This is a genomic window from Burkholderia sp. L27(2015), assembly GCF_009765705.1.
Lineage (GTDB): Bacteria > Pseudomonadota > Gammaproteobacteria > Burkholderiales > Burkholderiaceae > LMUX01.
In genome coordinates this window covers 1-56870 of sequence record NZ_LMUX01000017.1, presented here as the reverse complement: position 1 = coordinate 56870, position 56870 = coordinate 1, and the positions used below count along the sequence as shown (strand labels likewise).

Below are 56870 nucleotides of genomic sequence, written 5' to 3'. Positions count from 1 at the left end.
TACCCCCGCTCAATACGGTCACCGCCTATGGCGACGACTACATCGAGATCAACCAAGTGCGCTACGCCCACAGCGTGCTGCTCATGCCGGAGGGCGCCGTTATGCAATGGCCCGTCGCGTCATTTGCAGCGCTGGGCGCCGAGCATTTCAACATGCTGCTCGAATTCGAACCTGAACTGGTGGTATTCGGCAGCGGTAAGCGCCTGCGTTTCCCGCATCCGAAAATGACCAGCGCGCTGGCCGAGCGTCGTATCGGCGTCGATACGATGGATATGCAAGCGGCCTGTCGTACCTACAACGTCTTGATGGCCGAAGGCCGCAAAGTCGCCGCGGTCCTTTTGATTGAAGCGGCCTGAGATACAGGCAATTAAGGTATACGCAATTGAGGCACTGGCAAGCCCACGCCAGGCCACTCTACGTTGCATTAAGCCCTCGCGGATACCGCCCTAAGGCTGGATTAAGCTACTTTGCGCTATCGTGCGCTAACGCACTACCACGCTGGATCAGTTGAAGCGGCATCAGCTGCATGCCGCGGCGCCTGCAGTCGCTCATGTTTAGGCTTCCCTTTAGCTTCCCATTTAGGCTTCCAATCGATGTATGAAACAAGCAATAAACCCTTGCTGTCGCGCGCCGCACTGATTTGGCTGACGCTGGCGTTCGCGCTGATCTGGTTCGGGCAACTGGATCTGCGCCACCTGGTTCCCACCGATGAAGGTCGTTACGCAGAAATGGCCCGGGAAATGCTGAGCACGGGCGATTGGATCACCCCGCGTTATAACGGCTACAAATATTTCGAAAAACCGCCACTACAGACCTGGCTGACCGCGCTCAGCTTCGCTTGGTTCGGCATCGGCGACTGGCAGGCCCGCCTTTACACGGCGCTCACGGGCTTTATCGGCGTCCTGGCAGTCGGTTACACCGGCGCGCGCGTATTCACGCCGCGCGCGGGCCTGTTCGCCGCGGTTGCGCTGGCAGCTTCGCCTTACTGGAATTTGCTCGGTCACTTCAACACGTTGGATACGGGGCTCTCGTGCGCGATGGCCGTGACCCTGTGTGCGCTACTGCTGGCACAACGCCCTAATTTGCCCAAGCGCCAAGTGCGCGGCTGGATGTGGCTGTGCTGGGCCTCGATGGCCTTGGCGGTGTTGTCCAAGGGGCTGATCGGCATCGTGTTGCCTGGCGCGGTGCTGATCCTGTATTCGCTGATCGCGCGTGATTGGGGGCTATGGAAGCGCCTCTATCTGGTGAGCGGCCTGCTGCTGTTTTTCTTGATCGCGACACCTTGGTTCGTTCTGGTCGACTCCCGCAATCCGGAATTTTTCGATTTTTTCTTTATTAATGAGCATTTCCGGCGTTTTCTGACGCCTAGCCACCATCGCACCGGTCCGCTGTTGTACTTTGTGCCCGTGCTGCTGGTCGGCTTTTTGCCTTGGTTGTCGGTGTGCTGGCAGAGCGTGCGGCATGGCATACGGCTGCCACGGCAGGCAAACCGGTTCTCGCCCGCAATCATGCTGCTGGTCTGGACGGCCTTTATTTTCTTCTTTTTCAGTATTTCGGAATCGAAGCTGATTTCTTACATCCTGCCGGTCGCACCGGCTATCGCGCTGCTGCTGGGGGTCTACCTGCCGATGGTCACGCGTGTGCAGTTGAACCGGCATCTGCTCGGTTATGCGGTGCTGTGCGCCGTGTTGCTGGCGGCGACCACGGTTGGAATCTATGTCATGCATCCGGGCGACGAGCGCACGCCGCACGCCTTATATGCCGCCTACGGTGCGTACTTATACAGTGCACTGGCGGTGACCCTGCTGGGCTTGGCGTTGGCTGCGTGGCTCAATCGCCGCGCAACGCCCCATGCTACGCTGCGTGCGCTGCTGGTCTACGCAGGCACCTGGTTCCTGATGGCGACGATAGCCGGTAACGGGCACGAAGTCTTCGGCAAAGCGAGTTCGGGTATCGCGATGGTGCCCGCAGTGCGGGCAGAAATGGCCAAACTGCCAACCGACACACCGTTTTACGCGGTGGGGGTGCTCGATCACACGATGCCATTTTACCTCCGGCACACGATGATCATCGTCGAAAACCCCGACGAACTGGCTTTCGGCGTCCAGCAGGAGCCGGCCAAATGGGTGCCGACGCTGGCGGCGTGGAGCACCCGTTGGCAGCAGGATCGCACGGCGCTGGCGTTGATGACGCCGGCCACGTATGACATGTTTGCTGCGCAGCATCTGCCGATGCAGGTGATTGCACGCGACGAGCGCCGCGTGATTGTGGCGAAACCCAGTGTGGCTAAACCGTAACTCGATTGTCCCAAGGATCCACCTTATTCATGAACCCTATTTCGTTTGCGCTGATTCTAAGCGGCGTAATGCTCAATGCCGTAGCGCAGTTGCTGCTGAAAGCCGGTGTCAACGCAGTCGGGCATTTCGACTATAGCGCGGCCAATGTTTTACCGATAGGCATCAAGCTGGCTACACAATGGCCTATTATCGGCGGACTGGCGTGCTATGTAATTAGCGTAGTGGTCTGGATACTTGCGTTGTCGCGTGTCGAAGTGTCGATTGCCTACCCGATGCTCTCGCTCGGCTATGTGGTCAATGCGCTCGCAGCGTGGTACTTTTTCGACGAAATGTTGTCGCCGCAACGTCTCGCGGGGATCGGTATCATCTTGATAGGCGTCTACGTTCTCGCGCGGACCTGAAAGCACCCGAGTGCACCTGTATCCACCCTATGCCCGCGCCAACGCGCGCCCCGCTCTCTAACGCCTCTCACGTCAGATGCAACAGATGGATCATCTATGAATCAAGCCACTCAGCTCCCTTTTTTGCCGTTCACGCGGCCCGAAATCGACGAAGAGACGATCGCCGGCGTAGTAGAAGTCCTGCGCTCGGGGTGGATCACCACCGGCCCGCAAAACCAGCGCTTCGAGGCTGAGCTTTCGGCCTATTTCGGTGGCCGTCCGGTACGTACCTTCAATTCTGGCACGGCGACGATGGAAATCGCGCTGCGCATTGCCGGCATCGGTCCGGGCGACGAAGTCATCACCACGCCGATGAGCTGGGTGGCGACCGCCAACGTGATCCTCGAAGTGGGCGCCACCCCGGTCTTCGTCGACATCGACCCGGCCACACGCAATATCGACCTGGCGCTAGTCGAGCGCGCGATCACGCCGCGCACGCGCGCCATCTTGCCCGTCTACCTGGCCGGCTTGCCGGTCAATATGGATCGCTTATATGAATTGGCTGGCGCGCATAAGCTGCGCGTGATCGAAGACGCCGCGCAGGCGATGGGATCGAGCTGGAAAGGCCGGCGCATAGGCGCGATCGGCGATCTGGTGTCGTTCAGTTTTCATGCCAACAAAAACCTCACGTCGATCGAAGGCGGCGCATTGGTGCTCAATAACGAGGACGAAGCGCGGCTGGCCGCCAAATATCGGCTGCAAGGGGTAACCCGCACCGGTTTCGACGGTATGGAAGTCGACGTGCTCGGCGGCAAATATAATCTGACCGATGTCGCTGCGCGAGTCGGGCTAGGCCAGTTGCCGCATCTGGAGCGCTTCACCGCACAGCGCCGCGCGCTGGCTAGTCACTATTTCGAAAGTCTGGTGGGAGGCGCAGCCACTGAAGCGGGTGTGCAATTGCCGCAGGCCGATTTCGAAAACAGCAATTGGCACATGTTCCAGATCATGCTGCCGCTCGCGAAGCTCTCGATCGATCGGGCCGGCTTCATGGCGAAGTTGCACGAACGCGGCATCGGTAGCGGCGTGCATTACCCGGCGCTGCACCTGTTCAAGCTCTATCGGGACCGCGGCTTTGGCCCGGGAATGTTTTTGAATGCCGAGCAATTCGGGCGCGCGGGCGTTACACTGCCGCTCTTTTCTTCCATGCGTCGCGAGGATGTCGAGCGAGTATGCCGCGCCGTCAACGAGATTTGCGAACACAACCTGATATGAATCGCCGCCTATGACACAGCCGGAACTTTCCATTGTCGTACCCATTTATAACGAGGAAGCCGGGCTCGCGGCGCTGTTCGCGCGCTTGTACCCCGCGCTCGACGCGCTTGAAATTGCTTACGAGCTGATTCTCGTCAACGATGGCAGCCGCGATAAGTCGGCCGCGCTGCTGGCCGCCCAGTTTCGCGTGCGTCCCGACGTGACGCGTGTCGTATTGCTCAACGGCAATTATGGCCAGCACATGGCGATTCTGGCGGGCTTCGAATATTCGCGTGGCGATATCATCGTTACGTTGGACGCCGACCTGCAAAACCCGCCCGAAGAAATCGGCAAACTGGTCGCCAAGATGCGCGAAGGCTACGATTACGTCGGCACGATCCGCCAGCAGCGCCAGGACAGTTTGTTTCGACGCAAGGCTTCGCGGGCGATGAACCGTTTGCGCGAACGCATCACCCACATCAAGATGACCGACCAGGGTTGCATGCTGCGTGCGTACAGCCGGCATATCGTCGATACGATCAACCGTTGCGGCGAAGTGAATACCTTTATTCCGGCGCTGGCCTACACCTTCGCGCAGAATCCGGTCGAAGTCGAGGTCGCTCACGAAGAGCGTTTCGCCGGCGAATCCAAGTATTCGCTCTATAGCTTGATCCGCCTGAATTTCGATCTGGTCACGGGTTTCTCGGTGGTGCCGTTGCAATGGTTGTCCTTCATGGGCATCCTCCTTGCGCTCGGCTCGGCCGCCTTGTTCGTGTTGCTGCTCGTGCGCCGCTTTATCGTCGGGGCCGAGGTCCAGGGTGTGTTTACGCTGTTCGCTATCACCTTTTTCCTGCTGGGGACGATCCTGTTCGCGCTCGGCCTGCTCGGGGAATACATTGGCCGCATTTATCAGCAGGTTCGCGCACGGCCGCGTTATCTGGTGCAAACCGTGCTCGATCAGCGCCACCATAAACCCGGTGCACGCGCGCTGAGTCTGCCCGGCGACGGTACCGCGCAAGCCCAGGGAGAGCACGCATGACGCGTACGCTCAAGCGAGCGGTGGTGTTTGCCTACCATAACGTAGGCGTGCGTTGCCTGAGCGTGCTGCTCGCGCGCGGCGCTGAACTGGGGCTGGAAATTACCCTCGTGGTCACGCACCAGGATAATCCGCAGGAAAATATCTGGTTCGACAGTGTGGCTGCGTTGGCTGCGGAACATCATATTCCGACCATCACCCCCGACGATCCGGCTGCACCCGAAGTATTCGCCGCAGTCCAGGCGGCACGCCCGGATTTTATTTTCTCTTTCTACTACCGGCACATGCTTCCGGTGGAGCTACTGGCGCTGGCGCCAGCCGGCGCTTACAACATGCACGGCTCGCTGCTGCCGAAATACCGTGGCCGTGTGCCTGTGAACTGGGCCGTGCTGCATGGCGAGACGCAAACCGGCGCAAGCCTGCATGAGATGGCCGCCAAGCCCGACGCGGGCGCGCTGATCGGCCAGACTTCCGTACCGATTCTGCCGGACGACACCGCCGGCCTCGTGTTCGAAAAAGTCACGGTCGCCGCCGAGCAGACGCTCTGGCGCGTCTTGCCGGACCTATTGGCGGGCCGCGCGGCGCGCTTGCCCAATGATCTGTCGCAGGGCAGTTACTTCGGCGGGCGCAAGCCCGAGGATGGCCGCATCGATTGGCAACAGGACGCGCAACAGGTCTACAACCTGATCCGCGCAGTCGCACCGCCGTACCCCGGCGCGTTCACCGATCAGGCGGGCCACCGCTTTGTCGTAACGCGCGCGAGGCTCGCAGCCCCGGCTCTCGAAATCGCGAATTTGCCCACCGGATTGCAGGTAAGCGATAATACGCTGTTGGGCGTTTGCGGCGACGGTCGAGCGATCGTCGTTCATAGCCTCCTGCACGACGATCGCGTCATCGATACTGCCGAGTTCGCGCGCCTCATTTATTCATCGCCTCACTCTTTGCCTTCTAAATGAAAAAAGTCCTGATTCTTGGCGTCAACGGCTTCATCGGCCATCATCTTTCCAAACGTATTCTCGAAACCACCGATTGGGAAGTCTATGGCATGGACATGCAGACGGATCGCCTCGGCGACCTGACGCAGCACGAACGCATGCATTTTTTCGAGGGTGACATCACGATCAACAAGGAGTGGGTCGAATATCACATTCGCAAATGCGACGTGATCCTGCCGCTGGTTGCGATTGCCACGCCCGCCACTTATGTCAAGCAGCCGCTGCGCGTGTTCGAACTCGACTTCGAGGCGAACCTGCCGATCGTGCGCTCGGCCGTCAAGTACGGCAAGCATCTGGTGTTCCCGTCGACCTCCGAGGTCTATGGCATGTGCGCCGACGACGAGTTCGACCCGGAAGCCTCGCCGCTCGTGTATGGTCCGATCAACAAGCCGCGCTGGATCTACGCCTGCTCCAAGCAACTGATGGACCGCGTCATCTGGGGCTACGGCATGGAAGGCCTGAACTTCACGCTGTTCCGGCCGTTCAACTGGATCGGCGCGGGCCTCGATTCGATCCATACCGCCAAGGAAGGTAGCTCGCGCGTGGTCACGCAGTTCCTCGGCCACATCGTGCGCGGCGAGAACATCAGCCTGGTCGACGGCGGCGCACAGAAGCGTGCATTTACCGACATCGACGACGGCATCACCGCGCTGATGCACATCATCGCCAACGACAAGCAGATTGCGTCTGGCAAGATCTACAACATCGGCAACCCGAGAAACAACTTCTCGGTGCGCGAACTGGCTCACATGATGTTGAAGCTCGCCGCCGAATACCCCGAGTATGCCGACACCGCCAAGCAGGTGCAATTGGTCGAAACGTCGTCGGGCGCCTACTATGGCGTCGGTTACCAGGACGTGCAGAACCGCGTGCCGAAAATCGACAACACCATGGAAGAGCTCGGTTGGGCGCCAAGCACAACGATGGACCAGGCCCTGCGCAATATTTTCGAAGCGTACCGCGGACAGGTTGCCGAAGCCCGCGCGCTGGTCGACTGAACGCATGGCCCGGATTGTTCTGAAGATCGACGTCGATACACTGCGCGGCACTCGGGAAGGCGTCCCCAACCTGGCTCGCATGCTCGAGCGCGCCGGCGCGCAGGCCACCTTCCTGTTCAGCCTGGGACCGGATCACACCGGCTGGGCAATGCGGCGTGTCTTCAAGCCCGGCTTCTTGAAAAAAGTATCGCGCACTTCGGTCGTCGAGCACTACGGCATTAAGACCTTGCTATATGGCACCCTGCTTCCCGGCCCGGATATCGGCCGGCGGGCAGCGGCCGAAATGCGCGCGATCCGTGACGCCGGTTTCGAAACGGGCATCCATACGTGGGACCATGTGTACTGGCAGGATAATGTGCGCCAGCGGCCACGTGAATGGACCGTTCGGCAGATGCAGCAAAGCCATGCGCGCTTCATTGAAATTTTCGGTGCACCGCCTGTCACGCATGGGGCTGCGGGTTGGCAAATGAATGATTTCGCTTTTGAGCAGATCGACACGTGGGGCATGGCCTATGCATCGGATGGTCGAGGGCACGGCCCTTACCGTCCGGTATTGAACGGACGTGCGCTCCATCATATTCAGATGCCGACCACGCTACCCACGCTGGACGAAATGCTGGGCGTCGACGACATCGATGCCACCACGATCACGGCTCACGTACTGAAAATGACCGACGGGCAGGACATCGATCAAGTCTATACCTTGCACGCCGAACTCGAAGGCCAACGGCTCGCACCGGCCTTCGCTCAATTGCTGGATGGATGGAAGGCACAAGGCCATCGTCTCGTCACGATGGGCGAGTACTATGCAACGCTGGACCTTGAGAGCCTGCCATCGTACCCTGTGACATGGGGAGAAATCGCCGGCCGTGCGGGCGACTTGATCATCCAGCCAGGATGATGGCTTAAGGCCCCCACCCGGGGCCCACCCCATTTTTGGGGTCGAGGTCGGGTCGCCTGGATGAGTTCACGTGCATGAGGTTATGTGCACTGGCCAGCCCCCGGCAGACCTGCCCGCCTACGCGCGCTCCCGCATTGCCGCGCCCCATAAAACCTGAGGAGATTGATTCGTGAGCACCACAGTTGAACAAGCGACGATAGACCAAGCGGCCCCAGACTTTACCGCCGCGGCTACCGGGGGCACCTTCAGTCTCGCCAGCCAGGCTGGCAAACGGGTGGTGCTGTTTTTCTATCCCAAGGACAATACACCGGGCTGCACAACCGAAAGCCTGGCGTTTCGCGATCTGTCGCCTCAATTCGAAGCGGCAGGCGCCGTGATCGTCGGCATCTCTCGCGATAGCGTCAAATCGCATGACAACTTCAAGGCCAAACTCGAGTTGCCGTATGTGCTGGTTTCCGATGGCGACGAACAGGTGTGCCTTGCCTACAACGTCATCAAAAATAAAAAAATGTATGGCAAGGAAGTGCGCGGCATCGAGCGCTCAACCTTCCTGATAGACGAGCGCGGCATCCTTCGCAATGCGTGGCGTGGCGTGAAAGTGCCAGGCCATGTCGACGAAGTGTTGGAGGCTGTACAAGCGCTTTGAGGCGAGTTATAGTCGATTCCAATGATCGCTTGCCTTATCGAACTCTCTCGTCGGTCCAGTCAAGCCCGCACTTTGTTTGCGCTGGTCCGCAAAGCCGCCACCCCCGCTACACGGGGCGCGGCTTTTTTATTTTCCGTTTTTCAGTCCTTTGTTTTTTTTGTTTGCCGCGTTTTAATTTGTCGCTTTGCTATGTCCGATCTCTGTTGGACTGCCCGTCCCGCAGCATCACTCCAGGCCTTGCCGATTCGATACCGCTAGAGGAAAACTATGCCTTTGCCTACCCCCCCCTCCAAACTCGGTAATCTGCTGTCCCCAGATGAATACAAGGCTAAAGCGCGTCCAGCAAAAGGCGCCAAGAAACAGTCTCATGAAAGCGAAGGCGTAGAGTCTGAGCCGTACGGCAGCGCCGGGGGGGTGCCAGTCGCCGTCGCCTCGGCTCCGGTGTTGCACGTTGTTGCGGCGTCCGAGACCAAAGCACCTGAAGCCGACGGCGGTGGCCGCCGTCGCAAGCAGACACCGACTGCGGCATTGCTGCAGACAGTCGCCAACCGTGGCGGGGTGCAGGACGACGAGCCATCGAGCGCGAAGGGCGAAACCCCTACCGCGCGCGCGCCGATACCCGCGCAAGAGCCTGCTGTCAGTACTCAGGCCACAGCCGATCAGCGGGAAGCCAACCGTCGTGCGACGCGCTCGCGCGGCAAGAATGCCGCCCCCACCGTAATCAAGCTGTTCGTGCTCGACACGAATGTGCTGATGCACGATCCGAGCAGCTTGTTCCGATTCGAGGAGCACGACGTCTATCTGCCGATGATGACGCTCGAAGAACTCGACAACCATAAAAAGGGCATGTCGGAAGTGGCGCGCAATGCGCGTCAGGTGAGCCGTACGCTCGATGCCTTGGTGGCCAATACCGGCGACCAGATGTCGGTCGGCATCCCATTGGCACGCCTGGGCAATCGCGACGCTGCCGGGCGCCTGTTCTTCCAGACCACCTTCCAGCAGATCGAACCGATCGACGGACTGCCACAAGGCAAAGCCGACAACCAGATCCTGGGCGTGGTGCGCGCGTTGCAGAAGCAGTTCACCGAGCGCCAGGTCGTGTTGGTGTCCAAGGACATCAACATGCGCGTCAAGGCGCATGCACTCGGCCTGCCCGCCGAGGACTATTTCAACGATCAGGTGCTCGAAGACAAGGACCTGCTCTACCCCGGCGTGCTCCCCTTGCCCCAGGATTTCTGGGCCAAGCATGGCAAAGGGATGGAAAGTTGGCAGGACACCAAGACCGGCTCTACTTATTATCGGGTGACCGGCCCCTTGTGCGCGTCGATGCTGGTCAACGAGTTTATTTATCTGGAGCCGCGCAACGGCGAACCGGCGTTTCACGCCCAGGTACGGGAAATCAACGGCAAAACTGCGCTGCTGCAAACGCTGCGCGATTACGGCCACCATAAGAACAATGTGTGGGGCATCACGGCGCGCAACCGCGAACAGAATTTTGCGTTGAATTTGCTGATGAATCCGGAAATCGACTTCGTCACGCTGCTCGGGCAGGCGGGTACGGGCAAGACCTTGATGGCGCTCGCCAGCGGGCTTGCGCAGGTGTTGGACGACAAACGTTATAACGAAATCATCGTGACTCGCGCAACCGTGCCGGTCGGCGAAGATATCGGCTTTCTGCCGGGCACCGAAGAAGAAAAAATGCAGCCGTGGATGGGCGCGTTCGACGACAACCTCGAAGTGTTGCAAAAGACCGACGATTCGGCCGGCGAATGGGGGCGCGCCGCCACCCAGGAGTTGATCAAGTCGAGGCTCAAGGTCAAGAGCATGAACTTCATGCGAGGCCGGACCTTCGTCGATAAGTACGTCATCATCGACGAAGCGCAGAATCTGACGCCCAAGCAGATGAAAACGCTGGTTACGCGGGCGGGTCCGGGCACGAAGATCGTCTGTCTGGGCAATATCGCGCAAATCGACACGCCCTACCTTACCGAAGGCAGTTCAGGGCTGACCTATGTGGTCGACCGCTTCAAGGGCTGGCGTCACGGCGGTCACATTACCCTGGCGCGCGGCGAGCGTTCGCGTCTGGCCGACTACGCGTCGGAGATTCTGTAGCGATAAGGATGGACCGTCGAAGCCGCTGCGGTTCAACGGCTGCCTCGATACTGCGGTCGCGACCGCTGCAAGCTTAGGCTCGCAGCGGTTTTTTTTACTCCTTTTCGTGGGAAAAATGCCAATAAGACAGGTATTTACGGCCGTTTCTTCATATATTTTCTTGATCAGGTTCATGCGCCCCGGCTATGATCGGATCATTGCAGTCAATCGGAACGCGCTCATCGCGCGAGTCCTGCCCACTGATGCGCCGACTCGGCTTTTATCTGCTGCTCACTGTATTGTTGGCCGCGTGCTCCAGCGCCCCCCTGCGTAACTCATCAGGCACCTCAAATGGCGGCGGCACTTATGGCACCTCCAAACCCAGGCCCGCGCCATCGCCTGCAGAATCCGGCTTGCCTGAATTTGTCGATCACAGTGTGGGAACCGAGGAAATCTCGATCGAAGCCATGAGCCTGGTGGGTGTGCCCTATCGTTGGGGTGGCAATACGCCCGAAAGCGGTTTCGATTGCAGCGGCTTGGTCGACTACGTGGTGCGCCGCGCCGCATCGGTCAACCTGCCGCGCACCACCGAACAGATGGGCGGCGTCGGCAGCACGATCAACCCGGACGAAATCGCTCCCGGCGATCTGATATTTTTTAACACCACAGGCCGGGCGCATTCTCACGTCGGCATCTACGTCGGCCAATATCGCTTCGTCAATGCACCGTCCACGGGCGGCACGGTCCGGATCGATTACGTCACCAACCCGTATTGGGCGAAGCGTTTCGATGGTATCCGGCGCGTGGCTACGGGCCTTGCCCCCAAACGCGATAATCCGTCCTTTGAAGCCCCGACCTTCGAGGCAGTTGCACCGCCGCCTGCTCCCGCAGCGGTTCCCGCCTCTACCGACCCCATCGCGCAATTTGCCGCCGCGCCGATCGGCTCCTCGATCGGCTCCTCGATCGGCTCCGCTGATACAGCGCCAGACAGCACAACCGCTGCTGACCGCTTACACGCGAACCTCGTCCCCGCAAACACCCTTCCCGCCGATACCGAATCGATTTCGGTGCCTGTCCAGCCGACTCCGGCCCAAGCGTCTCAGCCTGACTCAGACGTAGACCCCATTGCCCACTTTAGCGCCAGCAGATTCTAATTTTCACAATCGAACCCTAAACTTCTGCATTCACTACTTGCAAAAGTTACCAAGAATAATGATAATGATTCTCGTTTAGATTGTTACTAACATTTACATAGCCTTGCGGCCTGTTACGCCAAGTTGGCGTTTGAGCCGGCATTCATTAAGGAAACACGAAATGCAGCACTACGGGATCATTCACGTCTGGGAGCAAGGCGACTTTGTCACTCGCTCCATTGCGATATTACTGTTGCTGATGTCGGTGATGACGTGGACCGTGATTGTGGTCAAAGGCTATGGCATGCTGCGCTTGCGCCACCTGCAGGTCAACGCCGACCACGATTTCTGGCACTCCGAGAATTTCGAGACCGCGCTTGAAAAATTGAGCCGTGAACGGCGCAACCCGTTTCTCGACATTGCGCTCGCGGGCCAGGAAGCGGCGGACCATCATCATCAGACCCAGCCCCATCTGCACGACAAGATGAGCATCAGCGACTGGCTCACGCGCTGTCTGCGCAGTGCGATGGACCAGCGCATTGCTGAGATGCAGTCAGGCCTGTCGATACTGGCTTCGATCGGCAGCACGGCCCCGTTCGTTGGACTGTTCGGCACGGTCTGGGGTATTTATCACGCACTGGTGCAGATCGGCGAAACAGGCCAGACCTCGATCGACCAAGTTGCCGGTCCGGTTGGCGAAGCGCTCATCATGACCGCGTTCGGCCTGCTCGTCGCCATCCCTGCGGTATTGGGTTTCAATGCATTGACGCGTGGCAACAAGGCCACCATTAATCGTCTGAACCGGTTTGCGCACGGCCTGCATGCCTATTTTGCCACCGGCGCACATCCGGCCTTTCCCGCGAGCGGCAAACTCAGTCTCGCCTCACAGCGTGACGTTGCCGAGAGGAGCACGCGATGAGCATGGGCTCGAACTCACTGCACAGCGACTCCAGTGATTACGGCGATCACGACGATGGCTTGATGGTCGAGATCAATATGACGCCGTTGGTCGATGTGATGCTGGTGCTGCTGGTGATTTTCCTGGTCACACTGCCGGTGATCCAACATGCCGTGAAACTGGATCTGCCGCAATCGAGCAGCCAGCCGATTGACCAGAAGCCGGTGCATGTGCAGATCGGCATCGCGGCCGATGGCGCGTTGACGTGGAATGAAAAGCCGCTGACCAGCGAAGAGCTCGTGCCACGGCTGGCTGCGGCCGCCAGTCAAACCCCACAGCCCGAGCTGCAGCTCTACGCCGATCGCCACGTGATGTACGAAAAAGTGGCAGATGTGATGTCGGCAGCGCAAACCGCAGGCTTGGCCAAGCTCGATTTCGTGACGGCGCCGGCCGCTAAAAAGCCATGAATATCCGAGACGTATAACGCAGTGGCGCATGCCCGGCCACTGCACAGCTAGCTCCGTAATTTCCCGATTGATCAGCTAACTCGCCAGATAGTGAGCGATGCGGTCGTGTTCGCCCTTAAAACGAGAATACGTCTCATTCAACACAGCCTGACTGTTCGGTTTTTTTGTTTTGAAGCTTGCCCGTCCTGACGAGCCAAGGCTCCTGGATTACCTCTAACTACAACAGATCTCCTCCGCCTACATGCTGAAAAAAACTCCTGTCGCGGCTGCGCTTACGCTAGCATTTGCTACCCATCTGAGTGCATCGTACGCACAAACCACGACCGTACCCGCGTCGCGCACCAACAGCACCAGCACAACGACCGCGGGTGCCGCCGCGCCCGCGGCAGCCTCCGCTACCGTAGCAGCCTCAGATGCAGTGACCACCGAGACCTTGCCGACCGTCTCGGTATCGGGCAGCGCCGACAAGAACGATTTCCAGGCGCAGACCTCCTCGGTCGGTGGCAAGCGGCCTGTGGCGCTTCACGATCTGGCGCAAACAGCGGTGGTGGTCAATAAAGCCCTGCTGCAATCGGAAGGCGCAACCTCGTTCCAGGATGCTCTGCGCAACGTGCCCGGCGTCACCATCGGTGGTGCCGAAGGCGGCCAGATCGGCAACAACATCAACTTGCGCGGCTTCACCGCGCGTACCGACATTTACCTCGATGGTTTTCGCGATCCGGGCCAGTACTATCGCGACACCTTCGACCTCGAATCGATCGACGTGCTGTACGGCCCCTCGTCCATGCTGTTTGGCCGCGGCTCGACTGGCGGTGTGATCAACCAGGTCACCAAGCAGGCCAATCTGAAGCAATCGGCGGAAATATCCGGCACCATCGGCACCGATGACAGATACCGCACCACGACCGACATCAACCAGCCGCTAAGCGACACTTCCGCTTTCCGCCTGAACACCTTCGGCCAGACCTTGCACTCGACTCGTGACGTGGAAGTGAACCGTGATTATGGCTTCGCACCCAACCTGCGTTTTGGTATCGGCACCCCCACGGAAGTGACCTTGTCAGCCTTGATCGAGCATAACAACGATATGCCGGACTACGGCGTACAGGCGCTCAATGGCATGCCGTTCTCGCCGTCGCGCAGCACGTTTTACGGCCTGACCGACGACCGCACGATCCAGGACACGCAGATCTTCAATGCCAAGGTCAAGCACAAGGTCAACGATCAACTGTCGATCCAGAACCAGACGCAATTCGCTCACTATTTGACCGATGCACGAGAGACGGCCGCCGCGAAGATCCTGACCGGGCCGCTGGCAACCAGTCCGGCGCTGGCTGCCGGCAATTTCACCAACCTCCCGCCGTCGCAGTTGTATGTTCAGTTGGCGAGCCATGACCGCGTGATCAACTATCACACGCTCTACAACGACACCGATGTGCTTTACAAATTCACCACCGGCCCGTTCAAGCACGATGTGGATGCCGGTATCGAGCTAGGTCGCGAAACGTACAACAACCAAGCCTATACGCGTAACAACCTGCCGGTGGTCTCGCTGCTCGACCCTGTCTATGAGGCCACACCGGGCAACGTGACAACCACCCCGGGTAACCTGGCGGATGCGGCCGCCAACACGTTTGCAGCCTATGTCAACGACACCATCAGTTTCGGCGATCACTGGAAGTTCGTGGGTGGCGTGCGCTGGGATCGCTTCAAGGCTGAAATCGCCAACTCCGTCAGCTTGCCGCCCTATGCGTCTCAGACCAATAACTTCACCAGTGTACGTACCGGCCTGATTTACCAGCCGCAAGACTGGTCCACGTATTACGTTTCCTACGGCACTTCATTCGATCCCTCGCTGGAAAGCTTGACGGTCACCAACTTCACCCAGGCGCTGCCGCCCGAGACGAATACATCGTATGAAGTCGGTGGTAAGTGGGATGCCATGCAAGGCCGCCTGTCACTGACCGCAGCGCTGTTCCAGGTTGAGCAGGACAATGCCCGTACCCAGGTGTCAGCCACCGAATACGAACTCGACGGTGACGTGAGAGTACGGGGGACTCAACTGGGCTTGACTGGCCATCTAACCGACAAATGGCAAGTGTTCGGCGGGTACACGTTCATGAATGCCCTGGTTGTGAAGGCGGCCGACGGCACTCAGGGCAATACTCCGGCTAACACGCCGCGCAACACACTTACCTTGTGGAGTACCTATAATGTCACGCCACATTGGGAAATCGGCGGCGGTCCGACTTACATGTCGAGCCGGTTCGCAGCCAATACCGATCTGGTCAAAGCCGGCGGCTATACGCGCTGGGATGCGGAAGTGGCTTATCACCAGCCGAAATACGATATACGCTTGAACGTGCAAAATTTGACCAACAGGAACTACTATGATGCGCTGATCGCATCCGATGGCGGACGCTCGGTGCCCGCCATCGGACGTACGGTGCTGGCGACCGCGACCTATCGCTTCTTCTGAGCGAGCATGCGTGGCCACCTTGATGGAATGACACGACTATGATGATCCATGTTCCCCGCGTGCTCAACGCCGAGCAAGTTGCCGCCATGCGTGCGCGCCTCGACGCGGGGGGCGATGCGTGGGTCGATGGCCGTGCCACCGCCGGCTATCAAGGTGCCCCGGTCAAGCACAATCAGCAACTCGCCGAAGGTAACCCGTTGACGCGGGAGCTGGCCGATACGGTGTTGGCCATGCTGGAACGCAATCCGCTGTTCATCAGTGCGGCACTGCCCAATCAGGTCTATCCGCCCTTGTTCAACCGGTATGGGCCGGGCATGACCTTTGGCGACCACGTCGATGGTGCGGTTCGGGTGCTACCCAATGGTGTGAAGCTGCGCACCGACGTGTCCGCCACCTTGTTCCTGAGTGAGCCGCACGAGTACGACGGCGGCGAACTGGTCATCCATGACACCTATGGCGCGCATCAGGTCAAGCTGGCAGCGGGCGACATGATCGTCTACCCAGCCAGCAGCGTGCACAGCGTGACGCCGATTACGCGCGGCGAGCGCCTCGGCTGTTTCTTCTGGGTACAAAGCCTGGTGCGCGACGATGCGCAGCGTGCCCTGTTGTTCGACCTCGATAACGCCATTCAGCGGCTCAATGTCACACAGGCCGACGACGGCGCCCGGCGCACGCTGGTGGGCTGTTATCACAATCTGTTGCGGCAATGGAGCTTGACGTGACGGCCCGCCACCGTTCGCGGCAGGCCGCCGCATCCGATGCGCTTATCCACGCGACTCGCGCATGCCGCAGTACGGCGCGCGCACCTTCACTACTTTGACACCGCCTTTTTTGCAGCAGGTTACCTATGATTGCCACCAGTTCGACACATCACGCCAGCGCGGCTGCGCAGCCCAACGCACAGCGTAAGGCCATAGTCATCGCCGCACTGGTCGTGCTGGCGCATGTGCTGGTGCTATTCGTCGCACTTCATACCCGCGCGCCTGAAGTGTTGAAGTTGGAACCGCCGCGCAGTATCTCGGTGCAACTGATCGCCGCGCCCACGCCCCCAGCCCCGCCGCCGCCTCAGGCCAGCCCCAAGCCCACCCCGCCCGTGACGCCACCGCCCACGCCGCGCCCGGTGGTCAAGCCCTTGCCCAAACCGGTCAAGCAAAGCACGCGCCCCACCGAGACGCCGGTCGCCCCGCCTACGCCGCCCAGCGCGCCGGCAACGCCCGCTGTCGCGGCGCCGCCGGCCAATCCGGTGCCGGCCATGCCGCAGACCTTGCCGGCTGATACCGCGCCGAAAACGGTCGAGCATCTGAGCTGCGCTATCCCGCCGCCGGTATATCCCGCCTTGTCGCGCCGCAACGGCGACAGCGGCACGGTGCTGGTGAAGATCGTGATCGACACCGCTGGCCGCATCGAAACGGCCAACGTGGCGCGCAGCAGCGGCTTCCCGCGGCTGGACGATGCTGCCGTGCAGGCCGTGCTGCAAAGCCATTGCAACGCACATGTGGAAAATGGCCAGGGTATCCGCAGCGCAGCATTGGTGCCGTTCCGATTTACGCTGGATCAGTAAGCAGCGCTCGATCGACGTCGCTGGATTGCGCGGCTGCGCGGCGTAGCAGTGGCAGTCCCCCGCATACAGCATCGCCAGCATAACGCCGGCGATGCTGTTATGGTATCTGCATCCCCTCACCTCGGTATCTGCATCCCCTCACCTCGGAGACCCAACTTGGATCTGCAACTCAACGGCAAAGTGGTTCTGATTACCGGCGCCAGCAAAGGCATCGGCTTGGCCTGTGCACAGGCCTTCGCGCGCGAAGGCGCGCAGGTCGCCATCGTCTCGCGTGACCCCGACAATCTGTCTCGTGCCAAGGCGACGCTGGCCGAACAAGGGCTGCAGGTGCATTCATTCGCGGCCAATCTGTCCGATGCCAACCAAGCCGAGCAGATGGTGCAGACTGTCACGCAGGCATTGGGCGAGATCGACGTGCTCGTCAACAGTGCGGGCGCAGCGAAACGCTACGAACCCGAAACGCTCGATGCCGCCGCGTTCCAGGCGACGATGGACGCCAAATATTTTCCGTATATGTTCCCGCAGCAAGCGGTGCTCAAGCGCATGGTCGCTCGCGTCAAGGCGCAGCAGGAGCGCGACGGCTCAGGTACCACGAGCACGGTGACGCCAGGCGCCATTGTCAACATCATCGGCATGGGGGGTAAATTCGCCACGGATTTCCATATCGCGGGTGGCGCAGCCAATGCTGCGTTGATGCTGGCTACCGCCGGCTTCGCTCACTACTACGCGCGCTACGGCATACGCGTGAATGCGATCAATCCGGGGCAAACGCTCACCGACCGGGTCGACCAGGCGATGGAGCTCGAGGCGGCCCGACTTGGCATCAGCAAAGAGGAAGCGCTCGCGCGTGGCCAGAAAAACGTACCGCTGGGCCGCTATGCGCAGCCGCAGGAAGTGGCCGACGTCGCGCTGTTCCTCGCCAGCGTCCGTTCCAGCTACGTCACCGCCGCAATGATCCCGATGGACGGCGGCTCGACTCCATCCATCTGACGCCGCTACTCGGCGGCAAAGAACGCGTTGCCGCCGGCGTAGTTGTCGAACTTGGTGTATTGCCCGAGGAAGGTGAGGCGAACGGTGCCGATCGGGCCGTTACGCTGCTTGCCGATAATGATTTCCGCGGTGCCCTTGTCGGGGCTATCCGGGTTGTACACTTCGTCCCGATAGATGAACAGGATCACGTCCGCGTCCTGTTCGATGGCGCCCGACTCGCGCAAGTCGGACATCACGGGCCGCTTATTGGGCCGTTGCTCCAGGCCACGATTGAGCTGCGAGAGCGCCACCACCGGCACATCCAGTTCCTTGGCCAGGCTTTTCAGCGAACGCGAAATTTCGGAAATTTCCGTGGCGCGGTTTTCGCCTTGCGAGGCCGACGACATCAACTGCAAATAATCGATCACGATCAGGCCCAGCTTGCCGCACTGGCGCGACAGACGCCGCGCACGCGAGCGCAATTCCATCGGGTTCAGGCCGCCGCTTTCGTCGATGAAGATCTGCGCCTCGCTCATCTTCTGCATCGCATGAGTCAGCTTGGGCCAGTCTTCGTCGATCAACTTGCCGGTACGCAAACGATGCGCGTCGAGCCGGCCAACCGAACCCAGCATCCGCGTGGCGAGCTGCGTGCCCGGCATTTCCATGGAGAACACCGCCACCGGCAAGCCATATTCAACGCCGACGTACTCGCCTATATTCATCGCTAACGACGTCTTGCCCATCGACGGACGACCCGCCACGATGATCAGTTCGCCGCCATGCATGCCTGAGGTCATACGGTCGAGGTCGACGAAGCCGGTGGGCGTGCCGGTGATATCGCTGGCATTGTCCTGGTGATATAGCTCGTCGATGCGCTCCACCACCTTGGACAGCAGCGGGCGAATTTCCAAAAAACCTTGCGTGCCGCGCGATCCTTCTTCGGCGATCGAAAACACTTTGGCTTCGGCTTCATCCAGCAGTTGACGCACTTCCTTGCCCTGCGGATTGAAGGCGTCGCCCGAGATCTCGTCGGCTACCGTCACCAGCTTGCGCAGCACGGCACGGTCGCGCACGATTTCAGCGTAGCGTCGGATATTCGCAGCGCTTGGCGTGTTCTGGGCCAACGCGTTCAGATAAGCCAGCCCTCCAACATCGTCCGATTTACCCGCGACCTGTAGCGATTCGAAGACAGTGATCACGTCGGCCGGCCGCGTCATCGAAATCAACTTGCCGATATGCTGGAAAATCAGCCGGTGGTCGAAGCGGTAAAAATCGCTGTCGTGCAAAAAATCGGCAACGCGATCCCAAGCACTGTTATCGAGCAACAGGCCGCCGAGTACCGATTGCTCGGCCTCGATGGAGTGCGGCGGCACTTTCAGGGATTCGATCTGGGGGTCTTTTGCAGGTGCGTTCATGAGCCGAATTATGCCATTTGGTCAGCCGCCTGAACGAGAAAGTTGCGAATCGCCTGCACCATAGGCCCGCCGGTCCGGACCCGCGGTTTGGTGGGCGCCCGCGAGGACACGGGCAACGCGGTTTGCCCAAGTGGCGCCCAAAAAAGAAAAAGCGGCAAACGGAGAACCGTTTACCGCCATTCCTACTTGCTGCCGGGGGCCACCCTGGTGTTGCCACCCTGGCGCCACCCTCAAGGAACCGCCCGCATGCCTATACGCTACATGCAGGCCGCCCCAGGCGATCAGGCATGCTCGCCGATCACGGCAATGGTCACGTCGACCAGCACGTCGGTATGCAAGCCAACTTGCACCGCATGCTCGCCCACCAGCTTCAGCGGGCCCGTCGGCAGACGCACTTGCGCCTTTTCGACGACGAAACCTTGTGCCTTCAACGCTTCAGCGATGTCGAAGTTGGTCACCGAACCGAACAGACGGCCGTCAACACCGGCTTTCTGCGAAATCTGGATAACCTGACCCGACAGCTTTTCGCCTTGAGCCGTAGCGGCTGCCAGCTTTTCAGCAGCGATCTTCTCCAGATCGGCGCGACGCACTTCGAATTCAGCGATCGCGTCTTTGGTGGCGCGGCGCGCCTTCTTTTGGGGAATCAGGAAGTTACGTGCGAAACCGTCCTTAACCTTGACGATATCGCCGAGGTTGCCCAGATTGACCACTTTTTCCAACAAGATAATTTGCATGTGATTTCTCCTAGTGCGCCGTCAATTAGGCCTTGTGCAGGTCGGTGTACGGCAGCAATGCGAGAAAACGCGCGCGCTTGATTGCCGCGTCGAGCTGACGCTGGTAATGGGCCTTGGTGCCGGTGAGACGCGCCGGGGTGATTTTGCCGTTTTCGCCGATGAAGTCTTTCAGCGTTTCGATATCTTTGTAATCGATCTGCTCGACGTTAGCCGCGGTGAAGCGGCAGAATTTCTTGCGCTTGAACAGCGGATTTTGCTGCGGGCGACGGCGTTCGAATTTTTTGCCAGTGGGACGTGCCATGATCAGTCCTTTCCAATATGCTGTATTTCTGTAATGTGAAAAACCAGGGTTCGGGCATTGCGGCTGCGCAGCGCGAGGAAACCTGCAAAATGGGCGATCACGCCTAGTTCACAACGCTCCAGCGTGCCGGCAAGTTCGCCGGCAACCAACGCCTGCAAGGTCATCTCAACCTGCCTGGGCACCCCCGCCTCGACTACCTCGGCGCGGTGATGCAAGGTGCAGCTCACGATCGGGACGCCTGCCGGGGTATATCTCACCGACTCGCGCTCGACTACGGCTGCTTCAAGTTGCAGATGATTCCGCGGCAAATGATTCAATTAATGCTGCCTGGAACCTGATTCAATCGCTCAAGCCTGGACTTCGGTCGGCTGCACGGAAACCTTCTTGGCTTCTTCGCGCTGCACTTCCTTCATCATCGGCGACGGTGCGGTCTCGGCCTTCTTGGTCTTGACGATCAAGTGGCGCAACACGGCATCGTTGAATTTGAATGCATGTTCGAGTTCGTCCAGCGTTTCCTGATCGCACTCGATGTTCATGCACACGTAATGTGCCTTGGCGAGCTTTTCGATCATGTACGCGAGCTGGCGACGACCCCAGTCTTCGACGCGGTGCACTTGGCCGCCGCGGGTGGTGATGGTCGTGCGATACCGCTCGATCATGGCGGGCACTTGCTCGCTTTGATCCGGGTGCACGATAAATACGATTTCATAATGACGCATGAAAACTCCTTATGGATATTGGCCATCCGGGCGTCAAGACCGGTATGGCAAGGTGAACAGCCGGAAATTATAGCCTGAAAGGCCTAGCACAACAAGCCGCAGTGTGCAAAGGCCGGCCTCAGGGCCCCGATCAGGCTCAGAAAACGTCGAAATGCGTCTGCAAATCGGCGAGCGGAATCTCTAGTGCCAGCGCGAGCATAAGTAGCACCCTCGCCTTGTAAGGATTGAGCGTGCCCGCCGCGATAAAGCCGAGTTCGCTATCGGGGGCTGCGCCATCACGCATCACATGCCCGCTGCCGGTGCGCGAGGCGCGCACCACCGCGACACCTTGCGCCGCAGCCTGCGCCAGGGCGTGCTGCAACGCCGAATGGATAGAACCATTGCCCGTGCCAGCTACCACGATACCGTGCACACCGGCCGCCACCAGCCCATCGACCAGCACGGCGCTCACGCCCGCATAACTGGCGACGATCTCCACGATCGGCCAGTGCGCCGGCACGGCAAACGGCGTATCCACCGTATGCGGCCGAGTCACGGTGCGTTGGAATTCCACCCGGGCGTCCTGAACCCAGCCCAATATGCCGAACTCCGGCGATTCGAACGCATGCACCGCGGCCGTATTGCGCTTGGTCACATCGCGCGCACCATGGATTTGATTGTTGACCACCACCAGCACGCCGCGTCCAGCCGCTTGGGGGTCGGCCGCAACCTTGACGGCTTGGCACAAGTTCAACGGACCGTCGGCCGACAAGGCCGTAGCGGGACGCATGGCGGCCGTCACGACCACCGGTTTGCGGCTCTTGAGCGTCAGGTGCAGGAAATAGGCGGTTTCTTCGAGGGTGTCGGTGCCGTGAGTGACCACCACGCCGGCAATCTCGGGACGCGCCAGCAAGACGCCGATACGTTGGGCAAGACGTGCCCATACGTCGACCGACATATCCTTGCTGTCGATACTGGCGAGCTGCTCGGCTTCGATCTGCGCCAAGTCGGCCAGTGCGGGCACAGCCTCCAGCAAATGCTCGACAGGCAGCGTGCCGGCTTTGTAACCGGCGGTTTGCAGCGCGTCGGCGGCCGAGCCGGCGATCGTTCCGCCGGTGGCCAACAAAGCAATGCGCGGCAACGTTTCGGTGCCGCGGGTGCCGTCTGGTTCGGACGAGGAGGAGTTGGGTATTTGCATCGCCCTATTGTAGCGAAGGCCGTCCGGTGCGCCTACCTAGACAGCCATCCTGCCGCGACCGCCGTCGCCCTCTGCCCTCAATGCCTAACCGATCGTCCTCACACTGGCTCGCGCAGCTGCGCGGCGATTTCCGCCTCATTGAGGTGCGGCGCGAACATTTCGATCAGCCGATACGCGTATTGGCGCAGGAACGCTCCTTTGCGCAAACCGACCCGCGTTACATTGGCCTCGAACAACTCGCCGGTATCGAGGACCACCAGTTCGCTGTCTTTTTTCGGATCGATCGCCATCGCGGCGACGATCCCCACTCCCATGCCGATCTCGACATAGGTTTTGATCACGTCGGCATCGATTGCCGTCAACACCACGTCGGGCGCCACGCCAGCCTTGGCGAACGCGCTATCGATATGGGAACGGCCGGTGAAATCGTGGTCATACGTAATGATCGGATAATCCGCGATTTCTTCGAGCGTCAAACCGGTGCGCCCAACCAGCGGATGCCCCTTGGGCACCACCACGACGTGCTGCCACGAATAACACGGAAAGGTCGCGATATCGGGATACCGGTCGAGCGCTTCCGTCGAAATACCGAGGTCGGCTTCGCCGTCCAATATCATCTGCGCAATCTGCTGCGGGTTCCCCTGCCGCAAAGCCAGATGCACGCCGGGAAACACTTCTGTAAAACGCCGGATCACCTGCGGCAGCGCGTATCGCGCCTGGGTGTGAGTGGTCGCCACGACCAGGTGGCCGCTATCCTGGTCGGCAAACTGCCGCGCCACGCGCCGCAGATTCTCGGCGTCCAGCAACATACGCTCGATCGTGGGCACCACGGCGCGGCCGGGCTCGGTCAAACCGGTCAAGCGCTTGCCGCGACGCACGAAAATATCGACCCCGAGTTCGTCCTCAAGATCCTTGATCTGCTTGCTCACGCCGGATTGCGAAGTGAACAGCACATTGGCAACTTCGGTCAGGTTCATATTCTGCCGAACCGCCTCACGTACAAAACGCAATTGCTGGAAATTCATCTTAAGGTCCGATGTGTCGTGTTGCTGCATGGCGCTTGGCCACGCGGATTCTTTTTACGGATCGCGCTAGGCCCGTGCCTGTGCCGGAAAAGCCTGCAGCGCACGCGGCACGGCCGTCACGCCGTCGCCCACCGCGATGCCGAGTGCTTGCCAGGAAGCGCGGTCCAACTCCGCCTCGAGGATGCGTCCGGCTCCGGTTTCGAGCTCGACGCGCACGGTGCCGCCCACGGGAATCACGCGCCGGATGCCGACCCTGATGCCACCGGCATGAGCGGCATTATGTTCGCCAGGCACCAGTTGCAAATCGTGCGGACGCACAAAGGCCAGCGCCGGCCCGCGAAAATCGGCTTGCACGCCCACCGCCGAAATCGCGTCGACGGCGGTGAAGCCGTGCTCGCCTACCTGCCCCTGCAACTGATTGGCTGCACCGAGAAATTCGTACACGAAAGCACTTTGCGGATGGTCATACACCTCCTGGGGACTGCCGGTTTGCTCAACGCGTCCGTGATTCATCACGACAATCCGATCGGCCACTTCGAGCGCCTCTTCCTGATCGTGCGTAACGAAAATCGTCGTGACGTGCAAATCGTCGTGCAGGCGGCGCAGCCAACTGCGCAACTCCTTGCGCACCTTTGCGTCGAGCGCGCCAAACGGCTCGTCGAGCAGCAACACGCTAGGCTCGACCGCTAACGCACGCGCCAGCGCGATACGCTGGCGCTGTCCGCCGGAAAGCTCCGAGGGGTAGCGATCGGCCAGCCAGTCGAGCTGGACCAGCTTGAGCAAGTCGTGCACCTTGGTGCGGATCACCGCCTCCGTGGGCCGCTCGCGGCGCGGCTTGACGCGTAGGCCAAAGGCGATATTCTCGAACACCGTCATGTGGCGAAACAGCGCGTAATGCTGGAACACAAAGCCCACTTGACGCTCGCGCGCGCCCACGCTGGCGACATCGCGTCCGTCGAGCAGCACCTGACCCGCATCGGCATATTCCAAACCAGCGATGACCCGCAGCAACGTGGTTTTTCCGCAGCCCGACGGCCCCAGCAACGCAACCAACTCGCCCGAGGCGAACTCGAGCGAGAGATGGTCGATGGCGGTGAAGCTGCCAAACTGCTTTTCGATACCGCGAACGATGATGCTCATGACATATTCCTGTTGATCGAGGCGTAAGCGCTTTGCAACGGCGCGGCCTGTGCCGGCACGCTCGCGTGCAAGTCCTGCTTGAGCCGGCCTTCGGCCAGCAGCTTGAGGGCCAGCGTCACGAGCGCCAGCAGCGCAAGCAGCGAGGCCACCGCAAATGCGGCCGCAAAGTTGTATTCGTTGTAGAGAATTTCGACGTGCAGCGGCATCGTGTTGGTCTGCCCACGAATGTGCCCCGACACCACCGACACAGCACCGAATTCGCCCATCGCGCGCGCATTGCACAGAATCACGCCGTACAGCAGCCCCCATTTGACGTTGGGCAAAGTCACACGGCGAAACATCTGCCAGCCCGACGCGCCCAACACCCGAGCCGCTTCCTCCTCTTCCGTGCCCTGCGCCTGCATCAACGGAATCAGTTCGCGCGCAACGAACGGGAAGGTGACGAAGATGGTCGCCATCACAATGCCCGGGACCGCGAAAATGAGCTGGATCTGGTGCGCGTCCAGCCATGGACCGAGCCAGCCCTGCGCGCCGAACAGCAGCACGAACACCAACCCGGAAATAACCGGCGAGACCGAAAACGGCAGATCGATCAAGGTCATCAACAGGCTCTTGCCGCGAAACTCGAACTTCGCGATCGCCCATGAAGCGGCCAGGCCAAACACCACGTTCAACGGTACTGCGATCGCCGCGACCAGCAAGGTCAGGCGAATGGCCGACCAGGCATCGGGATCGGCCAGTGCATCGAAGTAGTAGGCGAACCCTTTGCTCAATGCCAACTGGAACACGGCTGCCAGCGGCACCACCAGAAACGCCAACAGAAATACCAGCGTCACTGTGATCAAAACGATACGTACGGGACGCGATTCGGTCACCGGCTCAGGACGACGCGCGCGCGCGCTTACATCCAATCCGGCATCGAATTCACCGGGTGCGCCGTTCTTGATTCCCGATCGATTGCTCATGATGTCAGCACCTCGGCAGCAGCGGCCCGGGGCCTGGCCTGGATCCGCGAATTCGAATGACGGCGCTGCCACCACCACTGCAGCGTATTGATGAACAACAACAAGGAGAACGATGCCAGCAGCATCACAACGGCCAGCGCCGTCGCACCCGCGTAGTCGAACTGCTCAAGCTCAGTGATGATCAGCAAGGCCGTAATTTCCGACTTCATCGGCACATTGCCCGCGATAAAAATGACCGATCCGTACTCGCCGAGCCCCCGCGCAAGTGCCAGCGAAAAGCCGGTCAACAATGCCGGCGCCACCGCCGGAAAAACAATGCGCGAAAAGGTCAGCCAGCGCGACGCGCCCAGGCAAGCCGCCGCCTCTTCCTGCTCACGCTCGAACTCCTCGAGCACCGGCTGCACCGTGCGCACCACGAACGGCAGGCCGATAAAGGTCAACGCAAGCACCACGCCGGCGCGCGTAAACGCGATCTTGATCCCCATGGGCTCGAGCCACTGACCGATCCAGCCGTTGCCCGCATAGACCGCCGCCAACGCGATACCGGCCACGGCGGTGGGCAACGCGAACGGCAAGTCCACCAGGGCGTCGACCAGGCGCTTGCCCGGAAATTGATAACGCACCAGTACCCACGCCACCAGGAACCCGAATATCGCGTTGATCAATGCCGCCACCGCCGCCGCCCCGAAGGTCAAGCGATACGAAGCCAGTACCCGCGCCGACGTGACGGCCCGCACGAAATGCGGCCAATCGAGCGTCGCGGTCTTGAGGAAGGTCGCGGCGAGCGGGATCAATACGATCAGGCTCAGATAGGTGACGGTAAAGCCAAGCGCCAGGCCGAAGCCTGGCAACGCACTGGGTTTGCGGAACGAAAAGCCCGCGGGAAAGCCGGCCCGGGCCGACCGGGTGGCGACTGCCACCGCGCTCGAAGAAGGTTTCAAGATAGATCCATTACGTTATTGCGGTGCGTAAATCTGGTCGAACACGCCACCATCCGCAAAATGCGTCTTTTGCGCGTTGGCCCAACCGCCAAAGGTGTCGTCCACGGTGTACAGCTTCAGTTTCGGGAAGATGCGCGTGTATTTCTCAGCCACTTTGGTCGAGCGCGGACGATAAAAATTGCGTGCGGCAATCTCCTGCCCCTCGTCGCTGTACCAGTATTGCAAGTAGGCTTGCGCCACCTTGCGCGTGCCGTGCTTGTCCACCACCTTGTCGACGACCGCTACCGGCGGCTCGGCCAGGATGCTGACCGACGGCACGACAATCTCGAACTTATCGGCACCGAACTCTTTCATCGCCAGGAATGCCTCGTTCTCCCAAGCCAACAAGACGTCGCCCTGGCCGCGCTGGACGAAACTGGTGGTCGCACCGCGCGCGCCCGAATCGAGCACGCCGGCGTTCTTGTAAACCTTACCGACGAAATCCTTCGCCTTCGCGTCCGTGCCGCCCGGCAGATGCAGCGCATAGGCATAGGCCGCCAGGTAGTTCCAACGCGCGCCGCCTGAAGTCTTCGGATTCGGCGTGACGATACTCAAACCGGGTTTGGCCAGATCATCCCAATCGTGCACATGTTTGGGATTGCCCTTGCGCACCAGGAACACGATCGTGGATGTGTAGGGCGCGGCGTTGTCCGGCAAACGCTTTTGCCAACCTTTGTCGACCAGACCGCGCTCGGCAAGCGCGTCGATGTCATAGGCCAGCGCCAGCGTCACCACATCCGCCTGCAGGCCGTCGATCACCGAGCGCGCCTGCGCCCCCGAGCCGCCATGCGATTGCTCGAACTTGATGGTTTCGCCGGTCTGTTTTTTCCACTGCGCGCCGAAGGCCTGATTGAAATCCTGATAGAGCTCGCGAGTCGGGTCATACGACACGTTCAACAAGGTCGTGTCCGCCCGCGCAGCGTCAACTTGCGCCAGCCAACCACAGGCAGTCGCCGCTGCAATCAGCAACATCGAAAGCAACGGCTTGAAGGTCCTGCGAGGTCCGGTCTCGGTGAATAGCGCTTGCATACAACTCCTGTTCCACTCTTATTAGGGGGCGAGGACGGAGTGTAGCGAGCACGCTAAATAATAAAAAAGACTGTTTTATCATTTCTTTATTCGATTTCTGACTAAAGAATGGGCGTGGCTTTTGTGTTGCCGATTGAAAACAACACTTGACCCTTACTTGAATACTGTATAAAAATACAGTCAACTGTTCAAACATACAGTGAGCCCATGAACAAACTGACAGCAAGACAGCACCAGGTGTACGAACTCGTTCGACGCGCAATCGAGCGCACCGGCTTTCCGCCGACGCGGGCGGAAATTGCTGCGGAACTCGGGTTCAGCTCCGCCAATTCCGCGGAAGAACATCTGCGAGCGCTGGCGCGCAAAGGTGTGATCGAATTGGCTGCGGGTGCCTCGCGCGGAATCCGGCTCGTGCCGCAGCAAGGCGAAGATACGCCGTACCAGATGACGCTGCCCCATGCCGCGCTGATGCAGCTTTCGTTGCCGCTGGTCGGACGGGTTGCCGCGGGTAGTCCGATCCTGGCGCAAGAGCATGTCTCGCAGCATTACACCTGCGACCCGGCGCTGTTTGCCAAAACACCGGATTACCTGCTCAAAGTGCGCGGCATGAGCATGCGCGACGCCGGCATTCTGGACGGCGACCTGCTCGCCGTGCAGCGTCACCACGAAGCCCACGACGGACAAATCGTGGTCGCCCGGCTCGGGGACGACGTCACCGTCAAACGCTTTCGCCGGATACACGGCGGCGTTGAGTTGATGGCCGAAAATCCGGATTACCCGTCGATTCTTGTCGACCCGGAGCGCACCGATTTTGCGCTGGAAGGTATTGCAGTCGGGCTCATCCGCCCGACTGAATTCTGAACGGAGTTTCATCATGAAGCGTCTTGCCCGCCTGCTCCCGTTTCGCCAATTTGGTCGCTTTCATCATCTGAGGATGCTGCGCGAGTGCGGTGCTGTGGGCACGACCTCCTGGTCTTTAGCAACGTCCGGCGTGGGCCCGGATTCGAGCTTCGAACTGGACCCGTGCATTGAGTTGCCTCAAGCCAATCGCCCGGCGTTTGCTCGGCTGCCGCTGAGGGCACCGCAACAACGGCCGCCGAGCGCGCCGGCGCAAGCTCCCGCTGCCAATATTCCGGCAACCGATACCGCGGGACGCGCCGCCCTGCAGAAAGAACACGATGCGAGCCTGGCTGGCGGCGAACCCGTGCGCGTGTATCGCGGCCCGTCCCGTGTCACGCTCGTTGGGCATATCGATGCCGTGTGCCGTATGCTGGACCGGTGCATCGCCGAGGAGAATGCGGGTTTGGCGGGCGGCCTGTTTGACTGCCCTGCATGAGTCGTGTGGTGTATTAGCGTAAACGCTGGCCGATATGTGGTGCGACCCCGTGTACCCTTGCAACGAAACTCGTTCCAGTGAGAGATTCGATGCCGGTCAACCTGATACGGGATGGTTTAAAACAACCCGGCTATCGCGCGCTGCTCCTCCTCTGTTTGATTATCGGAGCGCTGTTCTCGGTGATTCTCGCCGACTGGACCGCCGATCGGCTGATTGAGCAACGCGCGGCATCGGCCGTCAGCGACGCCAATATTCTGACCGAGCGCCTGGCTGACGGGATCACCAGCGAAATCGATCAAAACCTGCGCTATCTGCGCGGCGTACCTGTCATGTTGTCGCGCCTGGCTTCTGTCAAAGCGGCGCTGCGTGATTTGCCCACCTACACGAGCGGTAACCACGGCGGCCTGCCGCTGCAGCGTCGCGCTCAACTAGGCGAAAACGCGCGTCTGCAGGAACTAGACGGGATGCTCGATGGCGCCGCGCAAGATCTCAGCCTGTCGCTATTGTTGGTGCTCGATCCCCACGGCATTTGCATCGCGTCCAGCAATTTCCTTTCGCCGCTATCGGTCGCAGGCCTGGATCTCAGCGATCGCCGGTATTTCATCGGTTCCCGCAATGGCCTGCCAACCGAAGACTTTGCGATCGGACGCGCCACGGATCAGTCCGGCATGTTTTTCTCGGCGCCCGTCGTGGACCAGCAGCATGTCACGGGCGTGGTCGCGGTCAAGGTCAACATCGATGAAATGGCGCACTGGATCAGCGAGGGCAACTCGTTCGTGACCGATCGGAACGGTGTGATCATCCTGGCCCACGATCCCCAATTCCTGTATCGCGCACTGCGGGGCGCCGCGGTATTTTCACTGACGGCAGAGCAACAAACCGAGACCTACAAGCGCACACATTTCGACGTACTGGAACGCGCACCTTACACTCAGCACGGGCTGTCTACGCTGGAAACCTTGGGCAATCTGCCTAACCCTGTCGTGATCCGTGCCCGAACCACCTTGCAGGGAGGACTGACCGTGTACGCGGTCACGCCGGTCACCGAGATCGCCCGGATACGCGTTGAACGCCTGGGTTATTTTTGGTGGGCATTCTTCACTTATGTAGGCTTGGGTCTGGCGCTCCTGTCGGTCGCGGCCTATTACGCGCGCGAGCGCCGTCATCTACGTGAAACCATGGCGCTGAATACCTCCCTGCAAACCGTAAACCAGGACTTGGAGCACGAAGTGCGGCACGATCCGTTGACCGGCGTTTTCAATCGCGGATACTTCGTCAAGTTACTCGGCGATGCTATCGCTGGCGCTGCCAATGCCACTCCCGCTTCTGCTTTCGCTTCCGCTTTCGCGTCTGCTTTCGCTTCTGCTTCTCCAAGTCGCCGTTTTTGTGTAGCCGTGATCGATCTCGATTTCTTCAAACCGATCAACGACACCTATGGTCACGCGGCGGGCGACCGAGCACTGCTTGCGTTCGTGGAGGTATGCCAGACCAAACTGCGCGAGAGTGACTATTTCGGCCGTATCGGCGGAGAGGAATTTGCGGTCTTATTGCCTGATGCCGACGAAGACATTGCCGCAAGTGTTTTGGATCGAATGCGAGCGCAGGTCGAACAGACGCAATGTGCTTTTCACCAGCACACCCTGCACTTCACATTCAGTGCCGGGGTCACGGCTTACGAACCGGGCGACCAGGTGGACGGCATTCTGCAGCGCGCCGACCGAGCGCTCTACTACGCGAAAGCGCATGGCCGCAACCGCGTCGTGACCCATGCGTGGATGCTGAAACTCCCGGCCCTCAGCGTCTGACGCATCGGTGCCAAGTGTTTCAGCATCTATGCACTCGATACGCGATGTAATTTGCTTACGACGAAAGATCAGTTCACTTGCATCGTGCGCCCCGCTAGACTGCATTGTCAGTCACATCACGCGTCGCGTATTTCCGGAGTCACCCACGATGAAGCTATCGACCTTTTATAAAGGCTATCAAGTTTCGGCCGATGCCACGCCGTTGCATAACGGCTTATATGCAGCAACGCTATTGATTCAAAAAGCGGCGGACAGTTGCGCGCAGGCACTGCAGTTCAAAGAGCTCGATTATTTTTTTGAGGAATCGCAAGCGCTGGCGTATGCCACACGCTGGGGGCGGTTGTGGATCGATAACGAAGCGTGTTGAGTTGCCGTTGAGTTGCCACTGATCCGCCGCAAAGAGCCGCGCTGATACGTCGCGGCCGCGCGCAAAAAGGCCGGACCCTGGATAGGCTCCGGCCATGTTCAAGCGCTCTCGGCAATCCATTCCTGCAGCGTCGCCTCGATAGTAATAAACGCCAGGTTGGCGCCGCGCACCAAGCGCCCTGCGTACACCGCGCCGTCGGTTCCAGATAACGCGGCATTCAGTTGAGTCGAGCTGTTGCTGGTCGTCATGGCTGCGGCTGTGACTTCGCCGAAGACATTCAGAATTTCGACGCCAGGTCCTTTGATTATCCGCTCTCGCACCCCGTCGGCCGCACGATAACTCAGGCGTCCATCGACCAAGCTCCCCAATACGCCGCGCACCACTGCGCGCTGCATGCCATACGTAGTGCAAAGCGCTTCCAGTGCGCCGACCAGATCCTCATTCGGTTTGATACGCGCGACCACCACGCGACCGTAATGCCCACTTTCGAGTTTGACGTGTTCGCTCGATAGGTCGTCGCTCGATAGGTCGTCGCTCGACGGGTTCGATAGTGCATTCATTGCAGCGCTCCGACGTACGGTTGCAATAGTTTGTAGTGCGTTTCTTCGTCCTCGCCCTGCACGAAACCACCCTGCCCGAACAGGCAAAGATGCATCACGAGCGGCTCGGCACCGACCACGGTTTCGTCGAGTATCAAATGGCCGCCATGCAACGCGCCGTTCGTATCGGCATAGCCGCCGTGGCAGTGCAGCAATACGGCGCCGTTCGCGTCGCGACCAAAATTGACGGTGCCGTTGATGAAGGTCGCTTCGCCACTTTCGCGTATCGGCGCGCCGTAGATATAAGGACGATCGCCTTCGGCTGCCGCGACGATCACGTGATATTGCAGTGCCCGTGCGCTGCCGCGGCAGATGTAGCCCATCGCGCCGCTGTAGTGATAAGGCGCGAGCGCATCGCGTAACATCTTTCCGACATTGGCGCCGCATGGAATCGTAATACGCATGTCTTGCGGCGTACGTATTTGCACCGACAGCAGTCGTGGCGAAGTTGCCGCACCGGGGTGGCAAAAGCCCCGCGCGGTATTTGCTTCGTTGTGTGCGTGGCGCGGATAGTCGGCATCGGCTGCCGGGTCGGATGCAGCGTTCAGCTTAAACAGAGGGCTGGGATCGGCCCCCTCGATCGCACTCGCGCTTGTGGCGCCGTGGATAGACAGGTTCATGGTAGTCACCAGTTAAAGAGACCTGTCTATCAAGCAATTAAAGTGCCACCTTGGGTGTCCGGGTATGGCCGCGGCGAGAAAGCCCGATGGGTATGCCGTGAGGGCTCGTCCCGGGTTTGACTCGGAGACGGTCAGCGGACCGTTGCCGGCGTGCACCTGTCGCAAGCAGCGACAGGTGTAACACCCTCGCCCAGCGTGACGAACCCGCGCGCAGGCAGACTCATCCCAGCGCTAACAAAGCCTAACGAAGCCTAACGAAGCGGCCGATCGCTGATTTCGTCATGCTCGCGCGCCCAAACCGAGGCGGCGGTCGTCACAAAGTGCTCTACGCACGGGTTGAAGTTATCGCGGCTCCAGACCACGAACACGTCCACGAACGGCGGCGCCTTGAGCGGCACGAAACGCACGTTGTCGGCATGAGTGCTTTGCATCGAACGATGCACGAGCGCCACCCCCAGCCCTTGCCCAACCAGATTGATAATGGTTTGCTGAAAATTCGTCTCCAGACGAATGCGCGGTGCAAAGCCGGCACGTCGGCAGTAACTGACTATCGTGTCGTAGATAAAGGTCGAGGCCACACGTGGCGAAATGATGAACGATTCATCGCCCAGATCCCGCACCGCAATCGAAGCCGCGCCGGCCAACGCATGATCGGCGGGCAGCACGGCGACCAGCGGTTCGCGAAATACCTGCCGGCTTTCCAGACCGTCCAGCACATCAGGGGGATACATGATGCCGACGTCGGTTTTGCCGTTGCGTATGTCTTCCAGCAGCAAGGTCGGTATGGTTTCTCCCAATTTCATGTCCACGCGCGGAAATGCCGACGCGTAGGCACGGGTCAACGGCGGCAACACGCTATACGCAGCCGCGTACATGAACCCCACCGACAACGCCCCTTCTTCGCCCAAGCTGGCTGAGCGCGCGTTGCCACGCGCCCGCTCGACAGCGGTCAGGATCCCCTTCGCGTCTTGATAAAAACGCTCGCCAGCCGCCGACAAACGCACGCTGCGCCGGGTACGCTCGAACAGCACCACGCCCAGCTCTTCTTCCAGCGCCACGATCAGGCGCGACAACGGCGGTTGCGAGATGTGCAGAATCTCGGCCGCGCGTCCGTAATGCAGCGTTTCGGCCAATACAGTGAAATAGCGAAAATGCCTGAGTTCTATCATTGATACCTCACGGGTATTATTCGATGCCTAATATTGTATTGGAAGTCATCAATGAATCGCCTTATTCTCGAAGTTGAAGCCATCAAGATGCTTCGCTGAGAGCGCCCCTCGCCACAAGCGGACCGGAGCAGCTCAATATAATTGCCTATAAAAGAGACAAGCCATGACCGCCCACGACGCGCAGGAATGCCCGCTTTCAGGAGCAAGCCCCGGAGTAAGCCTGACTCCCTATCTACCGCTAGACCACTTATGCGGCCCTCGTTCTTCGATGCACACCCTGTTGGAGCGTGCTCGTCGACTGATCGATCGCCAGTTGCCGCTGCTGCTGCTCGGCGAGACGGGCACCGGCAAGGAATATCTGGCACGTGCGTTACACAAGTACAGCCGTCGGCGGCGCGCGGCGCTGATTGCGCTCAATTGCGCATCCATTCCGGACAACCTGGTTGAAAGCGAGCTGTTCGGCTATCAACGTGGCGCATTTTCGGGCGCACTACCTGGCGGCATGAAGGGCAAGGTCGTGCTGGCCGATCGAGGCACCTTGTTTCTCGACGAAGTGGGCGATATGCCGGCCGCGCAACAAACGCGTCTACTGCGTGTGCTCTCGGAAGGCGAAGTCACGCCGATCGGCGCCGCGCAACCGATCGCGGTGGACGTGCAACTGATCTGCGCCACGCATCAGGACCTGGCCCAACGCGTGGAGCGTGGCGAATTCCGCGAGGATTTGTATTACCGGATCGCGGTCGGCGTGTTGGAATTGCCGGCTCTGCGCGAACGCGACGACCGTGCCTGGCTGCTGCAAAGCATGCTGACCGAGGAGATGCCGGGCCGCACGCTGGACGACACGCTTTGCGCCGACGCGCTCGACTTGTTGATGACCTATACGTGGCCCGGCAACCTGCGGCAGATGCGTGCCGCTTTACGCTACGCCTGCGCGGTGAAAAACGGCGACACCGTTACGCTAGCCGACTTGCCCGCCCAGATCACGCAAAAGCCGCGTACCTCGGTCACCGTGGCGCAACCGGCAACGCCGCTACCCTACGTGCACGCGGGCAGTTCCAACGATGCGTTTATCCAGAGCGCGCCAGCCGCACACGAGCAGCGCGAGGAACGCAACACCTTGATACGCGTCTTGGCGGAAAGCCGCTGGAATATCTCGGCTGCCGCGCGTCGCCTGGGCATGTGTCGAGCGTCGCTGTATCGCAAGCTCAAGCAATTCGACATCCCTCATGTGCGCGACATGGGCCGTGACCTGATATCGGCCAGCGATATGCCAAGCCCCCGGGCGGCTCCCCATGGCGTGGAAACGCACCCCGCGCTCAGGCGCATCCACTAAGGTAGCGCTCGTCTAGCGAGCGGGAGGCGTTCCGTCGTAAGCTGGGGCGCTCCATTTCAAGCCAGGGCCTGCGATCTCACGCCGAAGCGCTCCATTTTTAGCCAGCGCGACGCACCTCAGAATCCGACGCTAACGATCAAACCGTTTGCTCCTGCTCCAACATCGCGCGTATGGTTTTCTTCACGATCTTCCCGTAGCCGGACTTGGGCAGCGAATCCCAGAACAGGAATTGCCGGGGCCATTTGTATTTGGCGATGCACGGCTCGATATGCGCCAGCAGCGCTTGCGCATCCACGCTTTGCCCCGGCTTGCAGACCACCACGGCCACACCGCTCTCACCCCATTTCGCATCCGGCATGCCCAGCACCGCCACTTCATGAACGGCCGGGTGTTTCAACAAAGCCTCTTCGATTTCCCGCGGATAGACATTGGAGCCGCCCGAAATATACATATCGGAGGCCCGCCCGGTGATATACAGAAAACCCTCCTCATCGAGATGCCCCAGGTCGCCCGTATGAAACCAGCCATGTTTGAAACTCTTCTGGTTCGCTTCGGGATTGTTGTAATACCCGATAAAAACGGCCGGTCCTCGCACGCAGATCTCGCCGGTCGCAAACGGTTTCTGGCACTGCCCATCGGCGTCGAGAATGGCGATTTCCATGCCGGTGCGCGCATAGCCGCAGGTGCCCACGCGAGCGTTGGGCGCGTTATCGTCGGCGGTATGCAGCCATGCCGGCAGCACCGTGATATTGCCGGTCACCTCGCCCAGTCCGTAATACTGCACCAGCACCTGGCCCAGCTTCTTGAGCGCATGACATTGGTCGGCGCGGTACATCGGTGCGCCTGCGTAGATGACGAAACGCAGCGAGCTGTGATCATAGCGATCGACCGCGGGATCCTCGGTGAGCATCTTGACGATGGTAGGCACCGTGAACATGTTGTCGACGCGGTGCCGCTCCACCAATTGCCAGACCTCTTGTGGATCCAGCTTGTCCGAGAGTGGCAAAATCGTGGCCGCGCCGCGCGCCGCATTGATCACCGCATGAATGCCGGCACCGTGCGACAACGGCGCGACCGCGAGCGAACGCGAGCGATACGTCAGGCCCGGCATCAGATCGGCCAGATGGTTATTGATCACGAACGCGAACTGGCCATGCGTGAGCATGCCGGCCTTCGGATGGCCCGTCGTGCCTGAGGTATAAAAAAACCAGATGGGATCGTCTCGATCGACCGCGGCCGCATCAAAAACCGTCGCCGGCCCCGTCGCCAGCGCTTCAAAATCGAGTTCGCCGTCGCGCGGTGCCGTCATGGCCACGACGTGTTCGAGCAGACCCCCGGCCTGCACCGCATCGACATAGGCGGCGTAGCCGGTGTCGTAAATCATCACTTTTGCGCCGCTCGACTCTCCGAGATAGGCAACTTCAGTCGGCGTCATGCGCACATTGGTCGGCACCCACACTGCACCGAGCTTGAATGCTACCCAGGCGCTCTCGAACATCGGCAGGTTATTGCGCGAATGCACGAGGATCTTGTCGCCGTGACCGATGCCGCGTTCGCGCAAGGCGTGCGCGAGCGCGTCGACACGGGTATTGATCGCGCGCCAGGTGTGCACGGTGTCGCCGATGATCAAACCCGGTTCGTCGGGATGCCGGCGCGCGACCTCGGTAAGCAGATTGCCGAGGTTCATGACTTGGGTCAGCATGGCTATGTCTCTTCTACGTTTTCTGTAATCGTTACGGTCGGAACGGCATCGGGCGTCGCGCCGCCTAACGCAGCGCTTCCAGAATGCTGACGTAATTGCTTACCGCCGCGCCACCCATGTTGAAGACGCCGCCCAATTGCGCTTTAGGCAGTTGCATCGTGCCGGCCTGCCCCGAAAGTTGCATGGCCGCCATCACGTGCATCGAAACACCGGTAGCGCCGATCGGATGACCCTTGCTTTTCAAGCCGCCCGACGGGTTGATCGGCAGCGCGCCATCGCGGGCGCTGACACCGTCCAGTATCACGCGTGCGCCCTGTCCGCGATCGGCCAAGCCCATCGCTTCGTATTCGATCAATTCGGCAATCGTGAAGCAATCGTGCGTTTCGACAAACGACAGGTCGTGCAATTTCAAGTTCGCTTGCGCGAGCGCCTTTGCCCACGCGCGCGTGCCGCCTTCAAACGCAATCGGATCGCGCTTGGACAGCGGCAAATAATCGCTGACCTGCGCGGTGGCGCGAAAGCGGATGGCCTGCGGTGCGCTGCGCGCGAGATCCTCGGTGGTGATAACCAGCGCGGCCGCGCCGTCCGACACCAACGAGCAGTCGGTGCGCTTGAGCGGGCCGGCCACGAATGGATTTTTCTCCGAAGGCGTGCGGCAGAAATCGAAGCCGAAATCGCGCTGCATATGGGCGTACGGGTTGCTCACGCCGTTCTTGTGATTCTTCGCGGCGATCGCGGCAAGCGCGTCGGACTGATCGCCATAGCGTTCGAAATAAGCCTTGGCGATTTCACCGAATACGCCGGCGAAGCCACCGGGTATGCCCGCTTCTTCTTTCGCGTACGAACACTTGAGCAGGATGTCGCCCACTTCCGCAGTGGGCAGGCCCGTCATCTTTTCGACGCCAATCACCAACGCGCGTTGGGTGCGGCCGGAGCGAATCGCGTCGAGTGCCGAATAGATCGCGGCGGACCCGGTCGCGCACGCGTTCTCGCAGCGCACCGTCGAAGCGAAGCGCAGTTCCGGTATCGAGTTGAACACCAGTGTCGAAGGAAAATCCTGATAGACGAATCCGCCGTTGAACATGCCGACATGGACCGAATCGATTTCGCAGGGATCTACGCCCGCATGTTCTAGCGCTGCGCGCGCGACCTGGCCAATCAGCTCCTCGGGTTCAATATTGTCCAGTTTGCCGAATTTCGTGTGGCTCCAGCCGGTTATGCAGGGTTCAGACATTGCGTACTCCATCGTGAGGTATGCAGGGGTATGAGCAAGAGCAGTGCCAGCCGCGGCCGCCGTCACCGGATCGGCCAGGTCTGCCGGACCTGCAAGTCGTGCAACACCACGGCACATCGACGCTACAGGCGTGCTGCCTAAGTTGCCGCTCGCTCGATTCGAAATTCGATCATAGGGCAAAAGACGCGAACTGGACACACTGACCCTACGTACATGTGTCGCATAACACTAGACACCTGTTCATCGGGCTTGTTGGTCATGCGACACATGTGAAGCTGCGCGCGCTGTGTCGCACCGCAGCAAAGCGCGCGCATTCGCCACGTCGGCGTCGCGTTGCAGCACTTCGCATGCACGCAAACCCTCGCACGCGCTGGCTGCACGCGCCGAGCAGGGAAAACCCCCAAGGCCAAATCACGCACTTTGGCATTCAACTTGCTCATCGAAAGTGCTGTCACGACACATGACGACACAGCGCGGCAAACGACAGCAAACCATAACGACGAGGCGCACGTCCTCATGCATGTCCTTGCGCATGCATCCATAAAAATCAGGAGATCACGATGGGCTTTAGCCAAAACAGTCGCAACGACACCCCCCGAGCCACCAGCGCCGCCAGCGCCAGTTCACTGTCGCGCCGCACGTTTCTAAAAACGGCAGGGGTTGCTGGTGTTTGCGCGACAGGGCTGATAAGCCTGAATGCCCGCGCCGCGGAATTTACGCTGAAATACGCGAACAACCTGCCGGTCACTCATCCGATGAATGTGCGCGCCCACGAAATGGCCACGCGCATCGCCACCGAATCGAAGGGCCGTGTCGATTTCCAGGTCTATCCGAACAACCAGCTCGGCAGCGACACCGACATGCTGTCGCAGATCCGCTCGGGGGCGATCGACTATTTCACGTTGTCGCCGTTGATACTCGGCACGCTGGTGCCGGCCGCGCAAATCAGCGGCCTGGGCTTTGCGTTCAAAAATTACGACCAGGTGTGGGCTGCCATGGATGGCGAGCTGGGTGCGCATGTCCGCAACGAGATCGCAAAAACCACGGTCTTCGCCTTCGAAAAAATCTGGGACAACGGTTATCGCCAAACCACCACGAGCGCCAAGCCCATCCTCAAACCCGAGGATTTGAAGGGCTTGAAACTGCGGGTGCCTACCAGCCCCTTGTGGACCTCGATGTTCAAGGCCTTCGGTGCGTCGCCCGCCAGCATCAATTTCGCCGAAGTGTATTCCGCCCTGCAAACCCATATCGTCGAAGGTCAGGAGAACCCGCTCGCGATTATCGCCACGGCCAAGCTCTACGAAGTCCAGAAATACTGTGCGCTGACCAACCACATGTGGGACGGCTTCTGGTTCCTCGCCAACAAGCAGTCGTTCGCGCGCCTGCCGGCCGACCTGCAACAGATCGTGCGCAGCGCGGTCAATGACGCCGGTGTCCAGGAACGCGCCGACGTGCTCAAGCTCAACAACTCGCTGATGAGCGATCTCAAGTCGCATGGCATGCAGTTCAACGAGATCGACTACGCAGCGTTTCGCCAGCAGCTCACGGCGGCCGGCTTTTACACCGAATGGCATAAAAAATTCGGCGACGAGTCGTGGGCTTTGCTGGAGAAATACACCGGGAAGCTAGCCTAATGTCTGTGCTCAGTACCGATACCCCCATACCGCGCGCCATCGCTGGCGCGACGGCACTGGACACCGTGGTGCAGTGGCTGATGAAAGCGGTCGGTGCGGTGGCGGCAGCGCTACTGGTCGCCGAGACACTGATCCTGCTGGCCGGTGTGATTTCGCGCTATGTCTTCGATAACCCGTTGACTTGGTCCGACGAGCTCGCCTCCGTGCTCTTCAGTTGGCTGGCGATGTTGGGTGCGGTACTGGCGTTGCATCGTGGTGAGCATATGCGCCTGACCGCGCTGGTCAATCGCTTGCCGCAGCGCTGGCGCGTCTGGTTGGAAACGCTAGGCGCGCTGGTGGTCTGCGTGTTCGTCGCGCTAGTGATCGTGCCGGCGGCCCAGCATACGATCGAGCAGATGGATATCACCACGCCGGCGCTGCAGATTCCCGATGGCTTGCGCGTGGCTGCGCTGCCGGTCGGCGCGGTGCTGATGTTGATCGCAGCGCTAGCCCGGATGGCAAGCCATTCGAGCCGCGCGCAGTTGACCGGTGGCGTGGCGATCGTCGCCGTGCTCGCCGCCCTGCTCTGGCTGACACGGCCCGAACTGCTCGCGATCGGCAATTTCAATTTGATCGTGTTTTTCGTAGTGCTGGTTGGCGCATGCGTGGCGGGCGGCATACCGATCGCCTTCGCGTTCGGCACGGCCACGCTCTCGTATATCGCGCTGATGACGCAGGCGCCGTTGGGCATCGTCGTGAGCCGGATGGACGAAGGCATGTCCAATATGATCCTGCTTGCGGTGCCGCTATTCGTGCTGCTCGGTGCGCTGATCGAACTGAGTGGACTGGCACGTACGTTGATCGATTTCATGGCGTCGCTGCTCGGCCATGTGCGAGGCGGTCTGCAGTATGTGCTGCTGGGCGCGATGTTCCTGGTGTCCGGTATTTCCGGTTCGAAGGCGGCCGATATGGCGGCGGTCGCGCCCGCGCTCTTTCCGGAGATGCAAAAACGTGGCTCCAAACCCGAGGAACTGGTTGCGCTGCTGGCGTCCACCGGTGCGATGACCGAGACGATACCGCCAAGCCTGGTGCTCATCACCATAGGCGCGGTATGTAGTGTGTCGATTTCCGCGTTGTTCATCGGAGGCTTGCTGCCGGCGGTGATCGCCACGCTGGCCATCGCTTTTGTCTGCTGGCGGCGTGCGCGGCAACAGCCGTCCATCGACGCCAAGCGTGCCCCGCTCAAGACCATCGCACGCACGTTTGTCGCGGCCTTACCGGCGCTGGCCTTGCCGATGCTGATACGTGCCGCGGTGATCGACGGCGCGGCCACCGCCACCGAGGTGTCGACCTTGGGCGTGGCTTACACGGTCGTGGTCGCTTTGATCATGCATCTATGCGGGCGCCGCATCGACCTCAAGCGCGTCTACCCGATGCTGGTCGACGCCGCCACCTTATCGGGCGCAATCCTGCTGATCATCGGCCTGGCAACCGCGATGGCCTGGGCGCTCACCCAGTCTGGTTTTTCCGCTACGTTGGTCGGCGCAATGCAGCACATACCGGGGGGTGCCCAGGGCTTCTTGCTGATCACGATCGTGACCTTCGCGATCCTGGGCAGCGTACTCGAAGGCATACCGGCAATCGTGCTGTTCGGCCCTTTGCTGTTCCCTGTCGCTCGGGCGCTAGGCATCAACGACGTGCATTACGCGATGGTGGTGATACTCGCGATGGGCATGGGACTGTTCGCGCCGCCAATGGGCGTCGGGTTTTACGCTGCCTGCGCCATCGGCAAGGTATCGCCCGATCGGGTCGTCGCCCGGGTCTGGAGCTATATGGCGGCACTTGCGATCGCGCTGTTGATCATCGCGTTCGTGCCATGGCTCTCGACGGGCTTCCTGCCGCTGTCTTAACTCAGTGACTTAACTCAGTGACTTAACTCAGTGACTTAACCCAGTGTCTTGATACCGTCATCTCGATTTACCGAAACCGCGAGCTGGCCGATACTATGAATTAAGGCCAACTCATCAAAACTATAACGGAGACCAGCATGAACACCGATACCAATCAAAAGACCGTTGCGGCACGCTCGCGCGAATTTTCCCGCGAATTCCCCCGTGTTGCCGTCGTCACCGGCGGTGCGACGGGCATCGGTGCGGCCATCGTCGCGCAGCTCGCGGCCCAGGGCGATCGGGTCGTTATCGGCGACATCAATTTGCAAGCCGCGGGTGAACTGGCCGAGCGGCTCAAAGCGCAAGACCGGGACGTCTCGGTGCTGGAGCTCGATATCGGCAAGCCGCAGGCCATCGCAACGGCGTTCGAGACGGTGGCCCAGCGTTTCGGTCACTGCGACATCCTCGTGAACAATGCCGGCATTGCCAAGACCTACCCATTCCTAGACTATCCGCTCGATCACTGGCAGCGCGTCATGGACGTCAACGTGACGGGCACTCTGCTTTGCAGCCAACACGCCGCACGCATGATGCACCGCGACGGCTGGGGCCGCATCGTCAACCTGGCATCGGTAGCGGGTTTGCGCGCCAGCGCCGGACGCACGGCCTATGGCACGTCGAAGGCCGCCGTGGTGGGACTGACGCGCCAAATGGCAATCGAGCTGGCGCCGTTCGGCATCACCGTCAATGCCATCGCGCCGGGGCCCATCGAGACGCCGCTCACGCGGGAGCTGCATTCCGATATAGCGCGAGCCAACTATATCAAGGTGGTGCCGGCGGGCCGCTACGGCTCGACCGATGAAATTGCTTCAGTGGTGCGATTCCTGTGTTCCGAAGAAGCCTCTTACATCAACGGTCATACGCTGCCAGTCGACGGCGGCTTCATGGCGACCGGGATCCTGGAGATCTGATCCGGCTATCGAAGCGCGGAAGCCACGCTACCGTACGACTGCTCGAAACGCGCCACTTCCGCCTCCAGCCACTGCCGAAATAAAGTCACGCGCGGCAGATCGGCGGTGGCGGGCAAACACACCATGAAATAACTGATGGCACTGGGCGCTTCGATACCGAAGAGTTTGACGAGGCGCCCGCTCGCCACATGATCGATCGCAAGCGTACGCCGCACGAGTCCAATGCCGCCCCCGTCAAGGACTGCCTGCAGCAGCATCGACGAATCCTCATACATCACACCACGCCTGGGCTCCGGCGCATCGGGCAAACCCGCCAGCACGAACCAGTCGTGCCACAACTCGTGCTCCGACCGCAGCAACTGTGCCTTGAGCAATTCGGCCGGCTTGCGTGGAAGCTTGCTCTCGTTATAGGTCGGTGCGCAGGCCACGAAATACGTTTCAGCCATCAGTGCGCGTGCATCCAGGCCAGGATAGTCTCCGCTGCCAAATCGAATCGCCACATCCACTTCGTCGCGCCGCAAATCGACCAGCACGCTCGTCGTCTTGAGATCGAGGTCGATTTCCGGATGGAGTTCGATAAAACGCCCTATGCGCGGCATAAGCCAACGCGCGCCAAACGACGGCAAGGTGCTCACGATCAAGCGTCGCGATCGGTCGCCAGACCGAACTTCTTGAGTGGCCTGAGCGATATCGAACATCGCCACGCGTACCTGGCTGGCATAGGTCCGTCCGATCTCGGTCAAACGCACGCGCTTGCCGTCACGCACGAACAGGCCTATGCCGAGCTCGTCCTCGAGTGCACGAATCCGGTGGCTGACTGCACCATGCGTCACGAACAATTCTTGCGCCGCCCCTGAAAAGCTCTCCAGCCGGGCCGCCGCCTCAAACGCGCGCAAGGCATTCAGATTAGGTAATTTGGAAAGATCCATTGTTAGATTATTTCACAAATACTTGAGAAATGATCGTTTTGATGGCGCGGCAGCAACGCCTACGATATCTCATGTAAGCGGCAATCTAGGAGATCGTCATGCAAGAATTTATTTCAAATACGAAGATGCAGATCAACCCGGTGGTCACGACCGTTCTACAGGTGGGTTGCAGCCACACGATGTGGGTCGAGAAAGGACGCATATGGCTCACGCGCAGCGGCGACGCGCACGACTACTGGCTCAGTGCTGGGGAGTCGCTTGAGCTCAAGCGCGGCGAACGGTTGTGGGTGAGCGTGGAACGCGAACTGCCCGCACGCGTCTCGTTCGTACGCCGGACCGGTTGCGAGGAACGTTTGATCCGGTGGATAGCGACGGGCTTACGCCGCATGGTGCCGAGGTTGGGCCCGCTGAGCGTTTGATCGACGGACCTGCTCATGCATCGGCCTCATGCATCCGCACCACGCACCGGCTTCATGCGTGGGCTTCATGCACAGGCCTCATGCATCGCCCTTACACATTGGCCTCAAACTGTTTCAGCTTGTTGTAAAGGGTTTTCGGGCTGATCCCTAGCATCTGGGCGGCTTTGCTGCGCACGCCACTGGTCGACTTCATCGCCGCCTCGATCAACTGCCGTTCCGCATCTGCCAGCTGGGTCCCGACCTTGACCACCACGGCGGTGCCATTCGCCGAGGCAATCGAGGCAGACCCGCGAGCCGCCCCGTTCACATCGAACTCGAAATTTTCTATCATGCTGTCCGCCACGATGAAGCTGCGCTCCAACTGGCTGCGCAGTTCGCGCACGTTGCCGGGCCACGTATGCTCCAGCAGCGCTGGATAACAAGACGGCGATAGGTATTTGTTCTGGTGTCCGGCTTGATTGAGCTGATCGAGGAAATAGGTGGCCAGCAGGACGACATCGTCGCCGCGCTCGCGCAAGGGCGGCAACGTCAGCGGAAATGCGTTAAAACGATGGAACAGATCGGGGTACACGGTATTTGCGCGCACCGCCTGCTCAGGCTCATCGTGCGTCGCCGAAATCAACCTGAAATCCGCGTCGATCGAGATTTTGCTGCCCAGTCGCGCGAAGCGGCGCGTCTCAAGAATATGCAGCAATTTGACTTGTTGCTCGGGCGGCATCGCGGTGATTTCGTCAAGAAACAGCGTGCCGCCGCGCGCCTGTTCGAACACGCCGACGTGCGTCACGGTGGCGCCGGTAAAGGCGTCACGTTCATGCCCGAACAAGGTGCTTTCAATCAGGCCGGGCGAGATCGCCCCACAGTTCAGGCCGACAAATGGTCCTTTGCGGCGAGCGCTCAACTGATGCAGCGTGCGAGCCGTGAGTTCCTTGCCCGTACCGCTCTCGCCGAAAATCATGATGTCCGCCTCGATCGGCGCAATCTTGGCTATCGCGCCGTAGAGGCGCTGCATGACGGGCGAGCGACCTATCATGTCGCCAAAGCGGCCCATCTCGCGTAACGTGGTGCGCAGGGCCTCCACTTCGCTATACAAATCGGCCGGGCGCGGCACCCGTCCAAGCAAATTGCGCAGTCGACCTATATCGATCGGTTTGGCGAGGTAGTCCCATACACCCAAGCGCAGACTCGCCACGGCGCCCTCTGCCGTCGCGTTGCCGGTCATGACCACGGTAGGCACCATTTTTCCCGGCACGAGTTGCGGGAGTTCCGGTAATAGATCCAGCCCGATGCCATCGGGCAGATTCACATCGACCAGCACGATGTCCGGCACGCAACGAGCCAACACGCCTCGCGCGCTTGCCAGATCGTGTGCCGTGTCGACGGTGAAGCCGTCTGCCTGCGCGATGCGAGATAACCCGCGCAGGCTGTCGAGATCGTCTTCGATGATGAGGGCATGAGGCATAAAGGTGCTTCTAATCTAAAGTTGCCGCGAACTCCGTTTATCCCGTCGGCCGCGTGCGGGGTTAGCGTGCGGCGATGATGCCGAGCAGGAAGGCGATACCCGCCACGGCGCCTACGGTTTCCCATGGACGCTGATGGATATGGTCTTCGGTGGCCGACACCGCGGAATCAATACGGGCGCGCACGCTATTGCTTGCGTCGTCCAAGGTCGCACGCGCTTGTGAAAGTTGCTCGCGTAGACGAGCGCGCAAGGCCTCGATATCCGTGTCGGTCCCGACGCGCAACGAATCGTCGAGTTCATCGATCAGTGCGCGAACTTGGCCGCTGGCATCAGCGGCTGCGCCACGCATGGAGTGCAAGGTGCGACGACCCGCATGCTTTGCGTCGTCGATGTTGCCATCAATCTGACGGCCGGTCTTTTCAAAAATACCCATGATCAAACTCCTTAATGTGGATTGCGCTTCGAATCCGTTGCGGCCGCAAAGCGAGCTGTGTCAGCTCGTCGGCGCCCATGTGCTTCATCCGGTACTCCACCCGATACTTCAGATACTGCATGTGGCGAGCCCGCTGCACCCAGTCTCATACTCGATCGGGGATTCAATTTCCGCTCGGCAGATTCGCCCGTATCGGCGATCGAGCGATCATGCTGGTCGAGCAACATCCTCACCCCGCGTGCTAGCAATAGCGGCCCAAGGTTGCGCAGCACCGCGAACACTGCGTTGCGCGGCCCCAGTACCAGCAGGCCCAACACGGCTGCGCTTACGCTTAGCGCGTGATCGCTGATGAACTGGCGCGGGCTTGTGGCCGACGACTCGTATTCGACCTCGCTCGATGGCATGGCGCCGGGATTCACGGCGTTCTGCAAACGCGCCCACGTTCCCGGCGAATTGCCGGCATAGCGCGAATCTTCGCGCGCCAGATTAAGACGGAGCCGCGCGCGGTCAGCCGCCATCTTTGCAAGCAAGGCGTCTCGCCTCACAGCGGCGTTCGCTGGCGTAATCGCTTCATGGGTCGAATCAGCGGTCGCAGCCGCTGTGTCGGCAGCGGCATCGTAAGTGCGGGTCGAGATGAGATCTGAGGCCAGACTCGGGGCGAGACCCGGCGTGAGATTCTGGGCAAAACCCGACGTGCGACCCGGAGACGTTCGTATCGTGCTCATGCCTCCCCCTTCACCGCGCGAAGATCGCGCCGAATTGCATCGCCGAATTCATCGAACGAAGCCGACACATTGTGCAGCGAATAAGTGAACCACCCGGACAGCAAGGCCAGCACGAACCATCCGCCCGCCAAGCCCCACGCAACCGGAATCCGATTCGGCGTGTTCCAGAACGTAACCAGCAGCGCAACCGAGACGAAACCCAAACAGAGCGCCGCGCACATGCCTAGCAGCACGCAGCCCACCATCGCGCGCACCAGCGATTGCTTGAACAACACGAGTTCCAGTTGAAACAGCTCGGCGTAATCGCCAACCCGTTCGCCTGAGAACCACATGAGGTGTTTGATAGTCCGGAAAATCTTGAACATGACGGATCCCTGAACCAGCCCGCCAGCCCGCGCGGCATCAAAAGCAGCGCCGGCTGCTTGAGAAAAGCCGCGGTTCGGGCGGGACGTCTACATGTCTAGCGCCCCGCTGCAACACCCCGCGTCGCCCAAGCCCGCCGATCGCTTGCCGATTTACTTGTGCTTGTCAAAAAACGCGCTAGCGCTTTTTTCCGCTTCTTCTTTGCTCTGGCCGTATTTTTCTTGCAAAAGACCCGCCAGGCGTTCGGAATGACCTTCAACGCGAACCAGTTCGTCATCCGTGAGCTTGCCCCAGCTTTCCTTGGCTTTGCCGATGACTTGTTTCCACTTGCCAGCGAGAATGTCTTGATTCATGGCGTATTGCTCCTGTTCTGACGTAATGCCGGAGTTGGCATTACCTAATGGAGCAGGAGCCGTGCCAGCGTGAAAAATCGAACGCACAATATTGATTTAAAAGGCTTTTCTAATTTTTATGCTGTGTGTACGAAATGCGAAAGCTACCGTGTCGGTCACGATTACCGGAAAAAACTACGAAAAAGGGGGCGGTTGGAACGAGCGCCACGACGGCTCGTTCCCCTGCACATTCAGGCCGCAGCGCGCACTTTGATGCGGCTAGTAAGCGCCAAAGCGACGCCAAGCAGCACAGCCACCATGATGGTCACACCCAGCCAACTATCAGCGCTCCAGAAATGGCCACCGAGCGACCCCAGCAAACTCGAGCCGAGGTAGTACGCGAGCAAATACAGCGACGAAGCCAGCCCTTTGCTGCGCGGCGCCAACTGGCCTACCCAGCCGCTCGCGACCGAATGGGCCGCGAAGAAACCAAAGGTCAGCAAGACGATGCCCGCAATCACAAGCACCAGCGGCTGCGCAAGCATCAGCGCCAGCCCCCCCGCCATCAGCATTACCGCGGCCTTGAGGATCAAGCCTCGTCCATAGCGGTCGGCCAGCCGTCCGCACCATGCGGAGGCAACCATGCCGACCATGTACACGACGAAGATCGCGCCAATCTCGGTCTGATTCAATTGATAGGGAGGTAGCAACAACCTGAAGCCGATGTAATTGTAGATGGCGACAAAGCCACCCATCAGCAGAAACGCCAAGGCAAACAGCGACGGCAAGCCCGGCTGCCTCAGCAATAGTCCCAAGGTTCGCAGCGGATCGGCGAGGCCCTGGCTGCGCACGGGCTTGAAGCGGCGCGATGGCGGCAGCAACAGCACGAACGCCAGTGCTGCGAGCAAGCCCAGTACGCCTATCGTGCCCACCGCCCAGCGCCACGAAAAATAATCCGCCAGCACGCCGGTGATAATGCGGCCCGCCATTCCACCGAAGGCCGTTCCACTCACGTACAGACCCATCGCCAGACCCAACCCCTTGGGATGCACCTCCTCGGAGATATACGCCATCGCCACTGCCGGCAAACCGCCCAGGGCGATGCCTTCGAGCGCGCGTACCAACAGGAGGCTGTGCCAATTCGGCATCGTCGCGGCCGCTATGTTGAGCAGCGCGGAAGCCATTAACGAGGCGGTCATCAGCGATTTTCGATTGAGGCTGTCAGACATCAGCCCAGCGATAAAAATCGACACGGCCAAGAGACCGGTGGTCAACGACAACGACAAACTGCTAACCGCAGGGCTAACCGAAAAAACGGTGGCCAGTTCCGGCAACAAGGGCTGCACGCAATACATCAGGGAGAAAGTCGCGAATCCGGCCAACAGCATCGCGGCGGACGTGTGGCGATACGCGGCGGTGCCAGGATTCAAATACGCGTCGATATCCGCGCGCGGCACGGCTTCGATTGGCGCGACCGACGGCAATACTGTGCCGTGTTGCGTAGCGCGCGCTTTACTTCCGGACATGATGGCCTTGCTCCTTCATTGATGTTCAACTCGGCGAAGTGAATTCCGTGTCGTCACATTCGATGACGTCCACCTTCCAAGATTACGTAAAATCCGCTTATATATCCAATATATAATAGTGGCATTCTTCATATTCAAAACAGATCGCCGATGGAACTGCGTCACCTGCGCTATTTTGTTGCCGTCGCCGAAGAGCAGCACTTTACGCGGGCGGCGGCGCGCCTAGGCATTGGGCAGCCGCCTCTTAGCCAGCAAATCCAGCAGCTCGAACGCGAGTTGGGCGCGCCGCTTTTCAAACGGCTTGCGCGCGGCATACAGTTGACTGAAGTGGGCGAAGTGTTTCTGGTCGATGCACGCGCTACGCTGGCTGCCGCGGCGCGTGCCAGCGACAATGCGCGCCGCGCCGCGCGCGGTGAACTCGGCGCGCTGCAAATCGGCTTTACCGTGTCCGCTTCGTTCCATCCGTTCGTGCCCAGGGTCATCCTGAAGTTTCGCGAAACCCACCCCGGCGTCACGCTCACCTTGCGAGAAGGCAATTCGGTCGCGCTACTGGAGTCAATACGCGACAACCGGCTGGATCTGGCGATCGTGCGGCCCATGTCCAAGCAGTACGACACGCTTGAAACCGAGGGCCTCTTCGACGAACCGATGCTGATCGTCATGTCGACCAGCCATCGTTTGAGTGCAAGCCCGCGGCTCACGCTCGCCGATATCGCACAGGAAGATTTTGTGTTGTACGCGCGGCAGACGGGCCCCGGCGTGTTCGACGCGATCGTCGCCGCATGTGCCCAGGTGGGCTTCAGCCCCAACGTGACGCAGGAAGCGCCGCAGTTGGCCTCGACGATACATTTGGTTGCAGCAGGCCTGGGCATTTCCATCGTGCCGGCGGCGATGCGCTCGTTGCACGCCGAGGGTGTGCGCTACATCCCGATCGATGGCATTGCGCCGCGGGTTACGCTGAGCCTGGCGTACCGCCGCTTTGAATCCAGCCCTTCGGTACAGCAATTCCTGGCGGCTTTGCGGGAGGCCGCGCTGGAAACGCGGCCTGCTTGAGTGTCGACGGGGCCGACCTGCAAGCCCCGCTGCTCTGCTTTACAAGCGCACCTTAGTCCAGCGCTTTGTCGTTCGGATGCGCAAACAACTCTTTCATCTCCGGGCTCAACGGATAGTTCATGTTGATTCCCTTGGGCGGAATCGGTGACATAAACCATTTGTTGTAGAGCGCGATACCGGCCGGCGATGTTTCCAGCTTCACGATCACCTTGTCGATGAATTGCTTGAACTGAGGATCGTCCTTGCGCAGCATGCAGGCGTAGTTCTCAGACACAGGCGGCGTGCCGAGCACCACGTAATCGTCGGGATCCGATACCTTGGCGCGCTCGCCGTACAGCAACGGCTCATCCATCACGAACGCCACCGCACGGCCGGTTGTCACGTTCAGGAACGACTCGGGGTGATCCTTGCCGCTGACGATCGTCATGTTCATCTGCTTGTCTTGATTCATCTTGCGCAGCATGCGTTCGTCCGAGGTGCCCGCAGTGGTCGCCACCGTCTTGCCGGCGAGATCGCCGAAATCCTTGATGCCGGAGTCCTTGCGGGTAATAAAGCGGATACCGTACAGGAAGATGCTGTCGGAGAAGCCGGCCTGGTTCTCGCGTTCAAACGTATTGGTGGTCGAACCACACTCCAGATCGATGGTGCCGTTCTGGATCAGCGGAATCCGGTTTTGCGACGTCACCGGCGTCTGCTTGACCTTCAGATCGGGGATATTGAGCTGCGTTTTCAAAGCCGCTACGATCAGCATCCCGATGTCTTGCGAATAGCCGATCGTCTGCTGGTTATTGTCGTAGTACGAGAACGGAACCGACGCCTCGCGTACACCGAGTGAAATCACCCCCGTATCCTTGATTTTTTTCAGGGTGCCGGTGAGTTCTTCACCGTGCGCACTGGCTGCGGTCAGTGCTATCGCCATACTGGCCGCGAATACCTTCAAAACGCCCATGAACAGCTCCTATTTACAGTAGTTGGAACAACCTCTTGCTTCATCGGTACGCCGACCATTCAGCGACCCAATTCAAATGCCTTGGCGTCCAGCCGTGACGCACGCCCGGCCACCAGATCGGCGAGGGTTTGCGCACTGCCGCACGCCAGCGTAAAACCCAGCGCACCCTGCCCCGTGTTGAGCCACAAGTTGCGATACGGCGTCGCACCTATCAGTGGCTTGCTGTCGGGCGTGGCCGGTCGCATGCCGCACCACTCGCGCGCAGCGTCGAAATCGGCCGCGCGCTCGAACATGGCCCGGCCGTGCCGGCGCAGCAATGCGAGGCGCGCCGGATCGGGCGTTTTGCTCATGCCGATCAAGTCGACCATGCCAGCCACCCGCAACTGGTCCGCGAGCGGCGCGTACACCACCTTGTGATCGATGTCCGTAATGCTCACGCGCGGCGCGTACTCAGGCTCGCGCACCGCTGCGGTGAGACTGTAACCTTTCAGCGGATACAGCGGCAAAGTAATGCCCAGCGGCGCAAGCATGGCCGCGCTGCCCACGCCCAGGCACGTTACGAAGGCATCCGCCTCAATGTCTCCTGCCGAAGTGTGCACGGCAACGATGCGCTTATCCATTCGGCGCAACCCGATAAGCTCTATCCCTAAACGCAGCTCGACACCATGCTTGGCCACGGCCAGCGCCGCCACGCCTTCGGTAAATTTGCGGCAATCTCCCACATCCTCGCCCGGGGTATGAATACCGCCCGCCAATTCCTTGTGCAGATGCGCGAGCGCCGGTTCGAGCGCGACGCAACCCGCCGCATCGAGCGCCGTCTGCGCGCATCCAAGCTGGGCTTGATACACCATCTGACGCTGCGCTGCGGCAAACCCCGCCGGATTGCGATACACCACGAGCTTGCCGTTGGCAACGTGATCGAATCGCAACCCCTCAGTTGCGATCAGCTCATGCAACAAGCTGCGGCTGAGGAAACTCAGTGACAGCAATTGCGCGGTCGCGGCCCGGCTAGCCGCGCTCGTGCACGCACGCAGAAAAGCCAGACACCAGCGCCATTGCTGAATATCGAGCTGAGGTACGAAACGTAGCGCCGAATCGCGACTCAATAGCCAGGCCGGCAACTTGGGCAACACAGCGGGATCGGCCAGCGGCGCGACGTAGCTATAGCTGAGCTGGGCGCCGTTGGCGAAGCTTGCCTCCTGCGCCACGCGATCGTGCCGCTCCAGCAGCGTAACCTGATGCCCCTCGCGCGCAAGGTAGTAGGCGGTGGTCACGCCCACCACCCCACCGCCCAAAATGCAGATTCTCATAATGTCCTGATCGCGCTACGCGCATCCGTGCACGTCCTGCCAAAGCCGGAAAACCGGATAGAGCACTCCGGTGCTGAGCGCATGGTAGCGAGGCAAAAAAAAACATGTATGCGAATTTAGTCGTAATGTATGCGAAATCGGCATAGCCTGCGTGCCGCTCTTGCAAAGCCCTATTTGGCATGCTTGGCGCACAAGAACTGCCATAGGCGTTCGAGCATGGGATCCTGATTGAGCACGTCGCGGTAGAGCCGGATCTCGAGATCGAGCGACCATTTCTTACCGCCCGCCGGCACCAGCAAGCCGCGCTCGAGTTCGTCGACGGCTGCACTGTGCGGCAACCAGGCCAGCCCATCGCCTTGCAAGGCCATGTATTTCAACAATTCGGACATATCGGCTTCGTAGCAGGGATGCAAATAGGGTTGAGAACCCGAGGCGCCTTGCGCGCGCGTAAGCACCAATTGCATGCAACGGCCGAAGAAGGAGGCAGGGTTGTAAGCCAGCAAAGGCAGCGCATGCGCTTTGCTGCCTGGCAGTCGAAACGCCGGTGCGCCCCGCGGTCCCGGTTTGCACAAGGGCATCAGGGTGTCCTGGCCGACCGTCACGTACGTGTAACGTTGTGCATCGAGCTGCACTGGCAGTGCGGCGTGGTGATAGGCCAGCATCAATTCGCAGCCGCCGTTGACCAGCGTGAGCACGGCGTCGTGCACGTTGCTGGCAATGATGCGCACGCTCAATTCCCCGTAGCTGCTGCGCAAGCCATGCAACCACGGCGGCAGAAAATTCAGCGAGAGCGTGTGGCCGGCGGCGATCTGCAACGCCATGCCAGGCAAGCGCTGCTGCTTGCGGATCACGGCGCGCGTATCGAACAACTGACGCAGGATTTCCTCGGCGTTTTCCTTGAATAATTTGCCCGCCGGTGTGAGCGTGGCCGGGTAGCCGCTGCGATCGACAAGCGCTGCGCCTACCCATTGTTCCAGCGAACGAATCCGTCGGCTCAGACCGGACTGCGTGACATTGCGCAGCTCCGCGGCTCGCGAGAAGCTTTGCGCTTGCGCCAGGGCGAGAAAATCTTCCATCCATTTTATTTCCACACGACTCTCCGCAACGGCGCACCGCGGGTGTTGGCGGGCGCCTGATTTCGGAATGTAGCGTGCGCGAGTCTTCCCGGCTAGCACCGCCTTCGATAACTGTGACTTTTTTAGCGCTTGGGGGTAATCGGGCGTAGCGTCAGGCGACGCAGCCGGGTGTTGGAATACCTTGGCGGGTTGGAATGACCTGGCTGGCTGAACTCCCTGAGCCGGCTAAATGGCGCCGACATCCGTCAGGCCGTCTAGCCGATAACCGACCTGCGCACCGCAGAGAGAACTCGGCGGCAGCCCCCATGAATCGCAAGAAAGGCCGCCGCCTTGGTGACAAGTTCGCCCGCCGAGAGAACAAAGGCCAGCGGAAATTTTTCGAACTCCATCGGCAAGGCCGGGGCAATCGCCCACACGCTGAGTCCGCAAATAAAAAGAAACGGGTAGCGCCCCCACGCGCTGCCCATCACAGTGAGAATCGCCGCGAGCAGGAAGATCAATTTGGAAACCAGTACCGCAAAAATCTGGCCTTCCGTGCTGCCGGCGAGCAATTCCCATGGCAGTTCCAGCCACACCCAGATGGTCGCGATATAAACCGATAGGCGCGCCGCACGCGACATCTCGCGTGGCGCTCGCACGGTCTTCGCGGAGCCGGGGTTTTGCTCGGGGTCGAGCTCGACCACAATGCCGTTCGACATGACATCCGTTGGACAAGAAGCCCGCCTAAGCACGCTGCAATCCAACCAACGCACTATCCATGATCTGCGCGGCGCGCAACGCGGAATCAAACGACTGATCGGACGAGATATTGCGGCCATCGAGCGTGACCACCCAATAGCGGTCTTTCCATTGACACCTCAGACGCCGTTCCTCCATAGCATCCGCATACCAACGCCACATACGCGCATCTGCACTGTTCGCTTGTGCGGCGGCAATCAATCGTGCTGTATCAAGAGCGTTTTTCTCGTACATTTTTGCACCATGGGAAAAGGAGTGGACTGAGATCGGTTGGAGTCGGTGGACGCCGGCGCAGAGTGTGTCCGCACCACGTTCTTGTTCAAATAAAACATATCCAGATCAACCGGATGCGGTACACAAAAGCACAGAGGCAATCACACCAGAAACGTGAAGGTGAATCTATTGCTCAATGGTATTGGTCGATGGGTTTGTTGAGCGGTATCGGGTGCTCGACGGCGAAGAACATCGTGGCTTAATTTCGATGGCTATCGCTAGCCACAAGTCGTTCGGCGCAAATCGCCAGCCACAGATCGAAAGCGCCTCGACTAGACTTATCGTAGGACTGGGATGGCTACGGGTGTTAGTAAAAACTTGTTAATTATTCTGTGTCGCATCGATTGCTTCGTTCAGCGAATATCACCGCGCGCGTCTGTCCCCATAGTTGTGCACGCCTCGCAATGTGGACGCTGCACGTCGATTTATATTGCGACGCTAGACACAGGCTTCGCGCCGCGCCAGAATCCGGTATGGTGTTCTCCGAAGTATCAGATGCTGAGTTGTTAAAGCGCCTGCTTCAACTTCGGCACGAAACCGTCGGCTCCAAGTAACCTGTCCATACTGCGATTGCTCCATAGATCGCCCGGTTATGACCGTTAAGCGAGAGTCCCATGGCTGACCAGTTAAGCGAGCCCGGTGCCAGAACCCTGAGTTTCGATACCTTCGAACTCATTCCTGAACAGCGGCTATTGCTTGACGGCGGCAAGCCACTGCGCCTTGGCGGCCGGGCGTTCGAGATTCTTGTCGTGTTGATCGAGCACGCGGGCGAAACGGTCAGCAAGGAAGCGCTGATAGCCAGCGTCTGGCCCAAGACGGTTGTCGAGGAATCCAATCTCAGGGTGCACGTCGGCGCGCTGCGTAAAGCGCTGGGCCAAGGTCAGGCGGACAACCGTTACATCGAGAACGTGGCGGGCCGAGGTTACTCGTTCGTGGCGCCGCTCACACGTTCGCTCAAAGATGTCGCAAAAGACGCAACCCAAATCAAATTCGAGCATTTTGCCGGCGATACGACAAAACATAGTCATAAGCTGCCAACGCCACTGACGCGCATGATAGGGCGAGACGACACGCTCGAACTGCTCGAAACCATGCTCAGGTCGCATCGTTTTGTCACGTTGGTCGGGCCGGGCGGAATGGGTAAAACGACGGTCGCACTGGCGGTCGCCCACGCCGCTGCGGGCGCGTTCGAGCATGGCGCCCGTTTCGCCGATCTCGCTTCGATCAGCGATCCTGCACACCTTCCCAATGCACTCGCAACGAGCCTCGGCATAACGACTCACTCAGGCGATCGTGCGGCCGATTTGATTGATTTTCTGCAAGACAAACACATGCTGATCGTGCTCGATACCTGCGAGCACCTGATCGAGGCGATTGCGCTTTTGACGCAGGACATCTTGCAGGGCGCGCCGCAAATCCGCATCCTCGCCACCAGCCGCGAACCGCTCAGGGCGAAGGGTGAATGGGTCTATCGTCTGCCGCCGCTCGCGAGCAAGACATTGTCGGCGCGCCCCACTGCCGCCGCAGCACTCGGTTGCGCCTCGGTGCAACTCTTCTTTGAACGAGCCTGTGCCAGCCTCGATTCGTTTCATCTGACCGACGAAATCGCACCCGCCATTGCGCAACTGTGTCAAAAACTCGATGGTCTGCCGCTCGCGATCGAGCTGGCCGCCACCAGTGTGGAGCGCTTTGGCGTCCAGGATCTGCTGACCCATCTCGACGACAGGTTGCACCTTCTAAGCCGCGGTCTGCGTACTGCGCATCCGCGTCACCAGACTTTGCCCGCGATGCTCGAATGGAGCTACGAGACGCTTTCCGAGCTTGAGCGCACCGTCTTTCGCAGGCTGGCGGTATTCAAAGGCAGCTTTACCCTGCAAGCTAGCGGTGTGGTGGCTCGCGGCCCAACGCTGACGGCCGCGGACATCCATCAGGGCGTTGCCAGTTTGACCGAGAAATCGCTGCTCTGTGCCGACATCAGCCGCGACACCGTCTACTACCGCTTGTTGGATACGACGCGGGCCTACGCCTTCGACAAGCTGCGCGCGAGCGGCGAACATCATGCCATCCAGAAGCAGCACGCTGAGCATTGCCTGGCGTATCTTCAAGATTCGCAGCATGCATGGGATACCTTGCCTGGCCAGCGCCGCAGGGCGTCCCAGAAATGGCAGGAAGCGCCCGACGGATGGATCGACGATGTACGGACCGCTCTCGATTGGGCTTTTTGGAGCTCGGAAGAACCAGGCCTCGGTATGGCGCTCATGACTGCCGCCGCCCCGCTATGGTCTCTGCTCTCGCTAACAGACGAATACCACGTGCGGCTCGAGCTGGCATTAGCCAACCTCGCCACACGCGCGCAAGCCAGATCGGCATGAGCGCCGAACTGGCTTATCCACAATCCTCAAGAGCGCACTAGACGACCGCGTTTGGCGTCTTCTCGGGCGTCCCCGCCTTAAGTGCCTTCGCAACCCCGGCGCCGTAGGCAGGGTCGGCCTGCGTGCAGTGCTTAACGTGCAGATCCTGTATCGCCTTGGAAGCACCGCCAACCGAACGTGCCGTATTCTCGAACAAGACTTGCTGCTGCGCTGGCGTCATCAGCCGGAACAACGCTCCGGTTTGCGAGAAATAGTCGGTGTCGACGCGATGATTCCAATGGTCCGCAGCACCTTCGATCGATAACGGCGGTTCGGAAAAATCCGGTTGCTCCTGCCATTCGCCCTTGGTATTGGGCTCGTAACCGACGCGAGCGCCTGCGTTGGCGTCCACCCGCATCTGGCCATCGCGGTGATAGCTGGGGTACTTGGTCTTGGGCGAATTCACCGGAATTGCATGGTGGTTGACCCCGAGCCGATACCGTTGCGCATCGCCGTATGAAAACAAGCGCCCTTGCAGCATCTTGTCCGGCGAAAAGCTGATGCCCGGCACCACATTGGACGGCGCGAATGCCGCTTGCTCGACGTCGGCGAAATAGTTTTCCGGGTTGCGGTTCAGTTCGAAAAAACCGACCTCGATCAGCGGATAGTCCTTATGCGGCCACACCTTGGTCAGATCGAACGGATTGAG

Annotated in this window: 56 protein-coding genes and 1 pseudogene (1 of these 57 running past the window's edge); 28 read left to right on the top strand and 29 right to left on the bottom strand. The window is 60.1% G+C overall.

Annotation, left to right across the window (positions count from 1 at the left end; all coding sequences use genetic code 11):
• The 17 genes and pseudogenes from GSQ77_RS13825 to GSQ77_RS13745 form a co-directional block, all read left to right on the top strand.
• Positions 1-356, top strand: the 3' portion of a protein-coding gene (locus tag GSQ77_RS13825) for an Mth938-like domain-containing protein (protein WP_158903154.1). The gene continues 22 nt to the left of window position 1, outside the view; the window shows 356 of its 378 coding nt (coding positions 23-378); the start codon falls outside the window, past its left edge; its stop codon occupies positions 354-356.
• A gap of 237 nt (positions 357-593) precedes the next feature.
• A complete protein-coding gene (locus GSQ77_RS13820) occupies positions 594-2297 on the top strand; it encodes a glycosyltransferase family 39 protein (protein ID WP_158903152.1) in 1704 nt (567 codons plus the stop codon).
• Positions 2298-2326: 29 nt separating this feature from the next.
• The gene (locus GSQ77_RS13815; RefSeq protein WP_158903150.1) at positions 2327-2698 is read left to right on the top strand and encodes a multidrug efflux SMR transporter; all 372 of its coding nucleotides are present in this window, start codon (positions 2327-2329) and stop codon (positions 2696-2698) included.
• A gap of 96 nt (positions 2699-2794) precedes the next feature.
• Positions 2795-3949 (top strand): DegT/DnrJ/EryC1/StrS aminotransferase family protein, encoded by a 1155-nt coding sequence (locus GSQ77_RS13810; RefSeq protein WP_158903148.1) that lies wholly within the window; start codon positions 2795-2797, stop codon positions 3947-3949.
• Between the two features lie 10 nt (positions 3950-3959).
• Positions 3960-4967, top strand: a complete 1008-nt coding sequence (locus GSQ77_RS13805; RefSeq protein WP_158903146.1) for a glycosyltransferase — start codon at positions 3960-3962, stop codon at positions 4965-4967.
• Positions 4964-5920, top strand: a complete 957-nt coding sequence (locus tag GSQ77_RS13800) for a formyltransferase (RefSeq protein WP_158903144.1) — start codon at positions 4964-4966, stop codon at positions 5918-5920. The genes GSQ77_RS13805 and GSQ77_RS13800 overlap by 4 nt, the downstream gene beginning before the upstream one ends.
• Complete coding sequence (locus GSQ77_RS13795) at positions 5917-6957, top strand: bifunctional UDP-4-keto-pentose/UDP-xylose synthase (RefSeq protein ID WP_158903142.1); 1041 nt, start codon at positions 5917-5919, stop codon at positions 6955-6957. The genes GSQ77_RS13800 and GSQ77_RS13795 overlap by 4 nt, the downstream gene beginning before the upstream one ends.
• A gap of 4 nt (positions 6958-6961) precedes the next feature.
• Complete coding sequence (locus GSQ77_RS13790; protein ID WP_158903140.1) at positions 6962-7858, top strand: polysaccharide deacetylase family protein; 897 nt, start codon at positions 6962-6964, stop codon at positions 7856-7858.
• A gap of 169 nt (positions 7859-8027) precedes the next feature.
• Positions 8028-8504: a peroxiredoxin gene (locus tag GSQ77_RS13785; protein ID WP_254067619.1), complete on the top strand. Its 477-nt coding sequence runs from the start codon at positions 8028-8030 to the stop codon at positions 8502-8504.
• 267 nt (positions 8505-8771) lie between these two features.
• A complete protein-coding gene (locus GSQ77_RS13780; RefSeq protein WP_158903138.1) occupies positions 8772-10616 on the top strand; it encodes a PhoH family protein in 1845 nt (614 codons plus the stop codon).
• Positions 10617-10858: 242 nt separating this feature from the next.
• Positions 10859-11569 (top strand): annotated as a pseudogene (locus GSQ77_RS13775) (NlpC/P60 family protein); the annotation flags it as partial.
• Positions 11570-11909: 340 nt separating this feature from the next.
• Positions 11910-12647, top strand: coding sequence for a MotA/TolQ/ExbB proton channel family protein (locus tag GSQ77_RS13770; protein WP_158903134.1), 738 nt, complete (start codon positions 11910-11912; stop codon positions 12645-12647).
• Positions 12644-13093 carry a biopolymer transporter ExbD gene (locus tag GSQ77_RS13765; RefSeq protein WP_254067618.1) on the top strand — a complete coding sequence of 150 codons (450 nt, stop codon included), beginning with the start codon at positions 12644-12646 and terminating at the stop codon, positions 13091-13093. Before GSQ77_RS13770 ends, GSQ77_RS13765 begins: the two co-directional genes overlap by 4 nt.
• A gap of 241 nt (positions 13094-13334) precedes the next feature.
• Complete coding sequence (locus GSQ77_RS13760; protein ID WP_158903132.1) at positions 13335-15572, top strand: TonB-dependent siderophore receptor; 2238 nt, start codon at positions 13335-13337, stop codon at positions 15570-15572.
• Positions 15573-15610: 38 nt separating this feature from the next.
• Positions 15611-16294 carry a Fe2+-dependent dioxygenase gene (locus GSQ77_RS13755; protein ID WP_158903130.1) on the top strand — a complete coding sequence of 228 codons (684 nt, stop codon included), beginning with the start codon at positions 15611-15613 and terminating at the stop codon, positions 16292-16294.
• 125 nt (positions 16295-16419) lie between these two features.
• A complete protein-coding gene (locus GSQ77_RS29795) occupies positions 16420-17133 on the top strand; it encodes an energy transducer TonB (RefSeq protein WP_158903128.1) in 714 nt (237 codons plus the stop codon).
• A 156-nt stretch (positions 17134-17289) separates the two neighbouring features.
• Entirely contained in the window at positions 17290-18123 is an 834-nt protein-coding gene (locus GSQ77_RS13745) for an SDR family oxidoreductase (RefSeq protein WP_158903126.1), read from the top strand.
• Positions 18124-18128: 5 nt separating this feature from the next.
• On the opposite strand, the gene GSQ77_RS13740 is transcribed toward GSQ77_RS13745, so the two are convergent.
• The 11 genes from GSQ77_RS13740 to GSQ77_RS13690 all read right to left on the bottom strand — a co-directional run bounded on the left by GSQ77_RS13740 (position 18129) and on the right by GSQ77_RS13690 (position 27587).
• Positions 18129-19517 carry a replicative DNA helicase gene (locus GSQ77_RS13740; protein WP_158903124.1) on the bottom strand — a complete coding sequence of 463 codons (1389 nt, stop codon included), beginning with the start codon at positions 19515-19517 and terminating at the stop codon, positions 18129-18131.
• Between the two features lie 281 nt (positions 19518-19798).
• On the bottom strand, positions 19799-20251 hold the full coding sequence (rplI, locus tag GSQ77_RS13735) for a 50S ribosomal protein L9 (RefSeq protein ID WP_158903122.1): 453 nt from the start codon (positions 20249-20251) through the stop codon (positions 19799-19801).
• 25 nt (positions 20252-20276) lie between these two features.
• On the bottom strand, positions 20277-20552 hold the full coding sequence (gene rpsR, locus GSQ77_RS13730) for a 30S ribosomal protein S18 (RefSeq protein ID WP_158903120.1): 276 nt from the start codon (positions 20550-20552) through the stop codon (positions 20277-20279).
• Between the two features lie 2 nt (positions 20553-20554).
• The gene (gene priB / locus GSQ77_RS13725; RefSeq protein ID WP_158903900.1) at positions 20555-20860 is read right to left on the bottom strand and encodes a primosomal replication protein N; all 306 of its coding nucleotides are present in this window, start codon (positions 20858-20860) and stop codon (positions 20555-20557) included.
• Positions 20861-20899: 39 nt separating this feature from the next.
• Positions 20900-21271: a 30S ribosomal protein S6 gene (gene rpsF, locus GSQ77_RS13720; RefSeq protein WP_158903118.1), complete on the bottom strand. Its 372-nt coding sequence runs from the start codon at positions 21269-21271 to the stop codon at positions 20900-20902.
• A gap of 136 nt (positions 21272-21407) precedes the next feature.
• Entirely contained in the window at positions 21408-22448 is a 1041-nt protein-coding gene (locus GSQ77_RS13715; RefSeq protein ID WP_158903116.1) for an asparaginase, read from the bottom strand.
• 98 nt (positions 22449-22546) lie between these two features.
• The gene (locus tag GSQ77_RS13710; RefSeq protein WP_158903114.1) at positions 22547-23473 is read right to left on the bottom strand and encodes a CysB family HTH-type transcriptional regulator; all 927 of its coding nucleotides are present in this window, start codon (positions 23471-23473) and stop codon (positions 22547-22549) included.
• Positions 23474-23539: 66 nt separating this feature from the next.
• Entirely contained in the window at positions 23540-24613 is a 1074-nt protein-coding gene (locus tag GSQ77_RS13705; protein WP_158903112.1) for a sulfate/molybdate ABC transporter ATP-binding protein, read from the bottom strand.
• A complete protein-coding gene (gene cysW / locus GSQ77_RS13700) occupies positions 24610-25578 on the bottom strand; it encodes a sulfate ABC transporter permease subunit CysW (protein WP_158903110.1) in 969 nt (322 codons plus the stop codon). Before cysW ends, GSQ77_RS13705 begins: the two co-directional genes overlap by 4 nt.
• Positions 25575-26498: a sulfate ABC transporter permease subunit CysT gene (gene cysT / locus GSQ77_RS13695; RefSeq protein ID WP_158903899.1), complete on the bottom strand. Its 924-nt coding sequence runs from the start codon at positions 26496-26498 to the stop codon at positions 25575-25577. Before cysT ends, cysW begins: the two co-directional genes overlap by 4 nt.
• A 36-nt stretch (positions 26499-26534) precedes the next feature.
• Positions 26535-27587: a sulfate ABC transporter substrate-binding protein gene (locus GSQ77_RS13690; protein WP_158903108.1), complete on the bottom strand. Its 1053-nt coding sequence runs from the start codon at positions 27585-27587 to the stop codon at positions 26535-26537.
• Positions 27588-27794: 207 nt separating this feature from the next.
• On the opposite strand from GSQ77_RS13690, the gene lexA reads away from it, so the two are divergent.
• The 4 genes from lexA (at position 27795) to GSQ77_RS13670 (ending at position 31095) form a co-directional block, all read left to right on the top strand.
• Complete coding sequence (lexA, locus tag GSQ77_RS13685) at positions 27795-28448, top strand: transcriptional repressor LexA (protein ID WP_158903106.1); 654 nt, start codon at positions 27795-27797, stop codon at positions 28446-28448.
• A gap of 13 nt (positions 28449-28461) precedes the next feature.
• Positions 28462-28923, top strand: a complete 462-nt coding sequence (locus GSQ77_RS13680) for a hypothetical protein (RefSeq protein WP_158903104.1) — start codon at positions 28462-28464, stop codon at positions 28921-28923.
• Positions 28924-29012: 89 nt separating this feature from the next.
• Positions 29013-30728 (top strand): sensor domain-containing diguanylate cyclase, encoded by a 1716-nt coding sequence (locus GSQ77_RS13675; RefSeq protein WP_216854898.1) that lies wholly within the window; start codon positions 29013-29015, stop codon positions 30726-30728.
• Positions 30729-30876: 148 nt separating this feature from the next.
• Complete coding sequence (locus GSQ77_RS13670) at positions 30877-31095, top strand: transcriptional regulator (RefSeq protein WP_158903100.1); 219 nt, start codon at positions 30877-30879, stop codon at positions 31093-31095.
• 98 nt (positions 31096-31193) lie between these two features.
• Here GSQ77_RS13670 and GSQ77_RS13665 read toward each other — a convergent pair whose 3' ends face one another.
• From GSQ77_RS13665 to GSQ77_RS13655, 3 genes are all read right to left on the bottom strand, one after another.
• The gene (locus GSQ77_RS13665; RefSeq protein ID WP_158903098.1) at positions 31194-31655 is read right to left on the bottom strand and encodes a PPC domain-containing DNA-binding protein; all 462 of its coding nucleotides are present in this window, start codon (positions 31653-31655) and stop codon (positions 31194-31196) included.
• Entirely contained in the window at positions 31652-32314 is a 663-nt protein-coding gene (locus tag GSQ77_RS13660) for a hypothetical protein (protein ID WP_254067617.1), read from the bottom strand. Before GSQ77_RS13660 ends, GSQ77_RS13665 begins: the two co-directional genes overlap by 4 nt.
• 251 nt (positions 32315-32565) lie before the next feature.
• A complete protein-coding gene (locus GSQ77_RS13655; RefSeq protein ID WP_158903096.1) occupies positions 32566-33483 on the bottom strand; it encodes a LysR family transcriptional regulator in 918 nt (305 codons plus the stop codon).
• 163 nt (positions 33484-33646) lie between these two features.
• Between GSQ77_RS13655 and GSQ77_RS13650 the strand changes: the two genes are divergently transcribed.
• On the top strand, positions 33647-34816 hold the full coding sequence (locus GSQ77_RS13650; protein WP_158903094.1) for a sigma-54-dependent Fis family transcriptional regulator: 1170 nt from the start codon (positions 33647-33649) through the stop codon (positions 34814-34816).
• Between the two features lie 136 nt (positions 34817-34952).
• Here GSQ77_RS13650 and GSQ77_RS13645 read toward each other — a convergent pair whose 3' ends face one another.
• Positions 34953-36614: an acyl-CoA synthetase gene (locus GSQ77_RS13645; RefSeq protein WP_301951162.1), complete on the bottom strand. Its 1662-nt coding sequence runs from the start codon at positions 36612-36614 to the stop codon at positions 34953-34955.
• Entirely contained in the window at positions 36583-37764 is a 1182-nt protein-coding gene (locus GSQ77_RS13640; protein WP_174246452.1) for an acetyl-CoA acetyltransferase, read from the bottom strand. Before GSQ77_RS13640 ends, GSQ77_RS13645 begins: the two co-directional genes overlap by 32 nt.
• A 548-nt stretch (positions 37765-38312) precedes the next feature.
• Here GSQ77_RS13640 and GSQ77_RS13635 point away from each other — a divergent pair.
• The 3 genes from GSQ77_RS13635 (at position 38313) to GSQ77_RS13625 (ending at position 42225) form a co-directional block, all read left to right on the top strand.
• Positions 38313-39386: a TRAP transporter substrate-binding protein gene (locus GSQ77_RS13635; protein ID WP_158903088.1), complete on the top strand. Its 1074-nt coding sequence runs from the start codon at positions 38313-38315 to the stop codon at positions 39384-39386.
• A gap of 80 nt (positions 39387-39466) precedes the next feature.
• Positions 39467-41275 carry a TRAP transporter large permease subunit gene (locus GSQ77_RS13630; RefSeq protein WP_254067662.1) on the top strand — a complete coding sequence of 603 codons (1809 nt, stop codon included), beginning with the start codon at positions 39467-39469 and terminating at the stop codon, positions 41273-41275.
• Positions 41276-41412: 137 nt separating this feature from the next.
• Positions 41413-42225, top strand: a complete 813-nt coding sequence (locus GSQ77_RS13625) for an SDR family NAD(P)-dependent oxidoreductase (RefSeq protein WP_158903084.1) — start codon at positions 41413-41415, stop codon at positions 42223-42225.
• Positions 42226-42230: 5 nt separating this feature from the next.
• Here GSQ77_RS13625 and GSQ77_RS13620 read toward each other — a convergent pair whose 3' ends face one another.
• On the bottom strand, positions 42231-43154 hold the full coding sequence (locus GSQ77_RS13620) for a transcriptional regulator GcvA (RefSeq protein WP_158903082.1): 924 nt from the start codon (positions 43152-43154) through the stop codon (positions 42231-42233).
• A gap of 98 nt (positions 43155-43252) precedes the next feature.
• Between GSQ77_RS13620 and GSQ77_RS13615 the strand changes: the two genes are divergently transcribed.
• Positions 43253-43573 carry a DUF2917 domain-containing protein gene (locus GSQ77_RS13615; RefSeq protein ID WP_158903080.1) on the top strand — a complete coding sequence of 107 codons (321 nt, stop codon included), beginning with the start codon at positions 43253-43255 and terminating at the stop codon, positions 43571-43573.
• 91 nt (positions 43574-43664) lie between these two features.
• Here the strand turns inward: GSQ77_RS13615 and GSQ77_RS13610 are convergent, their stop codons facing one another.
• The 6 genes from GSQ77_RS13610 to GSQ77_RS13585 form a co-directional block, all read right to left on the bottom strand.
• On the bottom strand, positions 43665-45032 hold the full coding sequence (locus GSQ77_RS13610) for a sigma-54 dependent transcriptional regulator (RefSeq protein ID WP_158903078.1): 1368 nt from the start codon (positions 45030-45032) through the stop codon (positions 43665-43667).
• A 61-nt stretch (positions 45033-45093) separates the two neighbouring features.
• Positions 45094-45465: a YqjD family protein gene (locus tag GSQ77_RS13605; RefSeq protein WP_158903076.1), complete on the bottom strand. Its 372-nt coding sequence runs from the start codon at positions 45463-45465 to the stop codon at positions 45094-45096.
• Positions 45466-45476: 11 nt separating this feature from the next.
• Positions 45477-46190: a hypothetical protein gene (locus GSQ77_RS13600; RefSeq protein ID WP_158903074.1), complete on the bottom strand. Its 714-nt coding sequence runs from the start codon at positions 46188-46190 to the stop codon at positions 45477-45479.
• Positions 46187-46555 carry a phage holin family protein gene (locus tag GSQ77_RS13595; protein WP_158903072.1) on the bottom strand — a complete coding sequence of 123 codons (369 nt, stop codon included), beginning with the start codon at positions 46553-46555 and terminating at the stop codon, positions 46187-46189. Before GSQ77_RS13595 ends, GSQ77_RS13600 begins: the two co-directional genes overlap by 4 nt.
• A gap of 150 nt (positions 46556-46705) precedes the next feature.
• Positions 46706-46906, bottom strand: coding sequence for a CsbD family protein (locus GSQ77_RS13590; protein WP_158903070.1), 201 nt, complete (start codon positions 46904-46906; stop codon positions 46706-46708).
• Positions 46907-47136: 230 nt separating this feature from the next.
• Complete coding sequence (locus tag GSQ77_RS13585) at positions 47137-48411, bottom strand: MFS transporter (protein WP_158903068.1); 1275 nt, start codon at positions 48409-48411, stop codon at positions 47137-47139.
• Between the two features lie 150 nt (positions 48412-48561).
• On the opposite strand from GSQ77_RS13585, the gene GSQ77_RS13580 reads away from it, so the two are divergent.
• Entirely contained in the window at positions 48562-49464 is a 903-nt protein-coding gene (locus GSQ77_RS13580; protein ID WP_158903066.1) for a LysR family transcriptional regulator, read from the top strand.
• A gap of 52 nt (positions 49465-49516) precedes the next feature.
• Here GSQ77_RS13580 and GSQ77_RS13575 read toward each other — a convergent pair whose 3' ends face one another.
• The 5 genes from GSQ77_RS13575 to GSQ77_RS13555 form a co-directional block, all read right to left on the bottom strand.
• Positions 49517-50413 carry a glutamate/aspartate ABC transporter substrate-binding protein gene (locus tag GSQ77_RS13575; RefSeq protein WP_158903064.1) on the bottom strand — a complete coding sequence of 299 codons (897 nt, stop codon included), beginning with the start codon at positions 50411-50413 and terminating at the stop codon, positions 49517-49519.
• Between the two features lie 59 nt (positions 50414-50472).
• On the bottom strand, positions 50473-51723 hold the full coding sequence (locus GSQ77_RS13570) for a D-amino acid dehydrogenase (RefSeq protein ID WP_158903062.1): 1251 nt from the start codon (positions 51721-51723) through the stop codon (positions 50473-50475).
• 170 nt (positions 51724-51893) lie between these two features.
• Complete coding sequence (locus GSQ77_RS13565; protein WP_158903060.1) at positions 51894-52814, bottom strand: LysR substrate-binding domain-containing protein; 921 nt, start codon at positions 52812-52814, stop codon at positions 51894-51896.
• A gap of 239 nt (positions 52815-53053) precedes the next feature.
• A complete protein-coding gene (locus tag GSQ77_RS13560) occupies positions 53054-53497 on the bottom strand; it encodes a hypothetical protein (RefSeq protein ID WP_158903058.1) in 444 nt (147 codons plus the stop codon).
• A 25-nt stretch (positions 53498-53522) separates the two neighbouring features.
• A complete protein-coding gene (locus GSQ77_RS13555) occupies positions 53523-53771 on the bottom strand; it encodes a hypothetical protein (protein WP_158903056.1) in 249 nt (82 codons plus the stop codon).
• A 653-nt stretch (positions 53772-54424) separates the two neighbouring features.
• On the opposite strand from GSQ77_RS13555, the gene GSQ77_RS13550 reads away from it, so the two are divergent.
• Positions 54425-56182 carry a winged helix-turn-helix domain-containing protein gene (locus tag GSQ77_RS13550; protein ID WP_158903054.1) on the top strand — a complete coding sequence of 586 codons (1758 nt, stop codon included), beginning with the start codon at positions 54425-54427 and terminating at the stop codon, positions 56180-56182.
• 37 nt (positions 56183-56219) lie between these two features.
• Here the strand turns inward: GSQ77_RS13550 and GSQ77_RS13545 are convergent.
• On the bottom strand, positions 56220-56870 hold a 651-nt coding region (locus tag GSQ77_RS13545; RefSeq protein WP_158903052.1), incomplete at its 5' end, for a catalase.

What these genes read in the sequence shown, in the direction of transcription:
- GSQ77_RS13555 (WP_158903056.1), bottom strand. Translation starts at nt 53,771, where the DNA reads ATGTACGAGAAAAACGCTCTTGATACAGCACGATTGATTGCCGCCGCA.
- GSQ77_RS13780 (WP_158903138.1), top strand. Translation starts at nt 8,772, where the DNA reads ATGCCTTTGCCTACCCCCCCCTCCAAACTCGGTAATCTGCTGTCCCCA.
- GSQ77_RS13805 (WP_158903146.1), top strand. Translation starts at nt 3,960, where the DNA reads ATGACACAGCCGGAACTTTCCATTGTCGTACCCATTTATAACGAGGAA.
- lexA (WP_158903106.1), top strand. Translation starts at nt 27,795, where the DNA reads ATGAACAAACTGACAGCAAGACAGCACCAGGTGTACGAACTCGTTCGA.
- GSQ77_RS13550 (WP_158903054.1), top strand. Translation starts at nt 54,425, where the DNA reads ATGGCTGACCAGTTAAGCGAGCCCGGTGCCAGAACCCTGAGTTTCGAT.
- GSQ77_RS13755 (WP_158903130.1), top strand. Translation starts at nt 15,611, where the DNA reads ATGATGATCCATGTTCCCCGCGTGCTCAACGCCGAGCAAGTTGCCGCC.
- GSQ77_RS13635 (WP_158903088.1), top strand. Translation starts at nt 38,313, where the DNA reads ATGGGCTTTAGCCAAAACAGTCGCAACGACACCCCCCGAGCCACCAGC.
- GSQ77_RS13810 (WP_158903148.1), top strand. Translation starts at nt 2,795, where the DNA reads ATGAATCAAGCCACTCAGCTCCCTTTTTTGCCGTTCACGCGGCCCGAA.
- GSQ77_RS13665 (WP_158903098.1), bottom strand. Translation starts at nt 31,655, where the DNA reads ATGAATGCACTATCGAACCCGTCGAGCGACGACCTATCGAGCGACGAC.
- GSQ77_RS13795 (WP_158903142.1), top strand. Translation starts at nt 5,917, where the DNA reads ATGAAAAAAGTCCTGATTCTTGGCGTCAACGGCTTCATCGGCCATCAT.
- GSQ77_RS13610 (WP_158903078.1), bottom strand. Translation starts at nt 45,032, where the DNA reads ATGCCTCATGCCCTCATCATCGAAGACGATCTCGACAGCCTGCGCGGG.
- GSQ77_RS13815 (WP_158903150.1), top strand. Translation starts at nt 2,327, where the DNA reads ATGAACCCTATTTCGTTTGCGCTGATTCTAAGCGGCGTAATGCTCAAT.
- GSQ77_RS13575 (WP_158903064.1), bottom strand. Translation starts at nt 50,413, where the DNA reads ATGGGCGTTTTGAAGGTATTCGCGGCCAGTATGGCGATAGCACTGACC.
- GSQ77_RS13625 (WP_158903084.1), top strand. Translation starts at nt 41,413, where the DNA reads ATGAACACCGATACCAATCAAAAGACCGTTGCGGCACGCTCGCGCGAA.
- GSQ77_RS13570 (WP_158903062.1), bottom strand. Translation starts at nt 51,723, where the DNA reads ATGAGAATCTGCATTTTGGGCGGTGGGGTGGTGGGCGTGACCACCGCC.
- GSQ77_RS29795 (WP_158903128.1), top strand. Translation starts at nt 16,420, where the DNA reads ATGATTGCCACCAGTTCGACACATCACGCCAGCGCGGCTGCGCAGCCC.
- GSQ77_RS13660 (WP_254067617.1), bottom strand. Translation starts at nt 32,314, where the DNA reads ATGAACCTGTCTATCCACGGCGCCACAAGCGCGAGTGCGATCGAGGGG.
- GSQ77_RS13710 (WP_158903114.1), bottom strand. Translation starts at nt 23,473, where the DNA reads ATGAATTTCCAGCAATTGCGTTTTGTACGTGAGGCGGTTCGGCAGAAT.
- rpsR (WP_158903120.1), bottom strand. Translation starts at nt 20,552, where the DNA reads ATGGCACGTCCCACTGGCAAAAAATTCGAACGCCGTCGCCCGCAGCAA.
- GSQ77_RS13640 (WP_174246452.1), bottom strand. Translation starts at nt 37,764, where the DNA reads ATGGAGTACGCAATGTCTGAACCCTGCATAACCGGCTGGAGCCACACG.
- rpsF (WP_158903118.1), bottom strand. Translation starts at nt 21,271, where the DNA reads ATGCGTCATTATGAAATCGTATTTATCGTGCACCCGGATCAAAGCGAG.
- cysW (WP_158903110.1), bottom strand. Translation starts at nt 25,578, where the DNA reads ATGAGCAATCGATCGGGAATCAAGAACGGCGCACCCGGTGAATTCGAT.
- rplI (WP_158903122.1), bottom strand. Translation starts at nt 20,251, where the DNA reads ATGCAAATTATCTTGTTGGAAAAAGTGGTCAATCTGGGCAACCTCGGC.
- GSQ77_RS13705 (WP_158903112.1), bottom strand. Translation starts at nt 24,613, where the DNA reads ATGAGCATCATCGTTCGCGGTATCGAAAAGCAGTTTGGCAGCTTCACC.
- GSQ77_RS13655 (WP_158903096.1), bottom strand. Translation starts at nt 33,483, where the DNA reads ATGATAGAACTCAGGCATTTTCGCTATTTCACTGTATTGGCCGAAACG.
- GSQ77_RS13765 (WP_254067618.1), top strand. Translation starts at nt 12,644, where the DNA reads ATGAGCATGGGCTCGAACTCACTGCACAGCGACTCCAGTGATTACGGC.
- GSQ77_RS13690 (WP_158903108.1), bottom strand. Translation starts at nt 27,587, where the DNA reads ATGCAAGCGCTATTCACCGAGACCGGACCTCGCAGGACCTTCAAGCCG.
- GSQ77_RS13715 (WP_158903116.1), bottom strand. Translation starts at nt 22,448, where the DNA reads ATGCAAATACCCAACTCCTCCTCGTCCGAACCAGACGGCACCCGCGGC.
- GSQ77_RS13560 (WP_158903058.1), bottom strand. Translation starts at nt 53,497, where the DNA reads ATGTCGAACGGCATTGTGGTCGAGCTCGACCCCGAGCAAAACCCCGGC.
- GSQ77_RS13800 (WP_158903144.1), top strand. Translation starts at nt 4,964, where the DNA reads ATGACGCGTACGCTCAAGCGAGCGGTGGTGTTTGCCTACCATAACGTA.
- GSQ77_RS13600 (WP_158903074.1), bottom strand. Translation starts at nt 46,190, where the DNA reads ATGAGCACGATACGAACGTCTCCGGGTCGCACGTCGGGTTTTGCCCAG.
- GSQ77_RS13680 (WP_158903104.1), top strand. Translation starts at nt 28,462, where the DNA reads ATGAAGCGTCTTGCCCGCCTGCTCCCGTTTCGCCAATTTGGTCGCTTT.
- GSQ77_RS13670 (WP_158903100.1), top strand. Translation starts at nt 30,877, where the DNA reads ATGAAGCTATCGACCTTTTATAAAGGCTATCAAGTTTCGGCCGATGCC.
- GSQ77_RS13595 (WP_158903072.1), bottom strand. Translation starts at nt 46,555, where the DNA reads ATGTTCAAGATTTTCCGGACTATCAAACACCTCATGTGGTTCTCAGGC.
- GSQ77_RS13630 (WP_254067662.1), top strand. Translation starts at nt 39,467, where the DNA reads ATGAAAGCGGTCGGTGCGGTGGCGGCAGCGCTACTGGTCGCCGAGACA.
- GSQ77_RS13790 (WP_158903140.1), top strand. Translation starts at nt 6,962, where the DNA reads ATGGCCCGGATTGTTCTGAAGATCGACGTCGATACACTGCGCGGCACT.
- GSQ77_RS13590 (WP_158903070.1), bottom strand. Translation starts at nt 46,906, where the DNA reads ATGAATCAAGACATTCTCGCTGGCAAGTGGAAACAAGTCATCGGCAAA.
- GSQ77_RS13760 (WP_158903132.1), top strand. Translation starts at nt 13,335, where the DNA reads ATGCTGAAAAAAACTCCTGTCGCGGCTGCGCTTACGCTAGCATTTGCT.
- GSQ77_RS13615 (WP_158903080.1), top strand. Translation starts at nt 43,253, where the DNA reads ATGCAAGAATTTATTTCAAATACGAAGATGCAGATCAACCCGGTGGTC.
- GSQ77_RS13820 (WP_158903152.1), top strand. Translation starts at nt 594, where the DNA reads ATGTATGAAACAAGCAATAAACCCTTGCTGTCGCGCGCCGCACTGATT.
- GSQ77_RS13770 (WP_158903134.1), top strand. Translation starts at nt 11,910, where the DNA reads ATGCAGCACTACGGGATCATTCACGTCTGGGAGCAAGGCGACTTTGTC.
- GSQ77_RS13585 (WP_158903068.1), bottom strand. Translation starts at nt 48,411, where the DNA reads ATGTCCGGAAGTAAAGCGCGCGCTACGCAACACGGCACAGTATTGCCG.
- GSQ77_RS13740 (WP_158903124.1), bottom strand. Translation starts at nt 19,517, where the DNA reads ATGAACGCACCTGCAAAAGACCCCCAGATCGAATCCCTGAAAGTGCCG.
- GSQ77_RS13580 (WP_158903066.1), top strand. Translation starts at nt 48,562, where the DNA reads ATGGAACTGCGTCACCTGCGCTATTTTGTTGCCGTCGCCGAAGAGCAG.
- GSQ77_RS13620 (WP_158903082.1), bottom strand. Translation starts at nt 43,154, where the DNA reads ATGGATCTTTCCAAATTACCTAATCTGAATGCCTTGCGCGCGTTTGAG.
- GSQ77_RS13605 (WP_158903076.1), bottom strand. Translation starts at nt 45,465, where the DNA reads ATGGGTATTTTTGAAAAGACCGGCCGTCAGATTGATGGCAACATCGAC.
- GSQ77_RS13675 (WP_216854898.1), top strand. Translation starts at nt 29,013, where the DNA reads ATGCCGGTCAACCTGATACGGGATGGTTTAAAACAACCCGGCTATCGC.
- GSQ77_RS13650 (WP_158903094.1), top strand. Translation starts at nt 33,647, where the DNA reads ATGACCGCCCACGACGCGCAGGAATGCCCGCTTTCAGGAGCAAGCCCC.